This is a genomic window from Shewanella algidipiscicola, assembly GCF_003605125.1.
GTDB lineage: Bacteria > Pseudomonadota > Gammaproteobacteria > Enterobacterales > Shewanellaceae > Shewanella > Shewanella algidipiscicola.
On record NZ_QPQT01000008.1, the window covers coordinates 173,015 to 230,685 of the forward strand.

At 47.6% G+C, this 57,671-nt stretch carries 54 protein-coding genes and 8 tRNA genes (2 of these 62 running past the window's edge); 31 read left to right on the forward strand and 31 right to left on the reverse strand.

The genetic code is table 11. From position 1 onward, the window contains the following. The 6 genes from DVO77_RS10720 to DVO77_RS10745 all read right to left on the reverse strand — a co-directional run. Positions 1-318 carry the 5' portion of an NADH:ubiquinone reductase (Na(+)-transporting) subunit B gene (locus tag DVO77_RS10720; RefSeq protein ID WP_110457794.1) on the reverse strand. The gene continues 882 nt to the left of window position 1, outside the view, so only the first 318 of its 1,200 coding nucleotides appear in the window; the start codon lies at positions 316-318; its stop codon lies beyond the left edge, outside the window. Beyond that, the gene (locus DVO77_RS10725; protein ID WP_119978380.1) at positions 318-1,652 is read right to left on the reverse strand and encodes a Na(+)-translocating NADH-quinone reductase subunit A; all 1,335 of its coding nucleotides are present in this window, start codon (positions 1,650-1,652) and stop codon (positions 318-320) included. The genes DVO77_RS10720 and DVO77_RS10725 overlap by 1 nt, the downstream gene beginning before the upstream one ends. 636 nt (positions 1,653-2,288) lie before the next feature. Then, the gene (gene luxS / locus DVO77_RS10730) at positions 2,289-2,798 is read right to left on the reverse strand and encodes an S-ribosylhomocysteine lyase (RefSeq protein WP_110457795.1); all 510 of its coding nucleotides are present in this window, start codon (positions 2,796-2,798) and stop codon (positions 2,289-2,291) included. Positions 2,799-3,188: 390 nt separating this feature from the next. After that, positions 3,189-3,488, reverse strand: a complete 300-nt coding sequence (locus DVO77_RS10735; RefSeq protein WP_110457870.1) for a BolA family protein — start codon at positions 3,486-3,488, stop codon at positions 3,189-3,191. Between the two features lie 69 nt (positions 3,489-3,557). Next, complete coding sequence (locus tag DVO77_RS10740; protein WP_110457796.1) at positions 3,558-4,061, reverse strand: ACT domain-containing protein; 504 nt, start codon at positions 4,059-4,061, stop codon at positions 3,558-3,560. 177 nt (positions 4,062-4,238) lie between these two features. Beyond that, positions 4,239-4,877 (reverse strand): alpha-ketoglutarate-dependent dioxygenase AlkB family protein, encoded by a 639-nt coding sequence (locus tag DVO77_RS10745; RefSeq protein ID WP_110457797.1) that lies wholly within the window; start codon positions 4,875-4,877, stop codon positions 4,239-4,241. Positions 4,878-5,098: 221 nt separating this feature from the next. Between DVO77_RS10745 and DVO77_RS10750 the strand changes: the two genes are divergently transcribed. Further along, positions 5,099-6,274: a methyltransferase gene (locus tag DVO77_RS10750; protein WP_119978343.1), complete on the forward strand. Its 1,176-nt coding sequence runs from the start codon at positions 5,099-5,101 to the stop codon at positions 6,272-6,274. On the opposite strand, the gene DVO77_RS10755 is transcribed toward DVO77_RS10750, so the two are convergent. Both DVO77_RS10755 and DVO77_RS10760 read right to left on the reverse strand, forming a co-directional pair. Further along, on the reverse strand, positions 6,271-7,206 hold the full coding sequence (locus DVO77_RS10755) for a sterol desaturase family protein (RefSeq protein ID WP_119978344.1): 936 nt from the start codon (positions 7,204-7,206) through the stop codon (positions 6,271-6,273). The two genes, DVO77_RS10750 and DVO77_RS10755, sit on opposite strands and share 4 nt — an antisense overlap. 47 nt (positions 7,207-7,253) lie before the next feature. Beyond that, positions 7,254-8,288: a DUF2804 domain-containing protein gene (locus tag DVO77_RS10760; RefSeq protein ID WP_119978345.1), complete on the reverse strand. Its 1,035-nt coding sequence runs from the start codon at positions 8,286-8,288 to the stop codon at positions 7,254-7,256. Between the two features lie 282 nt (positions 8,289-8,570). Between DVO77_RS10760 and DVO77_RS10765 the strand changes: the two genes are divergently transcribed. The 4 genes from DVO77_RS10765 to DVO77_RS10780 all read left to right on the forward strand — a co-directional run bounded on the left by DVO77_RS10765 (position 8,571) and on the right by DVO77_RS10780 (position 11,881). Further along, positions 8,571-9,137 (forward strand): YajG family lipoprotein, encoded by a 567-nt coding sequence (locus DVO77_RS10765; RefSeq protein ID WP_119978346.1) that lies wholly within the window; start codon positions 8,571-8,573, stop codon positions 9,135-9,137. A gap of 18 nt (positions 9,138-9,155) precedes the next feature. Next, entirely contained in the window at positions 9,156-9,740 is a 585-nt protein-coding gene (locus DVO77_RS10770; RefSeq protein ID WP_119978347.1) for a peptidylprolyl isomerase, read from the forward strand. A gap of 270 nt (positions 9,741-10,010) precedes the next feature. Continuing rightward, on the forward strand, positions 10,011-10,343 hold the full coding sequence (locus DVO77_RS10775; RefSeq protein ID WP_110457803.1) for a hypothetical protein: 333 nt from the start codon (positions 10,011-10,013) through the stop codon (positions 10,341-10,343). A gap of 113 nt (positions 10,344-10,456) precedes the next feature. Continuing rightward, complete coding sequence (locus DVO77_RS10780) at positions 10,457-11,881, forward strand: AmpG family muropeptide MFS transporter (RefSeq protein WP_110457804.1); 1,425 nt, start codon at positions 10,457-10,459, stop codon at positions 11,879-11,881. Between the two features lie 187 nt (positions 11,882-12,068). Here the strand turns inward: DVO77_RS10780 and DVO77_RS10785 are convergent, their stop codons facing one another. Then, positions 12,069-12,554 carry a YajQ family cyclic di-GMP-binding protein gene (locus tag DVO77_RS10785; RefSeq protein WP_119978348.1) on the reverse strand — a complete coding sequence of 162 codons (486 nt, stop codon included), beginning with the start codon at positions 12,552-12,554 and terminating at the stop codon, positions 12,069-12,071. Positions 12,555-12,721: 167 nt separating this feature from the next. Here DVO77_RS10785 and DVO77_RS10790 point away from each other — a divergent pair, with 167 nt between their 5' ends. From DVO77_RS10790 to DVO77_RS10805, 4 genes are all read left to right on the forward strand, one after another. After that, positions 12,722-13,084 carry a VanZ family protein gene (locus DVO77_RS10790; RefSeq protein WP_119978349.1) on the forward strand — a complete coding sequence of 121 codons (363 nt, stop codon included), beginning with the start codon at positions 12,722-12,724 and terminating at the stop codon, positions 13,082-13,084. 7 nt (positions 13,085-13,091) lie between these two features. Further along, positions 13,092-14,060: a ketopantoate reductase family protein gene (locus DVO77_RS10795; RefSeq protein WP_119978350.1), complete on the forward strand. Its 969-nt coding sequence runs from the start codon at positions 13,092-13,094 to the stop codon at positions 14,058-14,060. A gap of 120 nt (positions 14,061-14,180) precedes the next feature. Then, entirely contained in the window at positions 14,181-15,722 is a 1,542-nt protein-coding gene (locus DVO77_RS10800; RefSeq protein ID WP_119978351.1) for a sodium-dependent transporter, read from the forward strand. Continuing rightward, entirely contained in the window at positions 15,715-15,825 is a 111-nt protein-coding gene (locus DVO77_RS10805; RefSeq protein WP_110457809.1) for a MetS family NSS transporter small subunit, read from the forward strand. The genes DVO77_RS10800 and DVO77_RS10805 overlap by 8 nt, the downstream gene beginning before the upstream one ends. Positions 15,826-15,835: 10 nt before the next feature. On the opposite strand, the gene DVO77_RS10810 is transcribed toward DVO77_RS10805, so the two are convergent. Continuing rightward, complete coding sequence (locus DVO77_RS10810; protein ID WP_119978352.1) at positions 15,836-16,720, reverse strand: LysR family transcriptional regulator; 885 nt, start codon at positions 16,718-16,720, stop codon at positions 15,836-15,838. 152 nt (positions 16,721-16,872) lie between these two features. Here DVO77_RS10810 and DVO77_RS10815 point away from each other — a divergent pair, with 152 nt between their 5' ends. The 3 genes from DVO77_RS10815 to DVO77_RS10825 are packed head-to-tail and all read left to right on the forward strand — an operon-like array spanning position 16,873 to position 20,250. Continuing rightward, positions 16,873-17,232, forward strand: a complete 360-nt coding sequence (locus tag DVO77_RS10815; protein ID WP_119978353.1) for a MaoP family protein — start codon at positions 16,873-16,875, stop codon at positions 17,230-17,232. A 5-nt stretch (positions 17,233-17,237) separates the two neighbouring features. Further along, on the forward strand, positions 17,238-18,272 hold the full coding sequence (gene gshB, locus DVO77_RS10820; protein ID WP_119978354.1) for a glutathione synthase: 1,035 nt from the start codon (positions 17,238-17,240) through the stop codon (positions 18,270-18,272). Beyond that, a complete protein-coding gene (locus tag DVO77_RS10825; protein ID WP_119978355.1) occupies positions 18,259-20,250 on the forward strand; it encodes a flavohemoglobin expression-modulating QEGLA motif protein in 1,992 nt (663 codons plus the stop codon). Before gshB ends, DVO77_RS10825 begins: the two co-directional genes overlap by 14 nt. 109 nt (positions 20,251-20,359) lie before the next feature. Here DVO77_RS10825 and DVO77_RS10830 read toward each other — a convergent pair whose 3' ends face one another. The 9 genes from DVO77_RS10830 to hemA form a co-directional block, all read right to left on the reverse strand. Further along, positions 20,360-21,901 (reverse strand): AbgT family transporter, encoded by a 1,542-nt coding sequence (locus tag DVO77_RS10830; RefSeq protein ID WP_110457814.1) that lies wholly within the window; start codon positions 21,899-21,901, stop codon positions 20,360-20,362. A gap of 218 nt (positions 21,902-22,119) precedes the next feature. Continuing rightward, positions 22,120-22,968, reverse strand: coding sequence for a 3-deoxy-8-phosphooctulonate synthase (kdsA, locus tag DVO77_RS10835; RefSeq protein WP_110457871.1), 849 nt, complete (start codon positions 22,966-22,968; stop codon positions 22,120-22,122). Between the two features lie 68 nt (positions 22,969-23,036). Next, positions 23,037-24,290 (reverse strand): DUF819 family protein, encoded by a 1,254-nt coding sequence (locus tag DVO77_RS10840; RefSeq protein WP_110457815.1) that lies wholly within the window; start codon positions 24,288-24,290, stop codon positions 23,037-23,039. A 302-nt stretch (positions 24,291-24,592) separates the two neighbouring features. Next, complete coding sequence (locus DVO77_RS10845; RefSeq protein ID WP_119978356.1) at positions 24,593-25,381, reverse strand: transglutaminase family protein; 789 nt, start codon at positions 25,379-25,381, stop codon at positions 24,593-24,595. After that, positions 25,381-25,767: a SirB2 family protein gene (locus DVO77_RS10850; RefSeq protein ID WP_119978357.1), complete on the reverse strand. Its 387-nt coding sequence runs from the start codon at positions 25,765-25,767 to the stop codon at positions 25,381-25,383. Before DVO77_RS10850 ends, DVO77_RS10845 begins: the two co-directional genes overlap by 1 nt. 317 nt (positions 25,768-26,084) lie before the next feature. Then, the gene (locus tag DVO77_RS10855; RefSeq protein WP_119978358.1) at positions 26,085-28,136 is read right to left on the reverse strand and encodes an alkyl/aryl-sulfatase; all 2,052 of its coding nucleotides are present in this window, start codon (positions 28,134-28,136) and stop codon (positions 26,085-26,087) included. A 345-nt stretch (positions 28,137-28,481) separates the two neighbouring features. Continuing rightward, positions 28,482-29,330 carry a peptide chain release factor N(5)-glutamine methyltransferase gene (prmC, locus tag DVO77_RS10860; protein WP_119978359.1) on the reverse strand — a complete coding sequence of 283 codons (849 nt, stop codon included), beginning with the start codon at positions 29,328-29,330 and terminating at the stop codon, positions 28,482-28,484. 41 nt (positions 29,331-29,371) lie between these two features. After that, positions 29,372-30,457 carry a peptide chain release factor 1 gene (prfA, locus tag DVO77_RS10865; protein ID WP_110457820.1) on the reverse strand — a complete coding sequence of 362 codons (1,086 nt, stop codon included), beginning with the start codon at positions 30,455-30,457 and terminating at the stop codon, positions 29,372-29,374. A gap of 13 nt (positions 30,458-30,470) precedes the next feature. Further along, positions 30,471-31,721 carry a glutamyl-tRNA reductase gene (gene hemA / locus DVO77_RS10870; protein WP_110457821.1) on the reverse strand — a complete coding sequence of 417 codons (1,251 nt, stop codon included), beginning with the start codon at positions 31,719-31,721 and terminating at the stop codon, positions 30,471-30,473. 533 nt (positions 31,722-32,254) lie between these two features. Here hemA and lolB point away from each other — a divergent pair. The 3 genes from lolB to DVO77_RS10885 all read left to right on the forward strand — a co-directional run bounded on the left by lolB (position 32,255) and on the right by DVO77_RS10885 (position 34,766). Next, positions 32,255-32,908, forward strand: a complete 654-nt coding sequence (gene lolB, locus DVO77_RS10875; RefSeq protein WP_110457822.1) for a lipoprotein insertase outer membrane protein LolB — start codon at positions 32,255-32,257, stop codon at positions 32,906-32,908. After that, positions 32,898-33,752 (forward strand): 4-(cytidine 5'-diphospho)-2-C-methyl-D-erythritol kinase, encoded by an 855-nt coding sequence (gene ispE, locus DVO77_RS10880; protein ID WP_110457823.1) that lies wholly within the window; start codon positions 32,898-32,900, stop codon positions 33,750-33,752. The genes lolB and ispE overlap by 11 nt, the downstream gene beginning before the upstream one ends. Positions 33,753-33,818: 66 nt before the next feature. Continuing rightward, positions 33,819-34,766 carry a ribose-phosphate pyrophosphokinase gene (locus DVO77_RS10885; protein WP_110457872.1) on the forward strand — a complete coding sequence of 316 codons (948 nt, stop codon included), beginning with the start codon at positions 33,819-33,821 and terminating at the stop codon, positions 34,764-34,766. Between the two features lie 794 nt (positions 34,767-35,560). Here DVO77_RS10885 and DVO77_RS10890 read toward each other — a convergent pair. The 11 genes from DVO77_RS10890 to DVO77_RS10940 all read right to left on the reverse strand — a co-directional run bounded on the left by DVO77_RS10890 (position 35,561) and on the right by DVO77_RS10940 (position 40,329). Next, positions 35,561-35,645, reverse strand: a tRNA-Leu gene (locus DVO77_RS10890). 81 nt (positions 35,646-35,726) lie between these two features. After that, positions 35,727-35,801 (reverse strand) — tRNA-Gln (locus tag DVO77_RS10895). Positions 35,802-35,856: 55 nt separating this feature from the next. After that, positions 35,857-35,941, reverse strand: a tRNA-Leu gene (locus DVO77_RS10900). A 154-nt stretch (positions 35,942-36,095) separates the two neighbouring features. After that, positions 36,096-36,172 (reverse strand) — tRNA-Met (locus tag DVO77_RS10905). A 20-nt stretch (positions 36,173-36,192) separates the two neighbouring features. After that, a tRNA-Gln gene (locus DVO77_RS10910) sits at positions 36,193-36,267 on the reverse strand. A gap of 23 nt (positions 36,268-36,290) precedes the next feature. Continuing rightward, positions 36,291-36,365, reverse strand: a tRNA-Gln gene (locus DVO77_RS10915). A 51-nt stretch (positions 36,366-36,416) separates the two neighbouring features. Further along, positions 36,417-36,501: transfer RNA gene (locus DVO77_RS10920), tRNA-Leu, on the reverse strand. 254 nt (positions 36,502-36,755) lie between these two features. Continuing rightward, a tRNA-Met gene (locus tag DVO77_RS10925) sits at positions 36,756-36,832 on the reverse strand. Between the two features lie 298 nt (positions 36,833-37,130). After that, positions 37,131-38,222, reverse strand: coding sequence for a redox-regulated ATPase YchF (ychF, locus tag DVO77_RS10930; RefSeq protein ID WP_119978360.1), 1,092 nt, complete (start codon positions 38,220-38,222; stop codon positions 37,131-37,133). 82 nt (positions 38,223-38,304) lie between these two features. Further along, on the reverse strand, positions 38,305-38,892 hold the full coding sequence (gene pth, locus DVO77_RS10935; protein ID WP_119978361.1) for an aminoacyl-tRNA hydrolase: 588 nt from the start codon (positions 38,890-38,892) through the stop codon (positions 38,305-38,307). Positions 38,893-39,135: 243 nt separating this feature from the next. Next, complete coding sequence (locus tag DVO77_RS10940; protein WP_119978362.1) at positions 39,136-40,329, reverse strand: FAD-dependent oxidoreductase; 1,194 nt, start codon at positions 40,327-40,329, stop codon at positions 39,136-39,138. 272 nt (positions 40,330-40,601) lie between these two features. On the opposite strand from DVO77_RS10940, the gene DVO77_RS10945 reads away from it, so the two are divergent. The 6 genes from DVO77_RS10945 to lnt all read left to right on the forward strand — a co-directional run bounded on the left by DVO77_RS10945 (position 40,602) and on the right by lnt (position 46,650). After that, complete coding sequence (locus tag DVO77_RS10945) at positions 40,602-40,904, forward strand: hypothetical protein (protein WP_119978363.1); 303 nt, start codon at positions 40,602-40,604, stop codon at positions 40,902-40,904. A 98-nt stretch (positions 40,905-41,002) separates the two neighbouring features. Next, positions 41,003-42,427 (forward strand): tRNA (N6-isopentenyl adenosine(37)-C2)-methylthiotransferase MiaB, encoded by a 1,425-nt coding sequence (gene miaB / locus DVO77_RS10950; protein WP_110457828.1) that lies wholly within the window; start codon positions 41,003-41,005, stop codon positions 42,425-42,427. A 222-nt stretch (positions 42,428-42,649) separates the two neighbouring features. Continuing rightward, the gene (locus DVO77_RS10955) at positions 42,650-43,693 is read left to right on the forward strand and encodes a PhoH family protein (RefSeq protein ID WP_119978381.1); all 1,044 of its coding nucleotides are present in this window, start codon (positions 42,650-42,652) and stop codon (positions 43,691-43,693) included. Beyond that, positions 43,683-44,159, forward strand: a complete 477-nt coding sequence (gene ybeY / locus DVO77_RS10960; protein ID WP_110457829.1) for an rRNA maturation RNase YbeY — start codon at positions 43,683-43,685, stop codon at positions 44,157-44,159. Before DVO77_RS10955 ends, ybeY begins: the two co-directional genes overlap by 11 nt. A 26-nt stretch (positions 44,160-44,185) precedes the next feature. Continuing rightward, a complete protein-coding gene (corC, locus tag DVO77_RS10965) occupies positions 44,186-45,061 on the forward strand; it encodes a CNNM family magnesium/cobalt transport protein CorC (protein WP_110457830.1) in 876 nt (291 codons plus the stop codon). Between the two features lie 26 nt (positions 45,062-45,087). Continuing rightward, positions 45,088-46,650 carry an apolipoprotein N-acyltransferase gene (gene lnt, locus DVO77_RS10970; RefSeq protein ID WP_119978364.1) on the forward strand — a complete coding sequence of 521 codons (1,563 nt, stop codon included), beginning with the start codon at positions 45,088-45,090 and terminating at the stop codon, positions 46,648-46,650. A gap of 154 nt (positions 46,651-46,804) precedes the next feature. Here the strand turns inward: lnt and DVO77_RS10975 are convergent, their stop codons facing one another. Beyond that, entirely contained in the window at positions 46,805-47,305 is a 501-nt protein-coding gene (locus tag DVO77_RS10975) for a zinc ribbon-containing protein (RefSeq protein WP_110457832.1), read from the reverse strand. A 120-nt stretch (positions 47,306-47,425) separates the two neighbouring features. On the opposite strand from DVO77_RS10975, the gene leuS reads away from it, so the two are divergent. The 10 genes from leuS to DVO77_RS11025 form a co-directional block, all read left to right on the forward strand. Further along, positions 47,426-50,017, forward strand: a complete 2,592-nt coding sequence (leuS, locus tag DVO77_RS10980) for a leucine--tRNA ligase (RefSeq protein ID WP_119978365.1) — start codon at positions 47,426-47,428, stop codon at positions 50,015-50,017. A 106-nt stretch (positions 50,018-50,123) separates the two neighbouring features. Continuing rightward, on the forward strand, positions 50,124-50,618 hold the full coding sequence (locus DVO77_RS10985; protein ID WP_119978366.1) for an LPS-assembly lipoprotein LptE: 495 nt from the start codon (positions 50,124-50,126) through the stop codon (positions 50,616-50,618). Continuing rightward, entirely contained in the window at positions 50,618-51,649 is a 1,032-nt protein-coding gene (gene holA, locus DVO77_RS10990) for a DNA polymerase III subunit delta (protein ID WP_119978367.1), read from the forward strand. The genes DVO77_RS10985 and holA overlap by 1 nt, the downstream gene beginning before the upstream one ends. A gap of 1 nt (position 51,650) precedes the next feature. Beyond that, positions 51,651-52,292 (forward strand): nicotinate-nucleotide adenylyltransferase, encoded by a 642-nt coding sequence (gene nadD, locus DVO77_RS10995; protein ID WP_119978368.1) that lies wholly within the window; start codon positions 51,651-51,653, stop codon positions 52,290-52,292. Between the two features lie 131 nt (positions 52,293-52,423). After that, a complete protein-coding gene (gene rsfS, locus DVO77_RS11000) occupies positions 52,424-52,753 on the forward strand; it encodes a ribosome silencing factor (protein WP_110457874.1) in 330 nt (109 codons plus the stop codon). Further along, entirely contained in the window at positions 52,753-53,223 is a 471-nt protein-coding gene (gene rlmH, locus DVO77_RS11005) for a 23S rRNA (pseudouridine(1915)-N(3))-methyltransferase RlmH (RefSeq protein ID WP_119978369.1), read from the forward strand. Before rsfS ends, rlmH begins: the two co-directional genes overlap by 1 nt. Positions 53,224-53,304: 81 nt before the next feature. After that, positions 53,305-55,188 (forward strand): penicillin-binding protein 2, encoded by a 1,884-nt coding sequence (gene mrdA / locus DVO77_RS11010; protein WP_119978370.1) that lies wholly within the window; start codon positions 53,305-53,307, stop codon positions 55,186-55,188. Next, on the forward strand, positions 55,175-56,281 hold the full coding sequence (gene rodA / locus DVO77_RS11015) for a rod shape-determining protein RodA (RefSeq protein WP_119978371.1): 1,107 nt from the start codon (positions 55,175-55,177) through the stop codon (positions 56,279-56,281). Before mrdA ends, rodA begins: the two co-directional genes overlap by 14 nt. A gap of 42 nt (positions 56,282-56,323) precedes the next feature. Next, positions 56,324-57,304, forward strand: a complete 981-nt coding sequence (mltB, locus tag DVO77_RS11020; RefSeq protein ID WP_119978372.1) for a lytic murein transglycosylase B — start codon at positions 56,324-56,326, stop codon at positions 57,302-57,304. Beyond that, positions 57,294-57,671, forward strand: the start of a protein-coding gene (locus DVO77_RS11025; protein ID WP_211328799.1) for a septal ring lytic transglycosylase RlpA family protein. 441 nt of this gene lie beyond the right edge of the window; 378 of the gene's 819 nt are visible here — the first part of the coding sequence; it begins with the start codon at positions 57,294-57,296; its stop codon lies off the right edge, out of view. The genes mltB and DVO77_RS11025 overlap by 11 nt, the downstream gene beginning before the upstream one ends.

The following is a 57,671-nucleotide window of genomic DNA, read 5'->3' on the forward strand; positions in this document are numbered from 1 at the left end:
AGTAAGCTCGGTACCAAACAGCCCGAACAAAGCCGTTTGCCAAACGTCAGGCGTCGCAAAGCCAGCGGCTAAGGCGTCTTGCGCTTGCAGACCCACGTTGTACATTCCCACAAACATGGCGGGAAATGCACAAGCCCAAACCGTAATCATCATACGTTTTAGGTCGAGGTTATCACGCACATGGGTACGACCCTTGTTTACGTGCCCCGGGGTATAAAATACTGTGTACGCGGCTTCAAACAGCGCGTACCACTTTTCGTATTTTCCGCCTTTTTCAAACTGCGGTTCAATACTTTTGAAAAACTGTTTCAAGCCCATTAGCCTTCCCTCACAATCGTATCTAAACAGTCACGCAGATATGACGCATAGTCATATTTACCGGGACATACGAATGTACATAGTGCCAAATCTTCTTCATCTAACTCCAGCGCACCTAACGCAGCGGCGCCATCGATATCACTCGAGACTAGGTCGCGTAATAACATGGTAGGAAGAATATCCAGAGGCATTACACGCTCATAGTTACCGATTGGCACCATTGCGCGGTCAGAACCACCCGTGCTGGTCGTCATATTAAACAGACGTGAAGGTGACAAATGACCTAAAAACGCACGCGTAATTGAGAACTTATCAGAACCAGGCATAGCCCAACCGATAAAGTCTTGCTGCCTGCCTTCTTCAAGTAGTGATACTTGATTATGGAAGCGACCAATATAAGCATGTGCGCCTACGGCGGTTTTACCATTTAAAATGGAGCCTGCAATCACACGAACATCGCCGTCAGCCATTTCACCTGCGGTCAGCTCAACCGTTGATGCACCCGCTGAGGTACGAACCAATCTAGGCTTAAGCGCCTTAGGACCGGCAACAGCAACCACACGCTGGGTATTTAACTCACCCGTTGTGAACAGTTGACCGATAGCGATCACATCTTGGTAGCCGATATGCCAAACAGTACGTTTTGCAGATGCTGGTAAGACAAAATGTATATGTGTACCGACAAGACCCGCAGGATGCGGACCGGCAAACTCTTCAACCTGTGCATTGGCAGCTGGAATATCAGCACCGGGCGCTTTACACAGATATACTTTTCCTTCGGTCAATCTGGCTAAGACTTTTAAGCCATTAGCAAAATCTTCCTTGTGCTCGTTAATGATAACGACAGGATCGGCAGCAAGAGGTTGAGTATCGATAGCGGTGACAAAGATACCAGCAGCAGAAGAGTCTACGGCAGGCGCTTTACTGAAGGGACGAGTGCGAAGTGCGGTCCACAAACCTGATTCAATCAAGTTGTCACGCACCAGTTGCTGGTCAAGAGAGTCTAAAGCAGATGCATCATATTTAGCAAAGGCAACGCTATCGTCCCCTTCCACTTCAATGACGACCGACTGAAGAACACGCTGAGCGCCCCGGTTAATGTCTGAAATTGTGCCACTGGCTAAAGCAGTATATTTAACGCCAGGATTCTTTTTGTCTTCAAAAATCACCTGACCTTTTTGCACCTTATCGCCCACTTTAATCTTCATGGTGGGACGTAAGCCAATATACTCTTCACCCAAAGTAGCTACATGTTTAATGGCTGGGCCATTATGGATAACTTGCTCTGGTCTACCTGTTATAGGTAGGTCCAATCCTTTCTTTATTGTAATCATATCCACAAGCACTACGTTATGAAGGAAAGATAATGCGTCGCGTTCCTGCTAAATGAGAAAGGCTTTGAAACAAATTCTATCTCATTGAGCTAGCGCAGATTTATTACAGAAATGCGATCGCAATCACGCTGGTCGGGCGCATTTTACCGCAAATAAATAGTTATCGCCATGGCAAATACAGTTGTTTTAAAAGGAAAGCAGGATTTTTATTGTGCGCAGTAGATCACAATTCTATGTTTTTTTAATAATTAGATTAAGCCGAATTAATTTAGCCCCTTGTCCTAACAGGGTTATAGCATTTGAGCGAGTCAAAAAACACTAAAGACTGAGGCCTGATTATCAGGTAATAGCGAATCATCGTTTGCATAAAAATTAGACTAAGGTCTAGCGATACTCGCCAACCGCCAGCTTGAAAAAGCAGCAGAACGATAGCGTTAAATAGCTTAACTAAGATAAAAGTGAAGATAACGTCACTAGACGTAAATTAAAGCGAGGCGCCTTTGTATGACAAGCCAACATGACATTGGTCTAGCAACAATGACATCAAAATAACACACCAATACTGATACAAAATAAACGCAGCCTGAGCTGCTTTTATCATTAAAGGTTCACTGTTTCATGAGTCCCTCGAGTGAACTAGAGCCCCTTGAGGATCTCATCACTGAGTTTGAGGTCATCATTTTTATTAACATTAACCCCAGCTGCAATAATATTGCGGGCGATCTCTTTGGCCTGCTCTAGCGAATGCATCTCATAGGTACCGCATTGATATTCATTGAGCTCAGGGATCTCTGACTGTTGCTTCACTTTAAGCACATCTTCCATCGCCGCTAACCAGCAATCTGCCACAACAGATTCTGATGGCGTACCAATAACACTCATATAAAAACCAGTGCGGCATCCCATTGGGGAAATATCAATAATTTCAACATCATCGCCATTGAGATGATCCCGCATAAAGCCCGCAAACAGGTGTTCTAGGGTGTGAATACCGCGCTCACTTAAGATCTCTTGGTTCGGAACACAAAAGCGTAAATCAAATACCGTGATCGCATCGCCACTGGGGGTTTTCATGGTTTTAGCCACTCGCACCGCTGGGGCGTGCATGCGAGTATGATCGACGGTAAAACTATCTAGTAACGGCATTGCTTTTATCTCCTTTTTGCGACTCAACCATTATTGCCAATGGCTGATACAGCAACGAAAACTCAACTAAAGTGGCGGGGAATCATCACCCACGCAGTATTACGCTGGACTTAATATGCGTTACTGTTAATCGGATGTAAAGCTCCTGCAGCGAAGATTCAACGCCCATAACCCAACTCACACACAATACCACTCAACTATTGAGAATTTAGGGCGCATGCACACAGGTTTACACAGTCGATACATCGGCTATCAAACGCTGTTGATGCAAGTGTGCGCCGAGAAAGCGGCTCAGAATAATATCGATTAGCTTTAGATAATAAATTAGCCAATAAAAAAGCGCTTATGTAATAAGCGCTTTTTTAGTCAATATTGCTAAGGCGGTGTTAATTAGCCACGGCACTTAGGTGAATTAGGTACATCGGCTTCGGCCTGCCACTCACTCGGGGTAAAAGTATGCATAGACAAGGCGTGTAAGCCATTGGCAAATTCTTCCGTCAAGGCTTGATTAACACTGCGATGACGGCCGATCAGGCGTTGGCCTTCAAATGCCTCACTGGCGATAATCACCTTGAAGTGAGTTTCAGAATTGGGCGGCACATGATGATTGTCGCTTTCATTAATCACTTCCAAATAAACAGGAGATAGTGCGGCCGTGAGTTTTTCAGTAATAATCTGTTTGACGGACATAGTCATTGTCTCAATTGAGTACAAAAATAATGGCGGCAGATTACTGCGCTGACGCCAAAAGGTCAACCATCAGCCCAAGCTTACCCGCGCATCCTTTGACACACCTTCCAATAACTCAACCACACTGGCATCACTCACCTCATCTGGCACTATAATGGCAAGCTGAGATGAAAATACTGTCTGACCAATTGTCGAAACATGTACACGATTAAACTCCATATGCTCAATCTCTAAGTTCAGATTAGATAGGAGATCGACAATTTCCCGGGTCAATCCGGGGCGATCGCGACAATCGACATTGCATTTTAAGATGCGCATATGCTGGGATGATGACTGCGCCTGATCGCTATAGCTAAACTGCAACAAAGGAAACTTGACGGCAAACGCTTGCTGTAATTCAGGTACCGCATCAGCAGCAATGGCCACTTTGAGTAGGGCCGCAAACTGGCTATCGAGCTTAATCACCTTACTGGTTAGCCATTCGCCGCCTGCAGCGCGTGTGGTATCGGCTAAGGCTTTTATCACCCCAGGGGTAACACTGCCCACAACGGTTGTAATCATCATTTTTTGCATCGCTGACTCCAATAAATGCTCCCATAGCCTATTGAGCATAAAACATTAATTTATACCGAAGTGGGAGCTAGCTAGCAAAAGTCAGTGATAAGCTCTGCCCTCTATTGTCATATAAACGAGTGAGGTCTCTGCGCAATTAGGCCGCGCCTATCATATCCAGCGCCAAACTATCGGCGTTTAACATTGGTGAAAATGAGGCGTTAATTGCCTAAAAGTGTAATTAACCCGCGTTTGTTTAACCCCAAGCCGTTTAGGCAGACAGTGCTGCCAATACGCTTGCATCGGCCAGTGCATGAGCAGCAGATCACCACTGTGTAAGCTTAAACTTATCTTCTGCTTTGTCTGTTTATGGCGCAGTAAAAAATCTCGACTCGCCCCCAAGGTGACCGAAGCGATATCGCTTTGAGGCGCTATTTCAGGCTCATCATCACTGTGCCATCCCATAGACTCTTGCCCATCTTGATAACGATTAACCAGCACGCCATTACTGGTTAGCCGCCACTCACGGGCGAGCTTTTCCTGCAAACGCTGAGCATATTTAGGCCAAGGCAATGCCTCGATAAATAACCCCGAATAACGATAATCACACCCCTTGTCACCAAACCATACCTGACTGCGCGGAATCGCATGCTGTTTACCAAATATCTGGATATGGGGGCGATTAAAAGGGTAATCCATCGACTCTTGCCACAATGCCTGTTGCTGCGCCAATGAAAGGTACCCTTCAACTAAGGTAAAAGGCGCACTGATATTGGCCCCTTGGGCTTGCTCCTCTAAATCCAGACTCGGTTGATACACTCTGGCTTCTTTAATCATTATCGTTAACTCTCATTATCGCCAGTAGAAAACGGATATAAACATAGGTCAAGCTCCACACTTGGTTAGCACTCAAATCGACCATGGCCTTAACAACGGTAAGCAAGGCGCCTTATGTCCTTAGCCTTTAAAGTGAGATGCTAGGGCTCACTCGCTTAACTATACCTGATGGGGGAAATCTGCGATAATCGCGCCCCCAAATTCAACGTAGCAGTGCAGTCATGACAACTCAATTCTCCGTCGCCGATATCGAACTTGAACTTTATCGTTATCCCGCCAAGCAGGAATCCAACCTGCAGGCCTGGGACGCCGCCGATGAGCACTTGATTAAACACTTAACTGAGCAACAGCAAACGCCATGTTGCACTGCCATTATTAATGATAATTTTGGCGCTGTAACCTGCTCCCTGACTCGTCAAAATAACGCTTGGCCATTGCTTGTCGAAACCGATGCTAAAACTAGCCAGCTCGGCACCTTGCAAAACCTTGGCCGTAACCAGCTGCCTGACGACAATATTCAATGGTGTAATAGCCGCGATCTATTACCGCAGCGCCCTGAATTGGTGTTGATGAAATTACCCAAGAATCTTAACTATTTGGCCCATCAACTCGACAGGTTATCTCAGGTACTCGCCAAGGGCACCACAGTCTATATTGGCGCTAAAGCCAAATCGATAAATAAGGCGCTGCTGCAACTACTCAAGCAGCATTTAGGCCCGGCGACGGCCAGCCTCACCTGGAAAAAGACCCGCGTTATCACCTGTATCTCAGACGGCACCGCCCGCCCGCTGCCAGCAGATACCCGCTGGAATGTGCCTGAATATCAATTAATGATCAGCAATTTAAGCAATGTCTTTGCCGCCAACAAACTCGATATTGGCGCACGGATCATGTTAGACAACATGCCCCAAGGCGATTTTAAGTCCATTGTCGATTTAGGCTGTGGTAACGGGATATTGGGACTCAGAGCCAAACAGTTGTTTCCTGATGCCCGGCTGCATTTTGTTGATGACTCAGAGATGGCCATCGCCTCAGCCCGCTACAACTGGCAGCTCAATCAACTGGATAATCCAGACCTTGAGGGCGAGCAAGCCTGCTTCCATTGGGATGACTGCTTAACCCATTTGGGCGATGAGGTTCGACCCGATTTAGTCTTATGTAATCCGCCGTTCCACCAAGGCGAAGCCATCACTGATCATATTGCTTGGCAGATGTTTTTAGATGCCCTTAGGCGACTCGCCGATGGTGGGATCTTACATGTGGTCGGTAATCGTCATCTGGCCTACCACGTTAAACTGCAGCGCATCTTTAAAAACTGCACCACAGTGGCATCCAACGGCAAATTTGTGATTTTACAAGCCAAAAAACAGGTTAACAAAGCAAAATCAACCGATTAACGCGACTCATTTACCTGCGCCGCATCGGACTCTGTTTGAGCGGCGCTGCTCTTTGACGTCATGGGCCTTACAGTGCTTTGTACCGCAGTGCTTGGCGGCGCAAATAACACCCTTAAACGCTGCCTAAGGCTAAGCCCTTTAGCGAAGGCCTCGGTCAACATATCACGCCACTCAGCAAAGGTTACCACCAAAGGATTAACGCTATTAAGTGGTTTAGTGATGCCATACTCCACCGTCTCCTCCTCTTTAACATAAGTGCCAAACAATCGGTCCCAAATGATCAAAACACCGGCATAATTTTTGTCAATATATTGCGCATTGCGACCATGGTGCACTCGATGATGCGAGGGGGTATTAAAGATCCACTCTAGCGGTCCAAGTGATTTAATCGCTTGAGTGTGAACAAAAAACTGTAAACCTAAGTTCAATAGCACCACAAAAACCACCCAGTTGGGATCGAACCCCATAATAACCAGCGGTAGCCAAAACAGCCACATGCCTGCCAATGGGTACATTAAACTCTGCCTAAACGCCGTACTAAAATTCATATGCTCTGAGCTGTGGTGCGCCACATGGGCCGCCCACATCCAGCGCACTCTGTGGCTGGCGCGGTGAAACCAGTAATAGCAAAAGTCTTGGGCGACGATAAGGCCAATAAAGCTGACGACGCCCATCTCAATATCAAATAGGCGCCAACCAAATCCCCACAGATAGAGGTGAGCCACCAGCAAACCGGTCAGGATGTCGCTCGCCTGATGCAATGCCGCTAAGGTGAAGTTGCATAATACTTCGGGCCAATGGTAAGCCGCATTCGCCGGTAAGCGGTTCAGCCGAGTGCCGTACTGCCACTCGAGTAGGATACAGATAAAGAAAATCGGCGCTAAGGCCAAGAGCAATACTTCTGGGTGTGATATCAACCAATCAAAATCCATCTTATTTATCCCGCTCAATCGTTAATAAAATCAACCTGCATCGGCCCTTACCAACGCGCAAAATGATCTTCAGTTAAACCAAGCACCTGCTGTAAATGATGCTGCTGGCCTTCGCCATCGATAACCTCGCCTTCAAAGTGACCTATGTACTGGCGAAAATTACTCTGTAATAACCATAAATTAAGCTTTTCCTGACGACAATTTCGCGCTTTAAAACGCAGATCCACCCGTCCATCAAGCGACGTTATTCGCCAATAGTCATCGCTGATGTGCTCACTATTGCGTAAAAAATCAAATTGCACCGGCCCCAATAAATGCCGCGCCCCGTTGACCCACAAGACATTTTCTGTGGCGCCAGTTTCATTAACCCCTGCCGCTAAGTTAAGCCCTATGATGGCATCGCCTACTCGAGCGTTAATGCTCGCCCAACGCCAACTGGTTTCACGCCGCATATAGCCCGCTGAAAAGTCATAGCTGGCCAGTGCGTTGTTGAGCGGCTGCGGCTCATGCTTAATGGTCAATCGCCCTTTGGGAAGCAAGCCGTTATGCTTTTGAGTATAGGTCCAGCCGTTATAGCCCGTTGGAGTGCACATCGCCATTGGCAAGCTCAGCGCCAAAGGATGCAGCTCAAGCTCTGCGCTTATCTGCGGCGTATCTAGGCTCAGTTGCCATAAACCATCGACCAGATTAAAAGTAATGCGGCCGCGGCGACCGCCAATGAACGCCTTGCCCTGACGTGGGGATGGCGACATCGACATCCCCTTGGCTAACGGTTTGAGCCAAGTGGTTTCAACCAGAGTATTGGCCGCAATATCGTACAGATAACAAAAGGCGCTGCCCACATAACCAATATCGGCCAACGCCACACCAATCACATATCGGGGCGTCAGGAGCGACACAAATTGAAACTGCTTAAAATGAAAATGCCGCGCCCAGCGGCTTGCCAGCTTATCCATGTTATTGCGGTACTCAAAGTGCGCCAGTCCCAAAGAATCAACTGGGCCATCAAAGTGGCCAAACTGGACTTCTCCTGAGGGTAAAATCAGGCTTTCTGGCGCCGCAGGGGAGATTAACTCTGTCACTGGAACCTCGCATTGACTGTTCAGGTTTAACCATAAACAAGCGCTACTGCGGAGCTAATCCCAATGCGCCGGGATAACATGGCAAGGGAGTCGACAGCGCTGAGCACCAGTTTTTTGTTATCGATTTTTTACTCTAACGGTTTCTGAGATAAGTTAACAGTCCAAAGCAACAAGCATGTAACATATCACGTCATTCCCCCGTCATGGGGGCGTGCTTAAGAGTGGAATCGACGGCCGATTCTGGTATGCTGATGCCACCTTTTGACTATAAAAATCACCACTATGCGACGCTTAACCTTACTTATCGCCACCGCCGGCATTTTGTTTGGGTGTGCCAGTAACGCCCCTACTCACATGGCATTGAATCCACAGCTGCCGGCCATCAGCGCCCATACCATGGCAGCCAAACCAATTGCCATTGAAATGATCGATACCCGCTCGGCCAACTTTGTCGCCCGGTTCAATCATGAGGGGGATGCCGCACGCTTAGTGAGCCCATCGGAAGCGCCACGTCAACAGCTCGATACGGTTTTTCGTCAAGGATTTAACCGAGCCGGTTACCAAATTGATCCCGCCGCCACTAACCATATGCAGCTGCAATTAGAGAAACTCTTAACCGACGTCAATGAAACCACGTTTGGCTACGAAGCCAGCAATGACATTATCATCAACGTCATTGCCAGCAATAGCAGCCAAACATTCACCAAGCGGTATACCGCGCGTAATACGGTATCTGGGCCACTGAGCGCCGACTTTGCCACATTGGAGCTCGCCGTCAACGAGCTATTGAGCGATTTAACGGGCAAAATCATTAACGATCCCGAACTCAACCAGTTTATTCAGCAATAAGTCCATCAGGAGCGATACATGAAACAGTGGATATTGGCATGTTTTTTACTGTCACTGTGCAACATGGCCCATGCGGTCGATATACAAGCTGACACCCTATACCCTAAGGTTGAGCTACAAACCAGCATGGGCAATATTGTGGTGGAACTCGACCGTCAACGTGCGCCTATCACAGTCAATAACTTCCTCACCTATGTGGTGAAAGGGCATTATGACAATACCCTGTTTCATCGCGTGATTGCCGACTTTGTGGTACAAGGTGGCGGACTCGACCCAAAATTTAACGAAAAGCCGACCGATAAACCCATAGTCAATGAAGCGGGCAACGGCTTGAGTAACGCCTTAGGCACCATCGCCATGGCACGAGAAACTGATCCCCACTCGGCCACGGCGCAGTTTTATTTTAACGTGGCCGATAATAAACGCTTAGATCCCTCTAAACGCCGCTGGGGCTATGCCGTATTTGGTGAGGTTACCCAGGGCATGGAGGTACTTGAAGCCATGGCCCAGCAACCCACGGCTATCAATAGCAAGCTCGGATGGCCCGATGTGCCTGTTACGCCGATAATCTTAACCAAGGCAACGCTATTACCCAGAGAGTAGTTGCACCCGAAAGTCGTGAGCAAGAGTCGTTTGTGTGAAAGGTCGTTGCCGAGTAAATTGTGGCAGCGAAAATATGCGTTAGCCTCATCACAAAGTCGAGCAATCACAGTGGCGCACCTCCCTCGGCGCCACAATACTCAAGTTGAATCGGTTTACCGTAATCTCGTGCCACAACAGCATATTGGCCTTCGGCCATTGAGATGGGTAAAATTGCAATAACAAAAAATGGCTGACTATACTTACTTCGGTGTAGCAGCAAGGAGGCGAACGATGACCCCTAATGAGTTCATCGATAATAAAGCGCCCCAGCTGGCTCTATATGGAAAAGCGTTTTTGAATAATCAACTCGATTTCAATGAGATCCAGCTTTATTTATGGGACACCCTTGAAGAGTGGCAACAGTTTAATCATCAGGGTGATGCGCAAAGTGACATGGAGCGAGTGTTTTGGCACCTAATACATGCCTTCGATAAATGGCCTGACTGGAGTATTCGCGGCAATCAATTTTTGCGTAAGCAAATAGACGAATGCTGTGATTTCTTGAGCCTTGGCGGTCAATGTCCAAGTGGCTGTGTAGGTAACAGACCCTGTTCCTTATCATGATAATGTCTAAAAAAGCTCAGCCTGTGTAGGCTGAGCTTTTTTATGGCCGATTTTCGCTTTTTATTTACCGCCGTAGCGTTTAAGCTAACTTCACCTTACTGTAAACCTGTTGTATGTCTGTGACCCTTTCTCATGTAAAAGATGCACTCTCTATTTACTGTCACAAGCGGGTGTTAATTCTGCTGTTATTAGGCTTTTCTGCCGGCTTGCCTTTGATGCTGGTATTTTCCACTCTATCTTTCTGGTTGCGTGAAGCCGGTATCGACAGAACCGCCATAGGTTATTTCAGTTGGATAGCCTTAGCTTATGCCATTAAATGGGCATGGTCGCCCTTAGTTGACCGCTTATCCCTGCCCTTTTTTACCCGATTACTTGGCCGGCGACGCGGATGGATGCTGTTTGCCCAGTTAATATTAGTGATCGCCATTTTGGGCATGAGTCAGAGCGATCCGGTACAAGATTTGGAACGCCTGGCACTCTTTGCACTTATGGTCGCCTTTGCTTCTGCGACGCAAGATATTGTGATCGATGCCTTTCGTATCGACTCGGCACCGATAAAAATGCAAGCGGCGCTCGCCGCCGCTTACCAAGTGGGTTATCGCAGCGCCATGATTGTGGCCACAGCTGGCGCCTTAACCATAGCCGCATGGGTCGGCCCCAGTAGTCAAGTTTACGATCTTGCTTCATGGCAAACCGCATATCTCGTGATGGCCGCGCTGATGTCTGTCGGCATCATCACCACTTTAATGAGCAAAGAGCCACAGGTGGAAACCAAGGACGCTGACGCCAAAGAAGCAGAGCTTAAAATTGCCCTCGCTAAACATCATCATAGAGTGGTGGCTGCGGCACTTTCTTGGATTTATACCGCCAGTATTTTACCCTTTATCGACTTCTTTAAACGCTATGGCTACAGTGCCTTTTTAATCTTACTGTTGATCTCCTGCTATCGCATCTCAGATATCGTCATGGGGATCATGGCGAATGTGTTCTATGTCGACATGGGATTTTCCAAGGCCGAAATCGCCGCCATCAGCAAGGTCTATGGGTTAATCATGACCTTAGTCGGCGCTGGCGCGGGTGGCGTATTACTGGCCCGTTATGGCACCATGAAAATATTATTTTTAGGCGCCTTGATGGTCGCACTCACTAACCTGCTATTTGCCTATCAGGCGATGGTGGGTTATGACGTCAATCTGTTAACGGCCGTGATCTCCATCGATAATTTCAGCGCCGGCATTGCCACCGCCGCCTTTATTGCTTACCTCTCGAGCTTGACGAGTAGCGGCTATAGCGCGACGCAATATGCATTACTGTCGTCAATTATGTTGTTGTTTCCTAAATTTATTGCAGGATTTTCAGGTGCCTATATCGATGCTTTCGGCTATATCAACTTTTTTGTTGCAGCCAGTGTTATCGGTTTTCCTGTGTTGGGCTTAATTGTATTGGTGCAGAAATTTGCGCCTCACCCAAGCGATGATTTAAGTGCAGCTCAAGCCAGTGCAGAGCAAACCTCTGTCGCCCCTAAAACAGAGCCCTAACCTCAACTGGCCAATGCTAAATGTAAGATGTTAAGTGTGGGCTGTTAGCTACGCCCCATGACAACATAGACTCAAGCGCAAATAAAAAGCCCCGAGTGAAGGCTCACTCAGGGCTTTTTATGATAGCTGTCATGTTGGACTTAGTTAAAACCGCAGTCGATGCGCTTACATCTGATGCAACAAACTATCAGTCACGAAAGTTATTGAACTGGAATGGCTGCCCCAAATCCGACTCACGTGCCAATGCCATTACCGCTTGCAAGTCATCGCGCTTCTTACCTGTCACTCGCACCGAGTCACCCTGAATCGCCGCCTGCACTTTAAGCTTGCTATCTTTAATCTGTTTAACCAGCTTTTTCGCCACTAGGCTGTCGATGCCCTCTTTAAAAGTCACTTTAAGCGAGAAGGTTTTTCCGCTATGGATCGCCTTATCGGCGACCTCCATCGAAGCAGGATCAACATTGCGTTTGCTCAGTTGGTTACGCAACATATCGAGCAGTTGTTGGCATTGAAAATCAGACTCTGAAGCCAAGGTCACCTGATGATCTTTGTAGGTGATTTCCGCTTCAACATTGCGAAAATCAAATCGAGTGCTCAGCTCTCGACGGGTATTATCGACCGCATTGCGCAGTTCAACTTCATTCACTTCCGATACGATATCCATTGATGGCATGTGTATTCCTCATGTTGCCGCTCGATCTAATGGCGCTAGTTTACCTTTTTGCTGTCAGTGAGGCCAAAAAAAGTTAACGCTGGCACGAACGACTCAGACTTAATTATTAATGACTTTAGGATGACATTTTTCTATGATTGCTAAAATTCGCCGATGTATCGTGACCTGTGAACTCAAGAAAATTCATTTTTAAAATCGCCCTACTTATCGCCTTACTGGTGATCAGTTATTTAGTCTTCTCTCGTCCGAGTTATTCTCAAGCGATCCCCAATCTAGATAAAATTGGCCATCTAGGCAGCTTTTTCTGTCTGGCCTTGCTGACGCATTTAGCCTTTGAGCCCAAATGGTATAGTCTGGCAGCGATACTCGCCGCTTACGCCTGCTTTATCGAAGCGGTACAATCGCGCCTGCCTTATCGCAGCGCTTCACTTGGCGACTTTATCGCCGATATGCTCGGTGTTATGCTGTTTTATTGTGGCTTGTGGTTGTATCGACGCTATATCAAAGCCACTGTCATCCAACAAAATTAAGCAAGCCATGAGCCCTCAAATATCATCGGTAAATCAAACCGACTCTCCCCAACCTAGCATCGCCATAGTCGGCGCTGGGGCCATTGGTCAATTACTGTTTCATCAATTAGCCAGTGCAGGGCAAGCGCCGCTGCTTATCGGTCGGCAACAAGCTAGTACCGATAACAGACCGACCTTGCTACAATTTACCGACCTAAAGGGTGTCCCATCGACCCGCACAGCCCAAGTTATCATCCCCAACAGCGATGAGGCGCAGGCTGACTTAAAGCACATCACGCTGCTGATTGTCTGCGTTAAAGCCTATCAAGTCATCGAGACCCTCAAACCGCTGCTACCTCGCCTTAATCGCGAGTGCCAACTGTTATTACTGCATAATGGAATGGGCCCACATCTGGCCCTTGCCCCCTACCTCAACGGGCGAACCCTCTGCCTTGGCACCACATCGCAAGGGGCCTTAAAGCAACAGCGCTGGCAGGTGCGTCAAACAGGGGCAGGCCTTACCCAGCTCGGGCTATTTAGCGGCCCGAAACTGACACAAACGACGAAAACACACTTACTTAATGCCATTCCCAATAGCCAGTGGTGTAGCGACATTATTCCTATGCTCTGGCAGAAATTGGCGGTCAATATTGCAATCAACCCCTTAACTGCTATTTATCAGTGTCGCAATGGGGCATTGGCCGCTCCTCAATATCGTCACACCATCTTAGGGCTGCTTGATGAGGTGATCTTGGTGGCTCAGGCTGAGCAGGTGCCGCTTGCCAGAGAGCCTCTCATTACGCGGGTATTTGACGTTATTCACTTAACCGCTAATAACTTCTCGTCGATGTATCAAGATATTGCCCATCGGCGGCCAACCGAAATCGATGCCATAACGGGTTATCTTATCCAGCGCGCTGCCACTCATGGCATCCCAACGCCCCATAATCAGGCCATCTATCAGCAGCTCACGACGCTTGAGCAGCGCTCGAACTAGCCGAGTTGACGCCGCAAAGCTTATTGCTTGTCTTTGTTTTTATGTGTTTTACCCCTCATTCATAGATTAACGGCTACAGTTAATTAAGGCATTAGCAGACCAGCCGACACGAGGTGAGTGATGAAGCGAGAGCAATGGAATTCGAGGGTGGGATTTATCTTAGCCGCAGTAGGCTCTGCCATTGGGCTGGGTAATATTTGGCGCTTTCCTTATATGGCTTACGAAAATGGCGGCGGCGCCTTCTTTGTACCCTATCTGTTTGCCATGGTCACCGCGGGCATCCCATTTATGATCATGGAGTTTAGCCTAGGCCATAAACTTAAAAAGACCGCCCCGCGTATCTTTAATCAACTGGGGGCCAACTTAGGGCTCCGCCTCGAGTGGTTGGGGTGGTTTCAGGTGTTTATTGCCGCCATCATCGCGGTCTATTATGTGGCCATTATCGGCTGGACCCTCTCTTTTTTGGGCTTCTCTTTCAGCCAGAGTTGGGGGGATGATCCTAACGCCTTCTTCTTTGAGCAGTATCTACAGTTAGGTAATAATTCCCCAACGAATTTAGGTCAGTTCCAGTGGGGCATTGCCGCCGCCATGAGCTTAGCATGGGCCATCACGACAATGGCGGTGTTCACTGGGGTTAAAGGCGGCATTGAACGGGCGAGTAAAATCATGATGCCCATGCTATTTATTATGGTGTTGGTGTTGATCACCCGAGTGCTGTTGTTACCCGGCGCGCTATCGGGTCTAAACTACTTGTTTGAGCCCGATTTTAGTCGTTTATTAGATATTCAAGTCTGGTCCGCCGCCTATGGGCAGATATTTTTCACCTTAAGCGTCGGCTTTGCCATTATGCTAGCTTACTCCAGCTACCTGCCCACCAAAGCCGACATCAACAATAATGCCTTTATGACAGTGCTGATCAATTGTGGCTTCTCTATTTTGGCGGGCATATTGATTTTCGGGGTGCTCGGTTACATGGCTGAGCAACAGATGAAGCCCTTGACCGAAGTGGTCAGTTCAGGCATCGGACTTGCCTTTGTGACCATCCCGACGGCCATCAATTTGATGCCACTGCCACAACTGCTTGGGCCGCTGTTTTTTGTGGCCTTAGTTATTGCAGGATTAAGCTCGCACATCTCTATCATTGAAGCGGTTATCAGCGCGATCATCGATAAGTTTCATCTACCACGAAAAACGGCGGCCATTATTGTGTGCGCAGTCGGTTATCTGGTGTCGATGGCCTTTGCCACCAGTGGTGGACTGCTACTGCTGGATCTGGTCGATTACTTTATTAATAACATCGCCCTGTTATTGAGCTGCCTAGTAGAGCTGCTGATTATCACTTGGATGTTGAAGGTCAATTTGGTGAGACGCCACGCTAATCATTGCTCTGAGTTCCATGTTGGCCGCTGGTTAGAGATCTGTTTGCAAATAGTAAGCCCTGCCATTTTAGCCACTATATTAGCTAAGAATCTCTATAACACCCTGCTCCATGGTTACGGTGATTACCCTATTGCCGACCAACTCTTGTTAGGCTGGGGACTGGTGGCCGCCATGTTATTATTTGCTCTGTTGATCGATTTTGCCAGTAAACGCTCCCCTCACCGAGAGCTGTGGCAGAGCCAGCCGATTTCATCGACTAAAGGAGAAAAAAAACATGAGTAACAGCGCCTTAATCATGATGTGCCTTGCATTAACGCTAACCTGGGGAGGCGCGGCGCTATGCATTGCGATTGCCTATAAACGCCGCCATGGTAACGAGCAGTAGCTGATATGGACTAACGCATTTGCCCTATCTGTTGCAACGAATACGCCGTCAAGGGATCGATCTCTTTTACCAGCTCTTGAATTTTAGTGATCGCCTCTAATGAGCTACTATCCTTACGATAAGAAAGGTAAATAGGCCGATGCCAAGGTTCGACGTCCGCAACACGATACAGCTGCTTTGATGCCAAAAAAGGCTCAACAATCGATAACGGCAGATAAGCGGCGCCCGCCTTATCGAGAATAAAATCAAGCGCGATACGCCCAGTCGAAGTACGCAAATACGGCGGCACCGCACAATGATGACGCTCGGCGTGCTCCGACGCAAAACGTGTGCCCCAATCCACATACACATATTTATCCGCTAATGCCTGCTCTTGGACACATGGCGACGTCGACACCAGTACCAGCACTAAATCGGCCACCTGTTTACAGACTAATTCGTCTGATTTTAATGGGTCAAAGGCAAACGCCATATCTAAGGTGCGCTCAATGAGGTTGCGATTAAGCTGTTCACGGCTAAGCGCCTGCGCCATAAAGCCATAGCCACCAAAGGCGTCAGTCACCTTGCTTAAACAGTGCTGTAAATAGGCATCCCAAATGTTAGGCGTCCCCGCCATGGTCAATTGCAGCGCTTTATTGTTGGTTAGGGCTAACTCATTTTTGGCTTGCTCTAAGGTATTGACCATCACTTGGGCGTAACCGACTAAGCGCTCACCTGCTGAGGTCAATTTAATGCTATTTCTGTCTCGAATAAAAAGTGCTGAATCAAAAAAAGACTCTAGCTGCTTAATCCGAGCACTAACAGCAGCTTGGGTAATATATAAGTTCTCAGCGGCGCGGCCAAAATGGCGGGTTTGCGCAACTTCTAAAAACGTTTTAAATACTTTGACGTCCATTTTGGTCTCTCTATCGATTTGATCGAGAGAATAACAACTAATCCTGATGGTGACGACAAAAATGTTTTGTTTCTCTTTTGCCCCCAAAAAACATAATTTCGCGATCGAATATCCCTGTAGTTAAAGCGTTTAAATCACAGTTAGAGGTTGCCATGTCAGAAGAGTCATTCCGTTTTGGTCAAAAGCGTTTTTTTGATGACAAAAACTTTCCAAGAGGGTTCAGCAAGTCAGGAGAATTTACCTTATCCGAAGCGGAGTTGTTAAGCCTATACGGCGACACAATGCAAGCCTTCGAGGCCGGGCAATTAGACCCTGAAACTGCAGAGGAAAAACATTTTATTAAGGTACTCAAACACCCCAATAAAGCCAATACTAAGCTTGAACATGTGTGGATGAAATACCTAAAACTCACACGAGAGCCAAAGAAGTTTCACACGCTCAATAGCACAGTTAATCAGCGTGTTGAACAATACACGTATGTAGAATCACACCCAGAAGATGAGGTTGCTTAACTAAGATGCACATTTGCTTTTTGATGTACCCGTGGGAACGTATCGATGCTGAATCTGATACCACCCTAAGACTAGTTCATGAGTGCGCTCAGCGTGGTCACACCGTTGCCATAACCACCACCAGTGGTTTAACCATTCGAGACAGTAGCGTCTACGGGTTTTGCCAAATCATCAAAAAAGGCATCAAAATTCCGGATAATATTCCGCGCTTTTATCGCTCAGTTGAGTTTCATAAGGCGCGTCTACCAATGGCAGGGTTTGACTGCATTTTTATGCGCGCTAACCCTCCTTTGGACAACTTAGCGTTAAATTTTCTCGACTCGGTAAAAGGTGACACCCTGATCATTAACGATCTTGAAGGCTTAAGGGTCGCCAACAATAAACTGTACACCGCCAGCATGAGCGGTGCGGCGAGTCGCTATATTCCTACCACCCACGTATCCAAAAACCGCGACTACTTGCAACGTGTACTCGAAGAGAGTGACAGCGACAAGATGATCCTTAAACCCTTAAACGGTTTTGGCGGTCATGGGGTTATCGTCATTGAAAAAAGCGCACGGCAAAACTTTAGCTCGCTACTCGACTTTTATATTGGTGCCGATGATCAGAGTAACTATGTGATCTTACAAGATTACATCGAAGGCGCCGAAGAGGGCGATAAACGCATTTTAATGCTCAACGGCGAACCGATTGGTGCCATGAGACGCGTCCCCGCCAGCGGTGAATTTCGCTCTAACGTGCACGCCGGTGGTACCGTCGTTAAACACACCATCACCCGCGAAGAGCGCGAATTGTGCGCCGCGATTGGTCCTAAACTGGTGCGCGATGGCCTCTATTTTACCGGCCTAGACGTGATAGGTAATAAATTGGTCGAGGTAAACGTGTTAAGCCCAGGTGGCATAACCCGTATTAACAAGCTTAATCGCGTAAGACTGCAAAAACAGGTGATCGATTTTGCCGAGAACATCATCAACTCAAAAGACTTATTGATGCAACGTAAGAATGCATATCGACGTGCGGTAGAAGATGCAAACCTATAGTTTAGAGCAGATGTTAGGCCTGATTAAACGTGGAGAAGCGTTCTCGGGGCAACTCGAATCATCAGGTTGTTTTATCAAAATTGAAGAATACCTGCCTGTAGTGTGTACCGCTATCCATGCGGGCCATACCTTACGTAATGAGCTGATCAAACTCGGTCAGCTCAGCGCAGAGGAACGCTATTTTGAGGAAGACCCTTATACCGACGAGGTGATTGCATCACAACCCATCACGTTAGTGGGTACTGACTCACGTTTTGAGTACGATCTTAATCGACCCAAAAGTTTAAGCACCTATTACAAATCGGCCTGGTTAAAACAGGTATGGCGTAAACCGCTTAGTGCCAAACAGCGCGCGATCAGCCAAGCCAAACACAATGATTTTTACCTCCTCTATGAAGCGCTTATCAGTAAGCTCGAGTCCTTGTTTGGCATGGTGATTGTGTTTGACCTGCACTCGTACAATTACAAACGCATCGACAAACCCGTGCCGGTATTCAATATCGGCACCGCGCAAATCGACATGGAACGTTGGGCACCTGTGGTGAAAAAGTTCCAGAGTGAACTTAACCAGATCACCCTACCTAATATCGAAGTTGACGCCAAAATTAACGCGATTTTTGAGGGTCGTGGCTACCTTATTGCCCATACCAATGCCCACTTCGACCGCACCTTAGTGTTACCCACTGAGATCAAAAAAGTGTTTATGGATGAACTCACTGGCGAAGTTTATCCTATCGTGCTAGATGACTTAAAGTTAGGGCTTAAAAACGCTTTCAGTGCCACCAGTGCCTATTTTCAGCGCAAGTTAAATCGACGCAGTAAAACCCGTAGCGCCGACATGCTCAGCAGTGCCATCGAGCCAGCAGTACTGGACATCGATGCCGCCCTGTTTCGCTTAGCGCAAAAGGTCGACACCTTAAAGTATGTCAATCCGACCAACTTGGTCGCTGAGCGCAAACGCTTTTTTAGCGCACCAAGCCGCTATAAGCCCAACTTTCGCTACCGTCAGCTGCCTATCGATGCCAACGAGTTTAAATATAAGTTGTATCGATTACCGATAGACAATATCTCTGATCCTGCGCTCAAACAGATGTACAGCGATATCGTCAACAAGCTCGGCGAACAGGTCGACTTACTGACCAGTGTTGGCCAAGAAGGCTTTGTTTATAACTCGCTACGCTACCATGGCCGCCCCGATACCCATGCAATTAACAATGCTAAGTTCTTGTTATATGCCAAAGAGATTGCTGAGGTTGCAGGTGAGCAATATGATGCCAAAACCGCCACCGAACTCATGAAGCGACAAGCTGAGCAATGGGATATGCAGTGCAAGGTAAGCCTTAGCTCGTCGATTGTGGCGCGGGCCATGGTGAGCTCGATGCCGCCACAGCTGACCGTTAACAGCCATGCGACATTTGCCCATGCAGAGGTGCAGCGGTTGATCCAGCATGAACTGGGGGTACACATGGCAACCACCTTAAATGCCAAACAGCAGCCCTTAAAAGTGTTACGCCTTGGATTACCGGGTGCCACCTATACCCAGGAAGGGTTGGCTATTTTAGCAGAGCTAAAGGCTGGCTTTATGGCACACTCACGCCTCAATACCCTCGCCTGTCGCGTATTAGCGGTTGAATCTATGCTCAAAGAGCAAGATTTTTATCTCACCCATAATTACCTAGTAGATGAGGTGGGTATGGAGCCAGACGACGCTTTTGTAACAACAGCGCGGGTCTATCGCGGCGGCGGTTTCACCAAAGACCATCTTTACCTCAGTGGTTTTCTGCAGATGTTGCAGCTCTCAAGCAGCCGTAGCTTAACCAACTTGTTGGTGGGAAAAACCAGCGTGCAGTATCTGGATTTACTCGATGAGCTAGTGCAGCGCAACTGGCTCATCGCCCCTAAATTTAATGTCACCCCGACCGCAAACTTAGAGGAGAATCCCAGCCTCAATTATCTGATTGAGAGCCTGCGCAGCTAACAAAAAAACGCCATGTTGCCCATGGCGTTTTTTATCCTGTTGGCTTGCTACACAGCCACTCTTTGCTCAACGTGGTAGTTCTAATCTCAGGCGCGTGAATCACCTAGCGCTAAAAATAGGTATAGCTGGCTCCTAAGCCCAGTGGCAATCCAAGTGACCAATACAGCAATAACCAGGCACTCCAAATCGACATCAATGCCACACTAAACGGCAACATCATGGCAATTAAGGTACCGATACCTATGCCTTGCACATAACGCTGACAATAGACCACCACCAAGGGGAAATAGGGCATCAAGGGCGTGATGATATTAGAGCTAGAGTCACCGACACGATAGGCTGCCTGCGACAGATCTGGACTAATATTGAGCTGCATTAACATGGGCACTAATACTGGCCCAATCAGTGCCCATTTGGCTGACGATGAGCCGACAAATAAGTTAACAAAACCCACCAGTATTATCATGCCGACAATGGTGACTTCGGCAGACAAGTTAAGCGCCTTGAGTGCACCAGCCCCCTCGACCGCGATTAATGCCCCCAAATTAGAGGCTGAAAACGCCGCGACAAACTGAGCGCAGAAAAAAGCCATCACAATATAGTGCGACATGCCGCTCATCGATTTAGACATCGCCTGCACCACATCGGCAGACTGAGTAAAGGTCTTAGTGAGATAGCCATACACTAGCCCAGGCAGCATGAAGAAGATAAAAATCAATGGCACAATCGACTTCATCAAAGGAGCACTAAAACTGGTGAGTGAGCCGTTAGCGTCGCGCAAAGTCGAGGTTTCAGGCAAGGTTAACGAGAAAAAGCCAATAATCGCCACCAGCATCACTAGGCTGGCGATACGAAAAGCCTTAAGCTCGCTGGGCGTTGTCATCTCCATCTCAGGAATATCTACCGCGTCGCGATTGACCTTGTGAGTACGGTTAAGACGCGGCTCCAACACTTTGTCGGTGAGATACCAAATAATCAAGGTGATCGGAATACATGATGAAGCGGCAAAGAACCAATTATTCAATGGATTAATCTGAATATCGGCATCGACAATCTGCGCCGCCGATTGGGTAAAACTTTGCAGTAATGGGTCGATACCCGAGGGAATGAAGTTGGCGCAAAAGCCGCCAGACACACCCGCAAAAGCTGCCGCGATCCCCGCCAGCGGATGACGGCCTACGGTAAAAAAGATCACCCCAGCCAGCGGAATCACCACCACATAGCCCGCATCCGTCGCGGTATGGGAAATAATCCCCACCACAACCACAGCAGGCGTTAGCAACTTAGCCGGCGTTATCTTTAGCATTTGCTTTAACGCGGTATTGATGTACCCAGAATGCTCCGCGACGCCCACACCCAACATCGCCACTAACACCACGCCTAAAGGCGCAAAGGCGGTAAACGTCGATACCATGGAGGTTAAAAAGTGGGTCAACGCCTCGGCACTCAGTAGATTACTGACAACGATAGGCGCATCAGTACGAGGGTCTATGGCATCAAAACTGACCCCAGATAGCAGCGCCGATAAGCCCCATACCGCAAACAGTAACATTAAAAATAACATAGCCGGATCGGGCAGTTTATTGCCCACACGTTCTATGGCATCGAGTGCCCGCCCTAAAAAGCCGGGGGCCTGCGCATTTGTTGTCATCATCACTCCTTGTACTTACACGTACTTGTTATTATCCTTGGTTGTCGCAGCATGCATAATAATAAATCAGCTTAATACAAGCATACTCAGCACCACTGAGCCGCTATTATATATTAGGCTTAATATTCAATACTATACCCAATCAGGTTATCGTAAGCCTTAGCATTAGTTAAAAAAAAGCCTCGCGATTGCAAGGCGTTACAGACTAAGTGGAGACACTACTTACTGGTGTCTATAGGCTCAAATGATTTAACCAGTTCATCCACCGCCTTCATCTGCTTGAGGTAGTTTTCAAGCTGATGCAGAGGCAAAGCACAAGGACCATCGCACTTTGCATTATCTGGATCGGGATGCGCTTCGATAAACAGACCGGCTAAGCCTAATGCCATACCACTGCGGGCAAGTTCAGTAGCTTGCGCACGACGCCCACCCGCACTGTCGCTGCGGCCACCCGGGCGCTGTAAGGCGTGGGTCGCATCGAAGATCACTGGGTAACCCGATTGCTTCATCTCATCCATGCCCAACATGTCGACCACCAAGTTATTGTAACCAAAGCTTGAGCCACGCTCGCACAGCATGATCTCATCGTTACCCGCTTCATTAAACTTAGTGATGATATGGCGCATCTCGTGTGGCGCTAAAAACTGCGGTTTTTTAACGTTGATGATGGCGCCGGTTTTGGCCATTGCTACCACCAGATCTGTCTGGCGTGCTAAAAACGCGGGTAACTGAATCACATCGACCACTTCGGCCACTGGCGCACACTGATGCGGTTCATGGACGTCGGTGATAAGCGGCAAGTTAAAGGTCGATTTTATCTCTTGAAAAATCTTCAGCCCCTCTTCCATACCTGGGCCACGATAGGAGTTCACCGAAGAGCGGTTAGCCTTATCGAATGAGGCCTTAAACACATAAGGGATCCCTAATTTTTGAGTAACTTCGGCATAGGTTTCCGCGATCTGCATGGCTAAATCACGTGATTCAAGCACATTCATGCCGCCAAACAACACAAACGGCTTATCGTTTGCAATCTCAATGCTACCTAACTTTATGGTTTTATTACTCATCATTACTTCTCTCTTAAGAAGCTAAGGCCACACCTTAGCATTGTTCAAATAGGTATCGCTGCATGCGATTATAGCGCAACTGCCTGTAAAATTTGACCACATAACCATGCCATATAAGTGCCTACAGCATAGCCTAACACTGCCAATAACACACCGACGGGCGCTAATGCGGGGTGGAATGCCGCCGCCACAACTGGCGCAGATGCAGCGCCGCCCACATTGGCTTGACTGCCCACCGCCATATAAAACAGCGGCGCCTTAATCAGTTTAGCCACCAGCAGCATAAAGCTGGCATGCACTAACATCCAGATAATACCGATGGCGAAATACCAAAGATTTGCCGGATCAAATAGTTTAAACACATCCATATGCAAGCCAATGGTGGCAACTAGAATATACAAAAAGGCCGACGCTACTTTAGAGGCGCCAGCGGCTTCTAAATGGCGCACCGGGCTAAATGACATCGCCAAACCAATAGTGGTGACGGTGACGATTAACCAGAAAAATTTGGACGTTAGACTGTAATCACGTGTCCACGGATAATTGGTTTCGAAAAAAGGCCCGAGGAAATCGGCAAACATGTGCGCCAGTCCGGTAATACCAAAACCGACCGCCACTATCATCATCAAATCGCGTAAGCTAGGGATTCGTGCATGCTCGGCATGGTACTTCTCAACCTTGAGCTTTAAGGTTTCTATGGCACGGGTATCGGCACCAGTTTTAGCATCGATCTCCTTGGCTTTCGAGGCCATATAGAGCAGCACCGCCATCCAGATATTGGCTACGATCACATCCACGGTAACCATAATTGAGAAGATATTACCGCCCGCTTCATAGATCTCTTTCATCGCAGCCTGATTCGCACCGCCGCCAATCCAACTACCGGCTAGGGTGGTCATGCCACGCCAGACCGCATCGGGACCACTAACACCTAATACCTCAGGGTTAATGCTGGAGATAATAAGCAAGGCAATCGGCCCGCCAATCACAATACCTACGGTGCCGGTGAGAAACATCACAATGGCCTTAGGGCCTAAACCTAAGATCGCTTTTAAATCGACGCTTAAGATCAATAATACTAAGCAGGCAGGCAGTAAATAGCGTGAAGCCACATAATAGAGCTTAGAGGTATCGCCATCGACAATATTAAATGAATTAAGCAGTGATGGCAGGAAATAACACAGTAACAACGCTGGAATGTAACGATAAAATTTTACCCAAAATGGATGAGTGCTGCTATTGGTATAAAACACTAAGCCTAAAATGGCTGCTAATAATCCCAACCCTGTGGCATCATTGGTCACTAATGCGGTACCGCTCATATTTCCCCCTAATTCACATCTATTTTTAGTTTTATTTTTAATATCAATTTGTTGTTTTATTCGGCTTGTATAAGCGCGTCATTTATCAGGCCTGTGATGCAAGCCTGTTGTAAATATTAATAATGGTATTAGTTGATCCAATGGTGAGCCGTTTTAGCCTGTAACGACAGGTGGTTCAATATAAGATTGACAAGATTGCGAGCCGACCAGCATAAAATGGCCGCTGACGCCAAGGCATCTATTGCCACGGTCTTCATTGACCCACATAAAAAAGCTGAAGCCATAACGGCTTCAGCTTTTCCTTAATGGTATATCTCAAGCTCTTCATTTAGCTCTTTAATTTGTAGCTTAACCAATTCAGTCACTGGATCATGCGGACTATTGTCGACAAAATGCTGTAAGTCCGCGGCGGCTACACTGATGCAGCCTAACTGCTGTGCAATAAAAGCTCGCTCACGATTGAGGTTAAGGTCATCGCTATGCCACTGCAATAACAGATTGCAACACTCCATCGCACTCTCAAACTGGTTCGATAAAATCGCTCCCGCTTTGAGCTCGTGGATCATGCGCGACAATAACCGCTTTAAACTGGCAGGCTTTAAGTAACGCGGTTTAAAGGCCGCGCCATTACCCAACTCGCCACGTACCAACACATGCAACTGGTGCCGAGACAGCGACCGCCCCGTTAATGGGTCAATATAACGCACCTGCTTGTCAATTCGACTGCACAACACAGTATTGCCGGGCAGCAGCAAGGGCTCAAGCACTAGGTCTAGTTGTTTAGCCAGTAACATAAGTAACGTGGCTAAGGTTGTACTATTACCTTGACGAGTGAGTATGCAGCTGCCTAAATCGGCAGCCTCTACACTAAAATACGCCTCGCGAGCACAAAAACCTAAGTCGCCATAAAACCACTTAAGCAAGGCATTTAATCTATCTTCACGGTCGACCACATAATGACTCAGTACAGAGCCTGCAAGTTCTAGCCAAGCCCAATTAGCACTCTGTTTATTGGAAAAACCTAAATGCTGAGTGATGTCAAACGCGCTCTCGGGTAACAAGAGCTCATCTTGTAGAATCATCTGCGCCATTAACTCAGTATTATCGCTTGTTTAAGCATGGCGACCTTACCTGCATAGACGATCCAAGCGATAGCACCGAGGGCGGCAAATATCTTAAACAGTTTATTGCGATTGGCTTTGAGCGCAATGGTTGCTAAGAAGATATAGGCCAAAAGCGCGCCGATTTTTTCGGTCAGCCATACATCTTGAAAAGGGTATTGCTTGATGATAAAACACAGGGTTAAACCAGATAGCACCAGCAGAGTGTCGATAACATGCGGGGCGACTTTAACGAACTTCTTATCCATAATAGGCGACTGCTTTAAGTGCAGCGCAAAACGCACAATAAAAAACAGTACACTGAGGGCAATAAACGTAAGGTGAATATGCTTTATAGCAGGGTATAAACTGTCCATTTTAAATTCTTTGGTTGCTGACAAAGGCGCTAGTGTAACTGATCTGCTCCAACCGCACCAATATCATCAACCGATTATCGACGATAAACACAGCATAATCAGCATCGCAGCCAATAACACAAGATAATAACCAAAACGTGATGAATTTAAAAAAGATAATGTCACTCGTAATGCTCCCGTATTTATCCCCCCAACTTATCTAATAAAAAAACCACGCCAAGACCGCAGCTTTAGCGTGGTTTGAGCCGACTGCCAACCAGTTACTATCTGTAGCAAGCGGCTATCTGTAGCAAGTGAAATCAATCGTAAGCTGTGGCCTATTTGACCGTATCAGGCAATGTGCCGGGGAGCAGTTCAAACTCCATGGAGAATTCGACCATTGCCCCCATTAGCTCATCGATTGCACGACGCTCTCCTTCCACCTTCACTTTGCCAGCTTTGATTTTATCGTCGAAACTCTGCGCGCCCATCATGACATCATTTAACTCGCTGCGATCTATCGTTAAGGTGAGGTCCGCTTGCGGTGATTGTATTCCCTCGATATTGGTCAGCGCCGAATTACTCAGTTCAACCAGATACTGCTCGCCATTATCCGGAGTGACCAAGTTAATGACAAAATGTTTATCTGCAGTCTTGCTGGTATCAAGGCGAACTCCGAGGTAGTCAAGCCATAAACCGGTAGACATACCACGAATAATGTCGGGTCCTGTCGATTTAGGCGAAGCACCTGTTGGCATACCATTACGCAATTCGTAAGCCGCCGCTAAAAAGCTATTGCGCACACTAGGGCTCTCTTTTTGATAACCAATTTGCTCATACACATTAGCGAGTAAATCTTTAGCGGCTTGATTTTGGGGCTCAGCAAACACCAGTTTATTGAGGATCTCTATGGCATGGAAATATTTTCCTTGCTCAAATAATTGCTGGCCTTTGGCAATAATCTTACTGCTACCTCCCATCATCTCAACATATAAGGGCGCTGAATCTTCTGGTGATAAAGGCATTAAGGTCGCGGGATTAGCATCCCAATAACCTAAATAACGATTCAACACTGCGCGGCTATTGTGCTCCTCTGAGCCATGATAACTGTGGGCTGACCATTGCCGCTGTAAACTATCGGGGAGCTTATATACGTTGTGAATTTGATTAATGGTCACACCTTGATTAGCCAGATGCAGCACCTGATTATTGAGGTGCGCATAGGTATCACGCTGACTGCGCATAACTTCTTGAATACGCTCATTGCCCCACCGAGGCCAAGAGTGGGCAGAAAACATCACCTCTGCCTGTTGCCCAAATTTATACAGCGAAATATTAATTTGCTTAGACCATTCCAATGCATCACGTACCAATGCGCCGCGTAAGGTATAGATATTATGTATGGTGCCGGTTATATTCTCGGCGGCCCAAAAAGCGTTCAAGTCTGGAAACCAAGTGTTCATCTCTGCTGGCGCTTCAGTACCTGGGGTATTTTGAAACACCATGTTGACGCCATCTATGGTCATTTCAGTAAAGGCTTTATCGATAATTACGTTAGGCGCAATTAAACCTAAATTACCTGCCGCGGTATTTTTACCGATAGATTGATCTACATGACCATAAGGGCTTCTGGGGAGTAGTACACCGTATTGAAAAAACATCCTGCGCGTCATGGCATTACCGGCCATGACATTTTCAGAGACCGCATGATGCATAAAGCCCTCAGGGGCAATGACTTTCACCTTACCACTTTGAACATCTTGTTCATCCACCACACCACGGACCCCACCAAAGTGGTCGCCATGAGAGTGAGAGTAGACCACAGCCACAACCGGACGCTCACCTAATTGCTGATTAATAAAGGCCAATGCTGCCGCCGCGGTCTCTTTGGCCGTTAAGGGGTCAAATACAATCCAACCCGTCTTACCTTTAATAAAACTGATATTGGCAAGATCATAGCCTCGCACCTGATAAATATGGTCGGGCAACACTTCATACAACCCATAAGCCATGTTGAGCACTGCTTGACGCTGCAACGAAGGGTTAATGGTATCGAAGGTTTTGCCTTCATCGAGCAGCCACTCATAACTGCCCATATCCCACGCAACGTTACCCGCTTCGGCCATAATTTGTTTATATTCGGGCGCCGCGATAAAGCCTTTTTGGGCTTCTTCAAAGTCACGTTTATCGTCAAACGGTAGGGTTTTACGCAAGCCATTTTGTAATGCTAAGGTGTATTTTGATGGTGCTTGCCCTTTAGGATCAAAGTGTTTATTCGGATCACTTGTTACCACACTGCCACCACCTGCGGCGTTGACAACGATATGGGTCGATATTGTCACACTGACGAGGGCTGACAGTAGTGCGACATTGACGAGCTTTGTATTCATACACCTAACTCCTTGGTTATTAATGAATTACAAGTTACCCAACATTTCTGTGTATGTGCTGGCGACACATAGCCAGAACACAACGACGATGACTAACCTAAATATGCAAGTGAACAAAGACCACCCACGCTAAAACGCTCACCCAGATATTAAGGTAGTAATGCATTTAGATTTGTACAAGGCGAACTTATCTTCGTCAGGCAGTATTGTTTAACGCGAACTTGAGCTTAATCATGCGAACAATCAACATTCGGAGCAAAAACATACACAAAAAAAAACGCCATTAGCATAAGCCAATGGCGTTTAATCACCTTAGTCGCTTTCATAAAGTTTCGAGCGTGTCAGTTAACCCTGCCTAGGCCAACGGCCTAAGGTACAACGGTCGTTACTGCCAAAGTCTCTCACGGTCGACACCGACTCATAACCTAGCTCAATCATCTTATTGCGCACCGTAATGGCTTGCTCAAAACCGTGCTCGAGTAGCAAATAGCCACCGGGCGCCAGATAATCACGCGCCGACTGAGCAATATGAAACAGGTCGGCATAACCATGTTCGGCAGCGGTCAACGCACTCTGTGGCTCAAAGCGTACATCGCCTTGAGACAAATGCTCATCTTCTTCGTCGATATAAGGCGGGTTAGAGACAATCAGATTGAAATCGTACTGATTGACGGCATCAAACCAATCGCTTTGTAATACCTCGACTTGCGGTAACTTCAAGTTGTCACGATTCGCCTTAGCCAAGGCCACAGCTTCAATCACTTTGTCGACGGCCGTGATCTGCCAAGTGCTGCGTTCAAAGGCTAACGACAGGGCTATCGCTCCCGTCCCTGTGCCTAAATCGAGTACCTTGGCATTTTGTGCTAACGGCAAGTTTAATGCGGTTTCAACCAAAATTTCGGTATCGGGACGCGGAATAAGCGTGGTGGGGTTAACCATAAATGGCAGTGACCAAAATTCGCGCTCGCCAACGATATGCGCGATAGGAGTGCCTATCGCACGCCTTGCAACCATCTGCTGAAACGCGGCGGATTGTTCACTGGTAATGCGTTCATCGGGCCAAGTGTAGAGGTAGCTGCGCGGCTTATGGATGACATGAAGCAGCATCACTTCGGCATCTAGCTTGGCAGTATCAGAGATCTCAACAAGTTGAGAAGAAGCCCATTGAAGGGCTTCAGCTAACGTCTGGTACAAAAAAATATCCTTATTAACCTAGAGTCGCGATATTGAGTATATTAATCGTCTGCCAAAGCAGCCAACATATCGGCTTGGTTTTCTTGCATTAGCGGTTCGATAATCGCATCTAAATCCCCTTCCATCACTTCATTTAAGCGATAAAGGGTCAAATTGATACGATGCTCACTGACACGCCCCTGAGGGAAATTATAAGTACGAATACGCTCAGAGCGATCACCACTGGCCACTAATGTGCGGCGAGTCGATTCCTCTTCGCTGCGGCGTTTTTCATCTTCAACCGCTTGTATACGAGCCGTCAATACACTCATGGCTTGAGCGCGGTTTTTATGCTGCGAGCGCTGATCCTGACATTCAACGATGATGCCAGACGGAATATGAGTGATACGGATAGCCGAATCGGTTTTGTTAACGTGCTGACCACCCGCGCCCGATGCGCGGAAGGTATCCACTTTTAGATCGGCAGGATTAATTTGAATCGCTTCGGCTTCGGGTACTTCAGGCATAACGACCACAGTACAAGCTGAGGTATGCACCCGCCCTTGCGACTCGGTCTCAGGCACACGCTGTACACGATGCCCACCCGATTCAAATTTCAGTCGGCCATAGACCCCATCGCCAGACACTTTAATGATGATCTCTTTAAAGCCGCCATGTTCACCTTCGTTAGCGTTCATCACCTCTATCTGCCAGCGTTTAGCTTCGCAGTAACGGCTGTACATACGGTACAGATCACCGGCAAAGATGGCCGCTTCGTCACCCCCTGCGCCGGCACGAATTTCGACAAAGGCATTGTTGTCATCTTTAGGATCTTTAGGCAGCAGTAGGATCTGCAGTTCATCTTCGAGCGTCTCGAGCACTTGCTTGGCGGCTTTAATCTCTTCTTGCGCCATCTCTTTTAGCTCGGCATCGTCTTCGGCTAACATCTCTTGCGCCGACTCGAGATCGGCCTGCGCCTGTTGAAATGCCTTAAAGCTTCTTACCACGTCTTCGAGTTGAGAGTACTCTTTGGACAGAGCGCGAAAACGCTCTTGGTCGGCAATCACACTAGGATCACTCAGTAGCGCCAATACTTCTTCATTACGCTCAAGCAAGCCTTCAAGCTTGCGAATCACACTGTCCTTCATTCCAACGCTAACCTTAGTCTTTATCTAATCCAAGCGCCGCTCTTAATTGTCCGATGCTGTTTAAGTCACCGCGTCGACTCGCCTGAGTAAGGGCTTGAGTCGGCGCATGGATCAATTTATTGGTTAACTTATTGGCCAGTTCCAGTATTAGCTGTTCGCTATCACCGCCTTGGGCTAACTTATTGATCGCGCGCTCTACCAGCTCATCTTTGATCGCCATACTTTGGGTACGGTATTCACGGATACTGTCGACCGACTCTAATGAGCGGATCCACTCCATGAAAAGATGAGACTCTTCTTCAACAATTAATTCGGCTTGCTCGGCAGCCTCACGTCTGGAGGCCATATTTTGTTCAATGATGCTTTGCAGGTCGTCAACCGTGTAGAGAAAGGCATCATCTAGATCCCCTACTTCGGCTTCAATATCTCTAGGTACTGCTATATCAACCAATAACATAGGTTGATGACGACGCTGTTTCAGCGCTTTTTCTACCATGCCTTTACCCAGTATAGGTAATGGGCTGGCGGTAGAGGATATCACGATATCGGCCTTAGGGAGAAAATCTGGTATCTGTTCGAGCGTAATGGCCGTTGCGCCAAACTCTTCGCACATGGCTTCGGCGCGCGAAATGGTGCGGTTAGCCACAATCATTGACTCGACGCCATTGTCTTTAAGATGCCGGGCAACCAGCTCTATGGTCTCACCTGCGCCGATGAGTAACACCTTGGTGGCACTCAAAGCCGAGAAAATATGTTTAGCCATGCTCACCGCGGCAAACGCTACCGACACGGCTGCGGCACCGATTTCAGTTTCGGTGCGCACTTTCTTGGCAACAGAAAAGGTATTTTGGAACAGTCGGTCCATGGTGACCGCCACCGTGCCAGCTTCTTTTGCCTTAACAAAAGATTGCTTAACTTGGCCTAAGATCTGTGGCTCACCTAAGATCAATGAGTCAAGACCTGCAGAGACACGCATCAAATGTCGCACGGCTTCTTGGCCGCGATATTGGTACAGGCAAGGTAGCACATCTTCATGGGACAGCTGATGATATTCCTCTAACCAAGTAATCACGTCCTGCGCTTCACCGTTGTTACAGTAAAGTTCGGTGCGATTACAGGTCGAGATGATCACCGCTTCACCCGTCTTAGTTAGACTGGCAAGGCTTTTCATCGCGTCATGAATTTTATCGGGTGAAAACGCTACTTTCTCACGTAGGTCTACCGTCGCTGTTTTATGATTAATACCGATTGCTACAAGGCTCATCTGACTCTTTCTGGTCTCTAGGGTCTGTTTATCTTGCGAATTAGATTTGTTCTGGCTCAAAGCGGTGGTCAGAATACAAACGAAAATGCGACTGGCTCATATTGCTCCACTAACGGCTTTGAGGCGAACGACTAGGGTTTAGCTTGCTGCTGACTTTTGCTGACCATGCCTTATTACCATTTTTTTGATAGTCACAGGCGACACTTGGTTTAATGCGAGCGCGTCACATTGCCTCATATAGAGTGGCGACAAAGTCCTCATGCAAGGGCCATCGCCCTGATTAATCTCTCTTAGTGGCAGCCATTCTACTGAATTGAGCCAACTAAAAACAGAATACGCTTAACAAAACCGAATAATAATCTCGTTTATTACGCTTTTTTCACATTAAAGCGCAGCAATAACCACCAAAATACAAGCCATTACAAAAACACTTAGCACTAGCTGAAAGCCTAGGCTTGGCAGGAAATTTAACGATTGCCATTGGTATTTATACACAGCACTCGTATGATATGAGCTCGTTGTAACAGTAATAGATAAATAATTTGAACTACTTCACAAAAATCTTAATTAGCGCCCTATTGCTGACACCTTTATTGTTAGGAGGGTGCGCCAGTCGCTCCGATATTGATCTGCAGGACATCAATGTCAGCCATGTTGAGCAAGCTAAAGCCTGGGAGATGCAGGGCAAGCTAGCGGTCAAAACCCGTGACGATAAATTCAGTACCAATTTGTATTGGCTTCACACCCCCAATCGCGACCAATTACGCCTAACGACGATGTTAGGCACAACGGTCATGCTACTGGAGCGTGACGAGGATGGGGCTCAACTGATGATTGACGGTAACACCTACCAGCATCATGACGCCGAGCAACTGCTCAAGCGGCTCACGGGCTGGTCTATCCCTATCGAACATTTACCATTATGGATAACAGGCCAAGTGGCGTCTTCAGATCTGGTGATCCGTTATGATAACAATCACAGACCGATACAAGTACAGTCAACAATGACACAAACACCATGGCAGGTAGAGTTTAAGAGTTGGCAACACCAAAGCGGCGCACAACTGCCTAGATTACTTGAGTTAACTCGTGAAAACATACGATTAAAAATGCAAATAAATCAATGGCAAGCTCTTACTAACAGCACCCCATCATCAGATAACGCCGGACTATCGCATGACGAATAAACGCTCTATCGCATGGCCTGCGCCAGCAAAACTTAACCTGTTTTTACACATCAATGGGCGCCGTAATGACGGTTACCATGAGCTGCAAACCCTATTTCAATTTATCGAGCAGAGTGACCTACTGGATTTTGCCATCAACCAGACTGGCGAACTTACCTTACACTCCAACATTAGCGATGTTGTCGCAAATACAGATAACTTAATTCTTCGAGCGGCAAAATCGTTGCAACAAAAAACCGCAACTACACTTGGCGCAGAGATATGGCTCGATAAAAAATTGCCTATGGGCGGTGGAATTGGCGGCGGCTCGTCAGATGCCGCCACAACCTTAGTGGCGCTAAATCACTTATGGAACACCCAGTTATCATTAACTCAACTGACAGAAATCGGCCTAAGTTTGGGTGCCGATGTACCTGTTTTTATTAATGGTTTATCCGCTTTTGCCGAAGGTGTCGGTGAGAAACTTATTGCGGTAGATTTACCAGAGCCTTGGTATCTAGTACTCACGCCCGACGTTCATGTGTCAACGGCTGAGGTGTTTAACGATCCACAATTACCGCGAGATACGCCAAAGTTATCTTTAGCCGATTTAATGACCAGTGACTGGCACAATGATTGCCAACAACTGGTCGCCAAACGTCACCCTCAAGTTGCCAAAGCATTGGCGTGGCTGATAGAATATGCGCCGTCTAGAATGACCGGAACCGGAGCATGCGTTTTCGGGACATTCGCTACTCGCGAGCAAGCAGAGCAAGTTTTTGCCAAAAAACCTGCCGATATGAGCGGTTTTATCGCGAAAGGGACAAATAAATCACCACTTATGCTGCGCTTAGCGCAGTGTTAAAATCATGCGGGATAAGGCTACTTTATCCCGGCCATTAAAATGAAGCATACGCCTGAGGTTCATACAGTGCCTGACATTAAACTATTTGCCGGTAACGCAACACCCAGTCTCGCAAAGAAGATAGCAGATCGTCTATTTTGTAAACTCGGAGACGCAGAGGTTGGCGTTTTCAGCGACGGTGAAATCAGTGTCCAGATTAACGAAAATGTACGTGGGGCGGATGTATTTATCATTCAATCTACTTGTGCACCGACTAACGATAACCTAATGGAACTTATCGTTATGGTTGATGCGTTACGCCGCGCATCTGCTGGCCGTATTACTGCGGTTATTCCTTACTTTGGTTACGCACGTCAAGATCGTCGCGTACGCAGTGCTCGTGTACCTATTACTGCTAAAGTGGTTGCCGACTTTTTGTCAAGCGTAGGCGTCGACCGCGTACTGACTTGCGACTTACATGCTGAGCAGATCCAAGGCTTCTTCGATGTGCCAGTTGATAACGTATTTGGTAGCCCAGTACTGTTAGAAGATATGCTAGCCAAGAAGTTAGATAATCCTGTTGTGGTATCGCCAGACATCGGTGGTGTAGTACGTGCTCGTGCTGTTGCCAAACTACTTGATGACTCTGATCTCGCCATTATCGATAAGCGTCGTCCACAGGCAAACGTCGCGCAGGTGATGCACATTATCGGTGATGTTCAAGGCCGTGACTGTATTATCGTTGACGATATGATTGATACAGGGGGCACACTGTGTAAAGCCGCTGAAGCGTTAAAAGAACATGGTGCTAACCGTGTATTTGCTTATGCGACACACCCAGTCTTCTCTGGCAACGCTGCAAAGAACATTGCTGAATCAGTGATTGATGAAGTAATTGTGACCGATACTATTCCGCTAAGTCCTGAAATTGCCGCGCTAGATAAAGTCACCCAGTTGACTATGTCAACAGTGATGGCCGAAGCCATTCGTCGTGTCAGCAACGAAGAGTCCATCTCTGCGATGTTCAAGCACTAATCGATTAGATTATTTAGCGAATAAAAAACGCACTCGATTGAGTGCGTTTTTTTATGCTTTGTAGTCAGGAGCCTAATTAATACGCACAGCTCTGCCCTATTCAACCCGCTTTACCCGCCCCCCTAAATAAAGGACTAGCGCCCTCAAATGCCCGCTTTGATATAGCTCTGTAAATACTATGAATACCGCTCGCGATGAAATAGCCCTGTGATGAAAGATAGCTCATGGTAAAGGCTGCTAAGTTTATCGCTAACGCCCCCCTCAAAACGGGCCATTACCTTTAAGCCAGCATCAAAACATAATGCGCTAACACTTCCTAAGACGGCTCTAGAGTGGTTAATTCACAGCAAATTTAACCCATTACACTGATGAAATGACCAGATTGTACAAACTCAAGAAGCGAAGATTGAGATGCGAACACAATGCAAGGGAGCGACAATATTGCTTGAATTGGTCATTAGCATGGCGCTGGCAAGAAAGCCTATGCGGCGGCCCGAGGTGGTACCGACGCAAAAGATCGTGAATATCAGCCCTCGATTTAAGTAAGTTTTTAATCCCTAGGTATAAATCATAGCCTAAACCATCCCTAAGCCTCGCTAACGCCACTGACTCGCTGCCAACGGCTTAACTCAATACATACACGCTTAGGGCAACAAAGCATCTAAAATCGCGACTGTATAGCGCTTAACGCCGCAGACAATATAGATTAATAGTAGAGTCGTACAGGCTAAAGGGGGCAAATTTTAGGCACAAAAAAGCCCGTCAAAAAGACAGGCTTATTTGTTTTTAATAAATGGTACGGGAGGAGAGACTTGAACTCTCACACCTTACGGCACCAGAACCTAAATCTGGCGTGTCTACCAATTCCACCACTCCCGCACTGCATCATTTTTTACATCTTGATTAAAGATGGTGGGGCTAACCCACTCACTTAAGTCAATGACTTAGGTGGTTGAATAATGGCTGGGGTACCAGGATTCGAACCTGGGAATGCCGAGATCAAAACCCGGTGCCTTACCGCTTGGCGATACCCCAAAAGCTTTCGCTTTTGTTACACCCTGTAGACCACAAGGCTGTAACTTAAAATAAATGGTACGGGAGGAGAGACTTGAACTCTCACACCTTACGGCACCAGAACCTAAATCTGGCGTGTCTACCAATTCCACCACTCCCGCACTGCATCTAGTTTTACATCTTGATTAAGATGGCATTATGAAACTAGCGTGTCTAACTATCAACATCCACTACTCTCACGCGGCATCTAGTTTTACATCTTGATTAAGATGGTAACTCATTCAAGTCACGCTTTCATTTTACATCTGAATAAGATGGTAGCAATGGCGGGACTTGAACCTGCGACCCCAGCATTATGAGTGCTGTGCTCTAACCAGCTGAGCTACATTGCCACATATTATCATATAGATAATGGCTGGGGTACCAGGATTCGAACCTGGGGATGCCGAGATCAAAACCCGGTGCCTTACCGCTTGGCGATACCCCAAAACTGTGTGAAGCAAAAAGAAATGGCTGGGGTACCAGGATTCGAACCTGGGAATGCCGAGATCAAAACCCGGTGCCTTACCGCTTGGCGATACCCCAATCTTTTCTTGCTTCAAGTTAAAGACTCTACAATCTCTAACTTAAAATAAATGGTACGGGAAGAGAGACTTGAACTCTCACACCTTACGGCACCAGAACCTAAATCTGGCGTGTCTACCAATTCCACCACTCCCGCACTGCATCTAGTTTTACATCTTGATTAAGATGGCATTAAGATATGGCTTGTCTAACTATCAACATCCACCACCCTTACGCTGTACCTAGTTTTACATCTTGATTAAGATGTTGCCAACCCTATTTCTGCTGATTGATATACTTCAACCATCAACTAGTCGGCTTACCTCAAGTTTTACATCTTAGAGAAGATGGTAGCCATATTGCCGGGGCTTATACCGACTTGCTACGCATTCATTTTTCATCCGAATAAGATGGTAGCAATGGCGGGACTTGAACCTGCGACCCCAGCATTATGAGTGCTGTGCTCTAACCAGCTGAGCTACATTGCCATCGTTTTCTTACGCGTCCCTCTTGGTGAGGAACGGGGCGTATTATGCTTATTCAGCGTATTGAGGTCAACAGCTTTTTTCCGCTAATTTACACTTACCTCATCGTTCGCTTATAAACTCACCAAAGTGAGCAGCAGTTATCCAAAAAAGAGGCTTAAAGCGCCATATTAAGCCTTAGGTTGGGTTTAAATATCAGATTTATATAAGCCTTAAAATACAAAAACGGCTCAATAATTTATTGAGCCGTTTAGATTCTATAATGCCACTTGCTATTTTATTAGCAAGATTAGCCTCATGCTTATACGTTAAATAGGAAATGCATCACATCGCCATCTTTAACGATATAGGTTTTACCTTCGATACGCAGTTTACCTGCTTCTTTCGCGCCAGCTTCACCTTTATAGGTAATAAAGTCATCATAAGACATTACCTGGGCACGAATAAAGCCGCGCTCAAAGTCTGTATGGATAACACCAGCGGCTTGTGGTGCACTCGCCCCCACTTTAACGGTCCAAGCACGTACCTCTTTAACGCCTGCGGTAAAGTAGGTGTGCAGATCCAGTAGCTCGTAACCGGCGCGGATCACACGATCCAATCCAGGTTCGGTTAAACCAAGGTCAGCCATAAACTCTTCACGGTCTTCAGCGTCCATTTCTGCCAGTTCAGATTCAATCGCTGCACACACGGCAACGACCACGGCATTCTCTTTGGCCGCAATGTCGCGAACCGTATCCAGATGCGTGTTATTTTCAAAACCATCTTCTGCGACGTTCGCGATATACATGGTTGGCTTAAGTGTAAGGAAGTTAAGATAAGCGACTGCCGCCAACTCTTCCTTAGTTAAGTCCATTGAACGCAGCATTTGACCTTCGTCCAATACTGGGCGCATCTTTTCTAACACGCTGACTTCGAACTTAGCTTCTTGGTCGCCACCTTTAGCACGCTTTTGCTGACGCGTGATAGCGCGCTCGCACGAGTCTAAGTCAGCCAAGGCTAATTCGGTGTTGATCACTTCAATGTCACTGGCAGGCGACACTTTATTTGCCACGTGCACGATATTGTCATCTTCAAAGCAACGCACCACATGACCAATCGCATCGGTTTCACGAATGTTAGCAAGGAACTTGTTGCCCAGCCCTTCACCTTTAGAAGCGCCCGCCACTAGGCCTGCGATGTCGACAAATTCCATTGTAGTCGGCAAAATACGCTCAGGCTTCACGATTTCAGCCAATGCCGCTAATCGTGGATCGGGCACTGGCACCACACCGGTGTTAGGTTCAATCGTACAAAATGGGAAGTTAGACGCTTCGATGCCCGCTTTAGTCAGTGCGTTGAACAATGTCGATTTACCTACGTTTGGTAGGCCAACGATGCCACATTTAAAACCCATATCTTTACCTTTATTCAATTAGTATTATCGGCACAACCAATAATAACGCTGCTCACACCTGATTGCTTCAGAATGTGATGGATTAACCCGCCTTGTAAGAATGCAGTCTATGCATCGCCTTACTCATATTTTCTTTAAATAACAGTTCGGTGGCCCGCACCGCTTCGTCAATCACGTCTTCGATTAACCTTTGCTCAACTTGCGGCGCCTTACCTAAAACATAATTGCTCACTAGACTCTTATCACCTGGGTGACCGATACCAATGCGCAAACGATAAAAGCCTTTATTATTGGCAAGCCTAGCAATGATATCCTTTAAACCGTTGTGACCACCATGACCGCCACCGAGTTTAAACTTAGCCACGCCGGGCGGCATATCCAGCTCATCATGGGCGACGAGGATCTCTTCGGGCTCGATGCGAAAGAAATTAGCCAAGGCACCAACCGATTTACCGCTGAGGTTCATAAATGTGGTTGGGATCAATAAGCGAACATCTTTACCGTATAGGGTCGCTCTCGCTGTGAGGCCGTAATATTTACTGTCTGCAACTAATGTTACGCCGCAAACGCGCGCCAGTTCATTAACATACCAAGCACCCGCATTGTGGCGGGTTTGCTCGTACTTCTCACCTGGGTTTGCAAGCCCAACAATCAGCTTAATATTGCTCATTTAACCTATGTCCATCTCGCAAGGGCGCATAAAAACGCGGCATTTTAGCACTCTATCGCCCGAGCAACAAATTTGTTGTAGTGAAGACAGCGGAATTTAAGGAAGGTTAGCACTGCGCCATGCCCTAAGACCTAAGCGATTAACCTCAGCCGCGAAATCAATCGTCATGGTGCTGCGGTGGCTGGTCGGTGAGCCGCTTTACCCACAAGATGATGAGTAAAGCCAGCTCGTTTGAGTTGACGCTTAGAGACCCATGGCGTATTTCAACACCTTATGCTTAATGGGTGAGTCTATATTAGCGATTTTAAGCGCACTGTTGCGCAGTAATTTTAGCGGTAAATTCTTATTGCTAAAGCCGGCATAAAAAAGGTCCATAGTGCTCATCATCAACAAATTGTCGCCATAGCGGCGACGCTGATATTGTGCCAACACATCTTGAGTCCACCAGCTGCGCTGCTCATCAATAGCCCCTTTAACAGATGCAATTAATGCCGCGACATCTTTAAAGCCAATATTCACTCCTTGACCAGCTAATGGATTAATCGTGTGTGCAGCATCACCTAAAATCACCACATTATCCTGATAGTAGCGCTGCGCATGACGTCTGGTAAGCTTAAAACTGCCATGAGACACCACTTTAAATGCCCGATCGAGGCGTGCGGGGAAATGGGCGTTAATTTGCTCGTACAGCGCCTCAGCGCTTAATCCGCTTAACTGCGCAATGCGATTAGCATCGTCGTACCACACCAAAGACGCGTTGCGACCTGGTAGCGGCAACAGAGAGCGTGGGCCTTGGGGAGTAAACTGTTGCCAAGTAACATCTTGCTCTTCCTGCTGGGTCTCAATATTAATCAGCATCGCCGACTGGGCATAATCCCACCCAGTTAAGCCGATCCCTGCCCACTGACGTACTTGAGAGTTTGCCCCATCGGCACCGACTAACAAGCGAGTATCTATGCTTGTGTTATTACTTAATCGTAGCCTAACCCCATGCTCACTCCGGCTAAACTGGTCGACGTTAACCGGGCAGATAAGCTGCAAATTGTCATACTTGTCAAATGCCTGCCACAAGGCTAATTGCACCACACGATTTTCGACAATATGCCCAAGATGAGTCGCACCCACTTGATCACTATGAAACTGTGTCTGGCACCCATCAAGCTCCCAAGTTTCCAGTCCTTTATAGGCCACCTGACGCATCGCGGCGATAGCGTCGAGCGCTCCTAGCTGTTGCAGCAACTGCTCAGAAGCGACGCTGATGGCTGAAACACGTAAATCCAATGGTTGCTCAGGGCTGTATGCTTGAGGCGCAAAGGCTTCAACAACGGCAACCTTTAACCCTAACTGGGCTAACCCAATTGCGGTCGCGGCTCCCACCATGCCACCGCCGAGGATCACGACATCTTGTTCTAGATGTTGGTTTTGATTCTGACTCACCTTACGCTTTACTCCCTGATGGTTAACTCTCTAGTGCACGCTCATGACGACACATTTATTACGTTGGTTCCCTGACGAGCGGTTTCTGTGTCTAAATATGTCAATTAGGCCTATTACGTATGCAAATATGACTGACACTGTAATCACTCACACTCAGTTACAAAGGCGGCCAATCCCAAGCTCATCGTGTTCTATAGTGGTTGTGGACGTTAGTCAGTATGGATACTCACTTATGCACCTACATTCACTATTTATTGCATTAGAGGTTCACTATGAAACGCTCAATGATTGCCAGTGTAATGATAACCAGCGCATTAATCGCCAATGTGGCGTTAGCCGATCAGGCCCCCGCCATGGAAACCATGACTATAACCTATCGCGCGCCGCTCGATTATGCCCTATATCAATATACGACAGAATGGCGCAGTCAATACAGAGTAGAAATTTATGACAGCATACAAGATCAAGCCAGAAACAGCAGCCTTGCAATGGCACAAGCCTTCGAAAGTGCAGCCCTTGAATCGGCCTTCGACACAACGTCAATGTTAACGGCAAAAACCTTTAGCCCGGAGTAATTTCTAATATATAACGCGCAAAAGCTAGCCAGAGTGGTGCTCAAAGGGTAAAATGTTGCGCTATTTTTCCCAGTAATTGCAACCACGGCGCAAAACTGATGAGTAAGAAACTCCATATTAAAACTTGGGGCTGTCAGATGAATGAGTATGACTCATCAAAGATGGCCGACCTACTAGACGAATACCAAGGGTATACCTTAACGGATAATGCAGAAGAGGCAGACGTACTGCTGCTTAACACCTGCTCTATCCGTGAAAAAGCGCAAGAAAAGGTGTTTCACCAACTTGGTCGCTGGAAAACCTTAAAAGATAAAAAGCCTAATCTTATCATTGGTGTTGGTGGCTGTGTCGCCTCACAAGAAGGCAAGGCGATTAAAGACAGAGCCCAGTGTGTGGATCTGATCTTTGGGCCACAGACCTTACACCGTTTGCCTGAAATGATTGACCAAATCCAGCAAGGCGGCAAAGCGGTTATCGATGTCAGTTTCCCTGAAATCGAAAAATTTGACCGTCTACCTGAGCCGCGTGCCGAAGGACCAAGCGCCTTCGTGTCTATCATGGAAGGCTGTAGCAAATACTGCTCTTTCTGCGTAGTGCCATACACTCGCGGTGAAGAGGTCAGCCGCCCGCTCGATGATGTCATTCTTGAGATTGCCCAATTGGCGGCTCAAGGGGTGCGTGAGGTCAATCTACTTGGCCAAAACGTGAATGCTTATCGTGGGGCCACCCACGACGATGACATCTGCACGTTTGCCGAACTGCTACGTTATGTAGCCGCTATTGATGGTATCGACCGTATTCGTTTCACCACTAGCCACCCCATCGAGTTTACCCAAGACATCATAGATGTTTATGAAGATACACCAGAATTGGTGAGCTTCCTGCACCTGCCTGTGCAGTCGGGTTCCGATCTAATTTTGACCCAGATGAAACGCGGTCATATGGCGATTGAATATAAATCTATCATTCGTCGTCTACGCAAAGCACGTCCCGATATTCAGATAAGCTCTGACTTTATTATTGGCTTTCCTGGTGAGTCGAAACAGGATTTCGCCGACACCATGAAGCTAATAGAAGATGTGCAATTTGACCACAGCTTTAGCTTTATCTACAGCGCTCGTCCGGGCACGCCTGCGGCCGATCTGCCAGATGATGTCTCAATGGAAGAGAAAAAAGAGCGCTTAGCCATATTGCAAGACAGGATCACCCAGCAAGCGATGCGTTACAGCCGTCAAATGCTCGGTACCGTGCAGCGTATCTTAGTCGAAGGGCCATCGGTTAAAAACCCAATGGAGCTTCGGGGACGCACCGAAAATAACCGCGTGGTGAACTTCGAGGGCGATCCTAAGCACATTGGCAGCTTTGTCGATGTTGAAATTGTCGATGTTTACACTAACTCATTGCGCGGTATCTTTATCCGTGGTGAAGATGAGATGGACTTACGTCGCGACCTTCGTCCATCTGACATCTTGGCTAAGCATAAGAAAGATGATGAGCTAGGCGTCACCCAGTACATCCCTTAACTTGGGCGAGTGACAACGTAAATTGAATCAAAGCGACTGTGCATCACAGTCGCTTTTTTATTGCTCACTCGACTTGCCAGTACACATAGGCCACTACACCTGTGGCCCCCTTTTAATGGCATCGAACACTAAAATTAGCGTTAGCATTTCAACTTAATGCCTCGTAAACTGTCTGAGTTAACCCTATTTGTGGATACAGACAAACATCATTTGGAGTTATTTTTGTCAAATAAATTAACCACCCTCAATTTGTATCTCGAACCCGCTGACAGCCGTAGGCTTGCATCGCTATGCGGCCCTTTTGATGACAACATCAAACAGTTAGAACGCCGCATCGGTGTTGAGATCAATTACCGCAACAACCATTTTCAAATTGTTGGCCTGCCACGCAACTGCTTAACCGCCAACAACTTACTCAAAGAGCTGTATGTTGAAACCCAGCCTGTACGAGGCAGTACTCCTGACTTAGAGCCAGACGCTGTTCATATGGCCATTCAAGCTGCCATCGCGCTAGAGGCCGACGGCCCCCGCGATGACAAAGAGCTGTATATAAAAACCAAACGCGGTGTCATTAAGCCCAGAAACCCTAACCAAAGTGATTATGTAGCCAATATCGTCCGCCATGACATCAGCTTTGGCGTTGGCCCTGCTGGTACGGGTAAAACCTACCTTGCGGTCGCCGCCGCGGTCGATGCGCTCGAGCGCCAAGAGGTAAGACGCATCTTACTGACGCGCCCTGCGGTTGAAGCCGGTGAGAAACTGGGCTTTCTGCCAGGTGATTTAAGCCAAAAGGTCGATCCGTATCTGCGCCCGCTATACGATGCCCTCTTTGAGATGATGGGCTTTGAAAAAGTCGAACGATTAATTGAACGCAGCGTTATCGAAGTGGCGCCACTGGCCTATATGCGCGGACGAACCCTAAACGATGCCTTTATCATCTTAGACGAAAGCCAAAATACCACCGTCGAGCAGATGAAAATGTTTTTAACCCGCATCGGATTTAATTCGCGCGCCGTGATCACCGGCGATATTACTCAGATCGATCTGCCCAAGCACCAAAAATCAGGCCTGCGTCACGCCATTGAAGTCCTTAGTGATGTCGATGAGGTGAGCTTTAACTTTTTCCAAGCCAAAGATGTGGTGCGCCACCCCGTTGTGGCCCGCATTGTCGAAGCTTATGAAGCCCATGAGCAAAAAATGGCTAGCGAAAAAGCCAAGCGCGCAAGCCAATATCAATCCCAGGAACAAGCCCAACATGATGTCTGATCACCCTACTCTTGCATTGAGTCTCGACCTGCAAATTGCAACCGACAGCCAAGCGCTTCCGACTCAGGCACAATTTGAAACCTGGGTGCGCTTAGCACTGGGCAACACTATGGCCGAAGCTGAAATGACGATTCGACTGGTTGACATAGAAGAGAGCCAACGCTTAAATCATAGCTATCGCGGTAAAGACAAGCCGACAAATGTGCTATCATTCCCGTTTGAAGCGCCTCCAGAAGTGGAATTACCACTACTTGGCGATTTAGTGATCTGCGTACCCGTTGTCGAAGCTGAAGCAAAACAACAAGATAAAGCCTTAGAAGCCCACTGGGCTCATATGGTTGTACATGGTTGTCTGCATCTGCTAGGGTATGATCACATCGATGATAGCGAAGCAGAAGAGATGGAGTCCTTAGAGACTCAACTGATTGAAAGCCTAGGCTTTCCTAATCCTTACAAGGAGCAATAATTGGCTGTAATAGCCAGGAAATTACTATGAGCGATGACATCCCACCGAGTACCAACGCCCACAAGAAGGGCTGGTTTGAAAAAGTAAGTCAGTTATTCCAGGGCGAACCACAGAGTCGCGACGAGTTAGTGGAAGTTATCCACGATGCTGAGCTAAGAGAAGTGATTAGCGAAGACACTCGCGAGATGATAAAAGGTGTTTTAGAAGTTTCCGATCTGCGCGTGCGTGACATCATGATCCCACGAGCACAAATTGTGGCGCTAAAGATTGATAGTACAGTTGAAGAACTACTATCGACAGTCATTGGTTCTGCACACTCTCGCTTTCCTGTCGTCAACGAAGATAAAGATCATATCGAAGGCATTTTACTTGCCAAAGATCTGCTTAAATACGGCTTTAAAAACAACGACGAACCTTTTTCTTTAGGGCAAGTGATCCGCCCTGCTGTTGTTGTGCCAGAGAGCAAGCGTGTTGATGTCTTATTAAAAGAGTTCCGTTCACAACGCTACCACATGGCGATTGTCGTCGATGAATATGGTGGCGTATCGGGCTTGGTGACGATTGAAGATATTCTCGAAGAGATTGTCGGTGAAATTGAAGATGAATTTGACCACGATTCGGCCGAAGAAACGGAAATCCGTCAAGTGGGCAAACAGCTTTATATGGTTAAAGCCTTAACGCCCATTGAAGACTTTAATGAAAAATTTGGTACTCACTTTAGTGACGAAGAATTTGATACTGTCGGTGGTTTGGTCTCACATGCTTTTGGGCACCTGCCTGAACGTAATGAAAAGGTGATGATCGACGATATAGAATTTAAAGTCATTAGCGCCGATACCCGCAGACTGGTCCAACTCAGGGTTAAATTACCCGATAACCAAACTGACAACGATAACGACTAGTTTCGTATCCCCTTGATGAGGCTTAAATGCTGCTACCACTTAGGGCTATAGCCCATCAACCTTGGTTAAAACTGGTGCTCGCCTATCTGGCGGGTGCCAGCACTACCCTTGCGTTTGCTCCCTATGGCCTATGGCCTATCTATCTGGTTTCAATGGCCTTTGCCCTTAGTCAAAGCCAACCACTCTCACCGAAGCTGACATTTTACTATTGGCTTAGCTTTGGCTTTGGCTGCTTCTCAGTAGGCATTAGCTGGGTGCACGTGAGCATGGACACCTTCGGCGGCCTGCCGCTGGCGGCCTCTATTGGATTAATGGCGTTATTGGCCCTGTATTTGGCACTGTATCCTGCGCTGGCAGGCTATTTACTGGCCAAGCTGACGCCGCAATCGCATTATCTGCGCAACCTATTACTCTTCCCTGCCCTTTGGATGCTCACCGAATGGTCTCGTGGCTGGGTATTGACGGGGTTTCCTTGGTTATGGGCCGGGTACAGCCAAACCAGCGGCCCGTTGAGTCCATTAGCCAGTGTGATCGGCGCACTCGGCCTCAGTTACCTAGTAGCACTGTTGGCTGGCGCGCTTGCGTTGCTGTTTAGCGCTCATAAAACATCATTGGCAAAGCGCGGCGCGCCTTTATTCATCATCGTATTAGTGGCCTGCTCAGCGAGCTACATGACTAAAGTACTGTCACCCATCACGCCTACCGGTAAACAGGTTAATGTCACCTTGGTGCAAGGCAATATTGCCCAAAGCATGAAATGGCAGCCCGAAGCCCTATGGCCCACCATGCTTAAATATATGGACTTGTCGCGACCTGAATTTGCTAATACCGATATTTTTATCTGGCCAGAGGCTGCAATTCCCGCTCCTGAAGATATGGTGAGTGATTTTCTCGACAATGCCAATCAGGTGGCCAATTTTAATAATAGCGCCATCATTACCGGCATTATCAGCCGTCAACAACAGCAGTTTTATAACTCGCTTATTGTCTTAGGCAATCACCAGGCGCCGATGCAAAGTAGCCCGGATTATCAAGCCAATGGAATTAATGAGTTTAGAAAGCATCACCTTCTCCCTATTGGTGAATTTGTGCCCTTTGAGTCCTTGCTACGCCCGCTAGCACCTTTTTTCAACTTACCCATGTCTTCATTTGCTCGCGGCGATTATCAGCAACCTAATCTCAATGCCCTAGGCCATCAAGTCGCGCCCGCTATCTGCTACGAAATAGCCTTTCCTGAGCAACTGCGCGCTAATGTGACCAACGATACCGAACTCCTGCTGACTGTGTCTAACGATGCGTGGTTTGGCCGCTCAAATGGTCCTTTACAGCATATGGAGATTGCCCAGATGCGGGCCATTGAACTGGGGCGCCCCTTAGTCAGGGGCACCAATAATGGCGTCACCGCTGTGGTAAATGTTGATGGCGAGATCACCGCCAGCCTACCGCAATTTGAAACCGGGGTATTACACGCAAGTATTCCACTGATGACAGGAACAACACTGTTTAGCCGCTGGGGACAATGGCCAATATTGCTATTTAGCTGGGGCGTTTTGGGGTATGTGATGATACGCCGATGGACGGTGCGCTGAGCGATTATCAATCACCCACTGCACCGGTATGAAAAGCGGTTAAACATTAAGTTAACCACTTAGCCGTTTCGTTAGCGATGGTAGCGCTAAGAGCAAAGAATCGTTAGCGCTACCGTGCGCCGTCAAAGCGGTTGGCGACACTTACAAGCTAACCCTAAGGCGTTAACGCCTCACGAGTAAACTGCCCACAATCACACTCAGGACAGTCGGGGATCACCCCTGGAAATTCAATGCGCATCTCATGGCCACAGGCGGTGCAGACTAACGTCCCTTGCCCGATAATTTCACCACTTTGATACAGACCATTATGTTTAAAATCTTGCGTGACCTCATGCCACTCCACTTGGCTACGATCAGTGATTTCACTTAACCAATGCCATAACGTATTTTCAACCGCGATAACTGTGGGGCTATGGCTTAAGTCGGAGGCATTTTTCTCTTGCAAGTAATCTGCGATATCACGTTTTAAAAATTGTTCGACTAAAGCTAACTCTTCAGTTTTAGCTTGTTGCTTGAGAGCCAAAAAGTCCTTACTGTTAGTGACAACCTTATATAACTCCTTTACTGTCATAGAGTTATCATCAGCAAAATCCAATTTAACCTGCGAGATCAGGGCCTGATAAAGCGATAGTAATTCGGCACTTCTTTGACTCATGTTCAATACTCCTTCATGCGAACCTTTTTAATGACTCACTTCTAGTTTATTCTATGCAGATCTCACTCGCGCGCAACGTGCGCAAGATCAAATAATAGGCGACATGGCCGGGAATCATCAATGCAAGAGCAATATCTACCTTCAGAGATTGAAGCTAAGGTGCAGCAGCACTGGCAAGACACAAAAACATTTGAAGTAACCGAGGATGAAAGCAAGGAGAAGTTTTACTGCCTCTCGATGTTTCCATACCCTTCTGGCCGACTCCATATGGGCCATGTTCGCAACTACACCATAGGCGATGTAGTTGCGCGTTACCAGCGTCTTCAGGGCAAAAATGTCCTACAACCTATCGGTTGGGACTCGTTTGGCCTGCCTGCTGAAAATGCGGCAATCAATAATAAGACGGCGCCAGCCCCTTGGACTTACGAAAATATCGACTACATGAAAAACCAGCTGAAAATGCTGGGATTTGGCTACGACTGGAGCCGTGAAATCGCCACCTGTACCCCAGAGTACTACCGCTGGGAACAATGGTTCTTCACCAAGTTATACGAAAAAGGCCTAGTCTATAAAAAAACCTCAGCGGTTAACTGGTGCCCCAACGATGAAACCGTACTCGCCAATGAGCAAGTACAGGACGGCTGCTGTTGGCGCTGTGACACCGAAGTGGTGCAAAAAGAGATCCCTCAGTGGTTTATTAAAATCACCGATTACGCCGAAGAGCTACTCAACGACATCGACCAACTCGATGAATGGCCTGAGCAAGTTAAGACCATGCAGCGCAACTGGATTGGTCGCAGTGAAGGCATAGAGATGACCTTCCAAGTGGCTGATAGCGAACAGAGTTTCGATATCTATACCACGCGTCCCGATACAGTAATGGGGGTGACTTATGTGGCGATTGCCGCCGGTCACCCACTCGCTGAGCAAGCCGCGGCCAACAACCCCGCACTTAAAGACTTTATCGAAGAGTGTAAAAATGCCGACACCACCGAGGCCGCTATGGCTGCGATGGAGAAAAAAGGCGTCGATACTGGTCTTAAAGCGATTCATCCACTCACGGGTAAGTTAGTGCCTATATGGGCGGCTAACTTTGTGTTGATGAACTACGGTACTGGCGCGGTGATGTCGGTTCCAGGTCATGACCAACGCGACTATGAATTTGCCACTAAATATGGCCTGCCAATCGAGGGCGTGATTAAGCCAGTCGATGGTGAGCTTGATATTAGTAAAGAAGCTTATACCGAAAAAGGTATTGTGTTTAACTCTGGCGACGCGTTCCCAGAGCTAGATGGCCTAGACTTCCAAGCGGCATTCGATGCCATCGATGCCAAACTATCGAGCGAAGGTAAAGGTAAACGCCAAGTTAACTTCCGTCTACGCGACTGGGGAGTATCTCGTCAGCGTTACTGGGGCGCGCCAATTCCTATGGTCACGCTCGCCGATGGCACTGTAATGCCAACGCCAGAAGATCAACTGCCGGTCATCTTGCCAGAAGATGTGGTAATGGATGGTATTCAAAGCCCAATCAAGGCGGACAAAGAGTGGGCCAAGACTCAAATTAATGGCCAAGAAGCATTCAAAGAGACAGACACCTTTGACACCTTTATGGAGTCATCTTGGTACTATGCTCGTTACTGCAGCCCACACGCAGACCAGATGTTAGATCCTGCGAAAGCCAACTATTGGTTGCCTGTGGATCAATATATCGGTGGTATTGAGCACGCATGTATGCACCTGCTTTACTTCCGCTTTTTCCACAAATTGCTGCGTGATATGGACTTAGTCAACAGTGATGAGCCAGCCAAACGCCTATTGACTCAAGGAATGGTGTTGGCCGATGCTTTCTACTACAACGACGAGAAAGGCGCCCGCGTTTGGGTTTCACCAAGTGATGCCACCGTCACCGAAACGGACGACAAAGGCCGTATCGTTAAAGCGATAGACAGCCAAGGCCATGAACTGGTTTATACTGGCATGAGCAAGATGTCTAAATCTAAAAATAACGGTATTGACCCACAAGAGATGGTCGATAAATACGGCGCCGATACCGTACGCTTGTTTATGATGTTCGCTGCGCCACCAGAGCTAACTCTTGAGTGGCAAGAGTCGAGTGTTGAAGGCGCGCATCGCTTTATCAAGCGTTTATGGAAACTGGCACACGACCATGTCTCTCAAGGGGCGACCACAAGCTTAGATCTCACTGCGCTCAATCCAGCACAGAAAGAGCTGCGCCGCGAGCTGCACAAGACCATTGCTAAAGTGGGTGATGATATTGAGCGCCGTCAGATGTTTAACACCGCCATCGCCTCGGTGATGGAGTTGATGAATCGTCTGCAAAAAGCCCCAGCAGAGAGCGAGCAAGACCGCGGCTTAATGCAAGAAGCACTTTGCGCTGTGGTACGTCTACTGTACCCAATCATTCCGCACACGTGTTTCAGCCTATGGCAAGCTTTAGGGCACGAACAAGCGATCGAAGAGGTGCTGTGGCCTGAAGTCGATCAAGCGGCGCTAGTGGAAGATAGTAAACTTATCATAGTGCAAGTTAACGGCAAGCTACGTGCTAAAATCACTGTCGCGGCCGATGCCGATAAAGACGCAGTTGAAGCTTTGGGTATGGCGCAAGAAGGCGTGATTAAACACACCGAAGGCAAAACCATACGTAAAGTGATTTATGTCCCTGGTAAGCTGCTCAATATCGTAGCAAGCTAACTGTCGCAAGCCCGGCACCTGAATAACCTTTGTGATTCAGGTGCTGCAATGCTCAGCCTATGTTGTTAGGCTGAGCATCATTACTTTAGGAAGAACAGACTCACTTATGTTTATTAAACGCCTGTGTTTCGCCCTGTTAACCCTGACCCTTTTGGCCACCAGCGGTTGCGGCTTTAAACTGCAGCGCAGTTACTCTATTCCCGATGCGCTAAAATCACTGCACCTTAGCAGTCAAGATCAATACAGCGAACTCACCCGCTTGGTACGTGAGCGCTTACGTCTTAACAGCATCAATGTGGTTGACGCGAACGCGACCTTACCCACGCTGAGCATCCTTAATGATTCACTCGACAGAACCACACTCTCCTTATATCCCACAGGGAATGTCGCCGAGTATGAGCTCAACTACCTAGTCTCATTTACGGTGCAACTGCCTGAACGTGATGCACAGCGTTTTGAAGTGGCAATTCATCGCGACTACCTCGATGACCCGCGCACCGCACTGGCTAAAAGCCGTGAAATGGAGCTACTGGTTAAAGAGATGCGCATCCAAGCCGCAGACCAAATTATTCAAATTTTGGCTTCAATCGAGACTAATTGATGCGGGTTTATCCAGATCAATTAGCCAAACAGCTCACGCCATTAACTCAATGCTATTTAGTCTTTGGCGATGATCCTTGGCTGTGCGAAACCAGTAAATCCTTAATTTACGCCCAAGCCAAACGCGACGGTTTCGAAGAGCGAATTCAACTCACCCAAGAAACAGGGTTTAATTGGCAAGACTTGCTCGAAGAGTGGAACACCATGAGCCTGTTCGCGAGCCGCCGTATTATTGAGTTGTCTTTACCCCAAGCCAAGCCTGGCAGTGACGGCAGTGCACAGTTGCAAGCGTTAATGCAACACCATAACCCCGATATCTTATTGCTGCTAACCGGACCCAAATTAGCCAGCGAACAGACTAAATCTAAGTGGTTTAAAAGTCTCGACGCCAAAGGCGTTTATATTCCGTGCACCACGCCTGAAGGCGCGCAATTTCAGCGCTGGCTGCAAGGCAGAATCAGTCACTTCAAGTTACGGCTGACCCAAGATGCACAGCAGATGCTGTTTAACCTGTATGAAGGTAACTTGCTCGCCGCCGATCAAGCGTTGCAACTGCTGCAGTTGCTCAACCCTAACGATCTGATCAACAGCCAACAACTTGAACAGTACTTTGAAGATCAATCTCGCTTTACCGTTTTCCAGTTAGCCGATGTGCTGCTTAATAATCAGCAAGATAAAGCGCAGCATATGTTGTCACAACTGCAGGCCGAAGGCGTAGCCATGCCGATTTTGTTATGGGGCCAATTTAAAGAGCTGACCACGCTATTACAGCTAAAGCAAGCCCAAGAGCTGGGCGGCAATGTCAGTAGCTTATGGAACAAACTGCGTATTTGGGATAAACGTAAAGCGTTATACCAAGCGGCGCTGTCGCGTTTAAGCCTAACGCAAATCGAAGCCATGTTAGCGTTTGCATCCAAGACCGAGCTGAGACTCAAACAACAAGGCGTCGAAGATTGGACCGCCTTGAGCCATCTATGCCTGTTGTACGATCCCAGCGCTCACGAGCACTTGAGCCATATCGAATTAGCATAAAATGAATATCGGCTTGTTAGGCGGCACTTTTGACCCGATCCACTATGGTCACATCACACCGTTACTTGAGGTGCAGCAGGCACTTGGGTTAGACCAAGTGTGGCTAATGCCAAATAACATTCCGCCGCACAAGCCTCAGCCTATGTGCAGCAGCGCACATAGGCTGCAAATGGCGCGTTTAGTCTGCCAGCAATACCCACAAATGCAGGTATGTGATATCGAAATTAAACGTAGCAGCCCGTCATATTCGGTGGTCACGCTTGAACGTTTACGTGCGGCGCACCCGAATGATCAACTGTTATTTATTATGGGCATGGACTCATTTATCAACCTCTCTAGCTGGCATCAATGGCAGCAATTGTTCGAGCTGTGCCATTTGGTGGTATGCCAACGACCAGGCTGGCAGTTGGCAAACGACTCCCCCATGCAGCAGTTACTTGAGCAGCGCCGCGGCGATAAAACCAGCCTCGCCATCGCCACAGAGCGGGGGCAATATGGCGGGCTTATTCTGCCGGTGGCCATTACTGAGCAACCTTACTCATCGACGCAAATAAGAAAGCAACTAGCTAACAACACCTTGCCCGCTGACGCCATGCCCAAAGTCGTTCGCGACTATATTACCGAGCACCAACTGTACCGTTGATCGCGATACAGGCGTTGCTATCGGCGCTCTAATTTGCTAAAAATCCCCTGCCGATGCCGCCTATAGGCGATTACTTTGGCAAGATAACCTGTTATACTGCCCCGCTGTCAAAAATGAATGAGGAAAACCGCGTGCAAAGCGCCGAGCTAAAACAATTTGTCATCGACAAAGTCGAAGATTTAAAAGCAAGAGATATCACAGTATTAGATGTGAGTGAGCAATCAAATATCACCGATTTTATGGTGGTGTGCTCAGGAACATCTAAGACTCACGTTAAAGCAATTGCTGAAAACGTGGTACTAGAAGCTAAACGTGCCAACCTGCACATCAATGGTGTTGAAGGTCGTGATAGCAGCGAATGGGTTCTCGTCGACCTAGGCGATGTTATTGTGCATGTAATGCAAGACAAGACCCGTGATTTTTACCAGCTTGAAAAGCTGTGGTCTGAAAAGCCAGAGTAATGAAGTTACAGCTAGTTGCCGTAGGCACCCGTATGCCCAGTTGGGTTACCACTGGATTTGAAGAGTATCAGCGCCGTTTTCCACGGGATATGCCTTTCGAATTAACAGAGATCCCAGCGGGTAAACGTGGAAAAAATGCCGATATAGCTCGAATTCTTCATAAAGAAGGCGAGCTGATGCTAGCAGCGATACCTAAAGGTAATCATATCGTTAGCCTCGATCTCCCCGGCAAAAACTGGACAACACCTGAACTGGCTACCCAGCTTAGCCGTTGGCAACATGATGGACGCGACGTCAGCTTACTGATTGGTGGCCCAGAAGGACTTGCTCCCGCCTGCAAGCAAGCGGCAACACAAAGCTGGTGTCTTTCGGCACTGACATTACCTCACCCCTTAGTTAGGGTATTGGTGGCCGAGAGCCTTTATCGCGCTTGGAGCGTTAACAATAACCATCCCTATCATCGAGAATAACCCTTACGCTCCTATGCCCGTAGGACACCACAGGATAGGCTAATGATTGCGAACACCAACTTACTGCTGGAGAGAGTATAATTGGCGCCACGTAAACGGATGGCGATGCATAACCATGCCGCCGAAGCCTCACTGTTCAAGCGAAGAGCGATTTTTACTTTCATATGTGTCGTGGTGTTATTGTGCATCCTGTTCACCAATCTCTATCAGTTGCAGATCCTCTCTTACACCGATTATGAAACCCGCTCCAATGACAATCGCATTCGAGTGGTTCCCGTTGCACCGAGCCGCGGCCTGATTTATGACCGCCATGGACAACTACTGGCTGAAAATCAACCCTTCTTCTCGCTTGAACTGATCCCCGAAAAAGTCACTGACGTAGCTTCGACCCTCGATGCGCTTAACGAGGTGATTGAGATCAGTAACGATGAAAGAGAAAATCTCCTCGAAGCCTTGAAATATCATCGCCGCTTCAAGCCTATTACGGTTAAAAATCGCCTGACAGAAGAGCAAGTCGCCGCCTTTAGTGTTAACCAACATCGATTTCCCGGGTTTTCTATCGATGCAGGCCTTAAACGTCATTACCCTTACAACGGTTTAATGACCCATGTACTTGGCTATGTCGGCCGAATTAACAACCGCGATCAAGCAGCCCTTCAAAGCGCTGGCTTATGGAAAAATTACGCCGCCACCAATGATATTGGTAAGCAAGGCATCGAAAAGTTTTACGAAAATTTATTGCATGGCACCCCAGGTCACTTAGAGGAAGAGGTCAATAACCGTGGGCGCACCATTAGGACCCTCAAGTCAGTCGCACCGATACCTGGCCAAGATATCCATCTCACCTTAGATCTGCAGCTGCAAAAAAAGGCCATGGAACTATTAGACGGTAGGCGCGGCTCAATTGTCGCTATCGATCCCCGCGATGGCGGAATATTAGCCATGGTTTCTAGCCCAACTTACGATCCGAACCAATTTGTACACGGCATTAGCTCTAAAGCCTATGGCGAGCTGCTTAACTCGCGCTCACGCCCCTTAATTAATCGATCGACTCAAGGGCAATATGCACCGGCCTCAACGGTAAAACCCCATATGGCGCTATTAGGCTTAGAAGATAAAGTCGTCACCGCGAAAACCCGCGTCTGGGATCCGGGTTTTTGGCAGATCCCCAATGTCGATCATAAGTATCGCGATTGGAAACGCTGGGGCCATGGTTGGGTTGATGTAAATGGTGCGCTAGTACACTCCTGCGATACCTACTTCTATGATTTAGCTTATAAGACTGGCATCGATAAGATGAGCCACTTTATGCTGCAATTTGGCTTTGGTGAACGTACTGGAGTGGATATTTTCGAAGAATCTGCCGGCATCATGCCCTCTCGAGAATGGAAGCGCGCTAAGTACAATCAGCCTTGGTATATAGGTGACACCATTTCAGTGGGAATTGGCCAAGGGTATTGGACTACCACCCCGCTACAGCTTGCTAATTCAACGGCTATTTTAGCCAATAATGGCCAGCGATTTGTGCCTCACCTGCTTAAATCGGTGGAAAACGACACCACCAAGGTCGATACCTTGATCGATGAAATGCCCCCGCTGGAGCTGAAAGACCCACGTAATTGGGAGATCATCAACTCCGCTATGAAAGACACGGCGCATAAATCGCGCTTTGTCGACGCCGGATACACCGCCGCGATGAAAACGGGTACGGCACAAGTATTTACCGTGGCAGAAGATGAAAAGTATGATGCCGATACCATTGATGAGCACCTACGCGATAATGCGCTTATCATTGCGTATGCGCCCTATGAGTCACCCAAAATTGTATTAGCCGTGGTACTCGAAAATGCTGGATGGGGTGGTGCTAACGCAGGTCCCGTCGCACGCGCCTTACTCGATGAATATATTCTCAGAGATGAGTCTCCCACCGTCACCGCTGGAGCGCCGAACAATGACCGCCCATAGCTATCGCCCTAACATCTGGCAGCGTTTACACATAGACCTGCCCCTACTGCTGGGGATCTTGGCACTGATGTGCTTTGGCCTATTTGTTATCTATTCTGCTGGCGGTGAAGATATTGCCCTAATGGAACGTCAGTTAGTGCGTATCGGCTTATCGCTGGCCATCATGCTATTTGTGGCACAGATCAACCCTGAAGTCTTTAGGCGCTGGGCATTCCCCATCTATATTGCCGGGATTGTGCTGTTGCTCGGGGTGCATTTTTTTGGCGAGATAAACAAGGGGGCTCGGCGCTGGTTAAACTTGGGCTTTATGGAGTTTCAACCCTCAGAGCTTATTAAACTGGCCTTTCCCATCACGATGGCCTGGTATATCAGTAAGTTTCCACTACCACCAAAGAAACGCTACCTAGCGGGTGCGGGGGTGTTACTGCTGGTTCCAACGTTGTTGATTGCCAAGCAACCTGATTTGGGCACTTCGATTTTGGTCGCTGCTTCAGGGATATTTGTACTGTTTTTGTCGGGCATGAGCTGGGCGATTGTCGGCAGTTTTGTCGGCGGCGTACTCGCCATGTTACCTGTGCTGTGGTTTTTCTTAATGCATGACTACCAGCGCACGCGAGTATTAACCTTACTCGATCCTGAAAAGGATCCCCTTGGCGCGGGCTACCATATTATTCAGTCGAAAATTGCTATCGGCTCAGGAGGTTTATGGGGCAAGGGCTGGTTAGATGGAACTCAGTCACAGCTGGAATTCTTACCCGAGCGTCATACCGACTTTATCTTCGCCGTCATTGGTGAAGAGTTTGGTTTGATCGGAAGCCTATTGTTATTGGCGCTTTATTTATACGTAATTGGTCGCGGTTTAGTCATTGCCACGCGGGCACAAACCAGTTTTGCCCGTTTACTCGCTGGCAGTATTACTTTAACCTTCTTTGTGTATATTTTTGTCAACATAGGCATGGTGTCGGGTATTTTACCTGTGGTTGGTGTGCCATTACCCCTAATCAGTTATGGAGGCACCTCGATGCTGACACTGATGACTGGCTTTGGTATCTTAATGAGCATTCATACCCATAGACGTTTTGTCGACCGATAACGGAGCACCAGAGTGAAGCTAAGATCGTCCCTCATTGTCATTATGGCCGCCCTCACACTGGGCCTGACCTCGCCAACGACCCAAGCTGCAACTGTAGTCGCTGCCGATGGTGATATTAGCCCCGCCAAGCAAGCTTTTATTCAAGCACAACTCGATGCAGGCTTTACCGAATCAGAGGTAGAGCAGTTTCTTGCCAAGGCTAATTATAATCAAAAAGTCATCGATGCAATTACCACCCCCTGGGAAGCCAAACCTTGGCATCTTTATCAACCTATTTTTCTTACCGAGCAACGCCTAGCTAAAGGTATCGAGTTTTGGCAACGTTATGCCGATACTATAACTAAGGCCGCCAATGAGTTTCAGGTCGAACCGGAGATCATTGTAGCCATTATTGGTATCGAAACCTTTTATGGTGGTTATTTGGGAAATTACCCTGTCATCGATGCGCTATATACCCTAGGGTTTCACTACACCCCTAGAGCCAAGTTCTTTAGCAAGGAGCTCGCTAATCTGCAGATGCTCGCTAAAGAGGAACAACTTGATATCAGCAACTTAAAAGGCTCTTATGCGGGCGCGATGGGTTTTGGGCAATTTATCCCTTCGAGTTATCGCCATTACGCCGTAGACTTTGATAATGATGGCCAGCGTGACTTAATAGGTAATCCTATCGATGCTATTGGCAGCGTTGCTAACTACTTTCATCAACATCGCTGGCAAAAAGGCGAGCCAATAGCCTTGCCCTTAACCAATCATACGCTACCCGAGCATTTAAAGGTGTGGCAAGGTGAAAAGTTACATTACCAGGTGGCCGATATACTCTCGCCTCAGATTTCACTGGCCCAAAATACCGACTTAGATATCAACCAGCCAGCGATGATCGTTGAACTGGTTCAAGCTCAGCAAACCGATTACTGGTTAGGACTGCACAACTTTTATGTGATCACTCGCTACAACCGCAGCCCCTTATACGCCATGGCCGTTTATCAATTCAGCCAACAACTGAAAGACTCATATGTTAAATAGTTACCGCTTTAATCATAAGAAACACTGTCTGTATCACGCCAGCTTAATGGTATGTATTTTATTACTTGGCGCATGCTCATCAAACAGCGATCGCCGCTATAAAATGAGTGACGATGCGGCGCCTACACACACACCAGATGTCACCAAGGTTGAAGACGCGCATCCTAGATTTGAACCCTACAGCCGTGGCGGAAACAGTAAAAGTTACACTGTTCGCGGTAAGACCTATAGCGTACTCGATACGGGTAAAGGCTACCAGAAGACCGGAGTTGCGTCATGGTATGGCGCCAAGTTTCATGGTCACCTTACCTCGAATGGTGAAACCTATGATATGTATTCAATGTCGGCGGCCCACAAAACCCTGCCT

Coding starts and splice junctions, on each gene's coding strand:
- DVO77_RS10725 (WP_119978380.1), bottom strand. CDS start 1,652: ATGATTACAATAAAGAAAGGATTGGACCTACCTATAACAGGTAGACCA.
- luxS (WP_110457795.1), bottom strand. CDS start 2,798: ATGCCGTTACTAGATAGTTTTACCGTCGATCATACTCGCATGCACGCC.
- DVO77_RS10735 (WP_110457870.1), bottom strand. CDS start 3,488: ATGTCCGTCAAACAGATTATTACTGAAAAACTCACGGCCGCACTATCT.
- DVO77_RS10740 (WP_110457796.1), bottom strand. CDS start 4,061: ATGCAAAAAATGATGATTACAACCGTTGTGGGCAGTGTTACCCCTGGG.
- DVO77_RS10745 (WP_110457797.1), bottom strand. CDS start 4,877: ATGATTAAAGAAGCCAGAGTGTATCAACCGAGTCTGGATTTAGAGGAG.
- DVO77_RS10750 (WP_119978343.1), top strand. CDS start 5,099: ATGACAACTCAATTCTCCGTCGCCGATATCGAACTTGAACTTTATCGT.
- DVO77_RS10755 (WP_119978344.1), bottom strand. CDS start 7,206: ATGGATTTTGATTGGTTGATATCACACCCAGAAGTATTGCTCTTGGCC.
- DVO77_RS10765 (WP_119978346.1), top strand. CDS start 8,571: ATGCGACGCTTAACCTTACTTATCGCCACCGCCGGCATTTTGTTTGGG.
- DVO77_RS10770 (WP_119978347.1), top strand. CDS start 9,156: ATGAAACAGTGGATATTGGCATGTTTTTTACTGTCACTGTGCAACATG.
- DVO77_RS10775 (WP_110457803.1), top strand. CDS start 10,011: ATGACCCCTAATGAGTTCATCGATAATAAAGCGCCCCAGCTGGCTCTA.
- DVO77_RS10780 (WP_110457804.1), top strand. CDS start 10,457: ATGTCTGTGACCCTTTCTCATGTAAAAGATGCACTCTCTATTTACTGT.
- DVO77_RS10785 (WP_119978348.1), bottom strand. CDS start 12,554: ATGCCATCAATGGATATCGTATCGGAAGTGAATGAAGTTGAACTGCGC.
- DVO77_RS10795 (WP_119978350.1), top strand. CDS start 13,092: ATGAGCCCTCAAATATCATCGGTAAATCAAACCGACTCTCCCCAACCT.
- DVO77_RS10800 (WP_119978351.1), top strand. CDS start 14,181: ATGAAGCGAGAGCAATGGAATTCGAGGGTGGGATTTATCTTAGCCGCA.
- DVO77_RS10805 (WP_110457809.1), top strand. CDS start 15,715: ATGAGTAACAGCGCCTTAATCATGATGTGCCTTGCATTAACGCTAACC.
- DVO77_RS10810 (WP_119978352.1), bottom strand. CDS start 16,720: ATGGACGTCAAAGTATTTAAAACGTTTTTAGAAGTTGCGCAAACCCGC.
- DVO77_RS10815 (WP_119978353.1), top strand. CDS start 16,873: ATGTCAGAAGAGTCATTCCGTTTTGGTCAAAAGCGTTTTTTTGATGAC.
- gshB (WP_119978354.1), top strand. CDS start 17,238: ATGCACATTTGCTTTTTGATGTACCCGTGGGAACGTATCGATGCTGAA.
- DVO77_RS10825 (WP_119978355.1), top strand. CDS start 18,259: ATGCAAACCTATAGTTTAGAGCAGATGTTAGGCCTGATTAAACGTGGA.
- DVO77_RS10830 (WP_110457814.1), bottom strand. CDS start 21,901: ATGACAACAAATGCGCAGGCCCCCGGCTTTTTAGGGCGGGCACTCGAT.
- kdsA (WP_110457871.1), bottom strand. CDS start 22,968: ATGAGTAATAAAACCATAAAGTTAGGTAGCATTGAGATTGCAAACGAT.
- DVO77_RS10840 (WP_110457815.1), bottom strand. CDS start 24,290: ATGAGCGGTACCGCATTAGTGACCAATGATGCCACAGGGTTGGGATTA.
- DVO77_RS10845 (WP_119978356.1), bottom strand. CDS start 25,381: ATGGCGCAGATGATTCTACAAGATGAGCTCTTGTTACCCGAGAGCGCG.
- DVO77_RS10850 (WP_119978357.1), bottom strand. CDS start 25,767: ATGGACAGTTTATACCCTGCTATAAAGCATATTCACCTTACGTTTATT.
- DVO77_RS10855 (WP_119978358.1), bottom strand. CDS start 28,136: ATGAATACAAAGCTCGTCAATGTCGCACTACTGTCAGCCCTCGTCAGT.
- prfA (WP_110457820.1), bottom strand. CDS start 30,457: ATGAAGGACAGTGTGATTCGCAAGCTTGAAGGCTTGCTTGAGCGTAAT.
- hemA (WP_110457821.1), bottom strand. CDS start 31,721: ATGAGCCTTGTAGCAATCGGTATTAATCATAAAACAGCGACGGTAGAC.
- ispE (WP_110457823.1), top strand. CDS start 32,898: ATGACGAATAAACGCTCTATCGCATGGCCTGCGCCAGCAAAACTTAAC.
- ychF (WP_119978360.1), bottom strand. CDS start 38,222: ATGGGTTTTAAATGTGGCATCGTTGGCCTACCAAACGTAGGTAAATCG.
- pth (WP_119978361.1), bottom strand. CDS start 38,892: ATGAGCAATATTAAGCTGATTGTTGGGCTTGCAAACCCAGGTGAGAAG.
- DVO77_RS10945 (WP_119978363.1), top strand. CDS start 40,602: ATGAAACGCTCAATGATTGCCAGTGTAATGATAACCAGCGCATTAATC.
- miaB (WP_110457828.1), top strand. CDS start 41,003: ATGAGTAAGAAACTCCATATTAAAACTTGGGGCTGTCAGATGAATGAG.
- ybeY (WP_110457829.1), top strand. CDS start 43,683: ATGATGTCTGATCACCCTACTCTTGCATTGAGTCTCGACCTGCAAATT.
- corC (WP_110457830.1), top strand. CDS start 44,186: ATGAGCGATGACATCCCACCGAGTACCAACGCCCACAAGAAGGGCTGG.
- lnt (WP_119978364.1), top strand. CDS start 45,088: ATGCTGCTACCACTTAGGGCTATAGCCCATCAACCTTGGTTAAAACTG.
- DVO77_RS10975 (WP_110457832.1), bottom strand. CDS start 47,305: ATGAGTCAAAGAAGTGCCGAATTACTATCGCTTTATCAGGCCCTGATC.
- leuS (WP_119978365.1), top strand. CDS start 47,426: ATGCAAGAGCAATATCTACCTTCAGAGATTGAAGCTAAGGTGCAGCAG.
- DVO77_RS10985 (WP_119978366.1), top strand. CDS start 50,124: ATGTTTATTAAACGCCTGTGTTTCGCCCTGTTAACCCTGACCCTTTTG.
- holA (WP_119978367.1), top strand. CDS start 50,618: ATGCGGGTTTATCCAGATCAATTAGCCAAACAGCTCACGCCATTAACT.
- nadD (WP_119978368.1), top strand. CDS start 51,651: ATGAATATCGGCTTGTTAGGCGGCACTTTTGACCCGATCCACTATGGT.
- rlmH (WP_119978369.1), top strand. CDS start 52,753: ATGAAGTTACAGCTAGTTGCCGTAGGCACCCGTATGCCCAGTTGGGTT.
- rodA (WP_119978371.1), top strand. CDS start 55,175: ATGACCGCCCATAGCTATCGCCCTAACATCTGGCAGCGTTTACACATA.
- mltB (WP_119978372.1), top strand. CDS start 56,324: ATGGCCGCCCTCACACTGGGCCTGACCTCGCCAACGACCCAAGCTGCA.